The sequence below is a fragment of the Endozoicomonas sp. ALC020 genome (genome assembly GCF_049275935.1).
Lineage (GTDB): Bacteria > Pseudomonadota > Gammaproteobacteria > Pseudomonadales > Endozoicomonadaceae > Endozoicomonas_A.
In genome coordinates this window covers 5,464,189-5,521,859 of the sequence record NZ_CP184830.1, presented here as the reverse complement: position 1 = coordinate 5,521,859, position 57,671 = coordinate 5,464,189, and the positions used below count along the sequence as shown (strand labels likewise).

At 47.2% G+C, this 57,671-nt stretch carries 53 protein-coding genes, 1 tRNA gene and 1 pseudogene (2 of these 55 only partly in view); 27 read left to right on the top strand and 28 right to left on the bottom strand.

Annotation, left to right across the window (positions count from 1 at the left end; all coding sequences use genetic code 11):
• On the bottom strand, positions 1-1,218 hold the 5' portion of the coding sequence (locus ACOJUO_RS20240) for a cation:proton antiporter (RefSeq protein ID WP_422137940.1). It extends 744 nt beyond the left edge of the window; the window shows 1,218 of its 1,962 coding nt (coding positions 1-1,218); the start codon lies at positions 1,216-1,218; the stop codon falls past the left edge of the window.
• A 123-nt stretch (positions 1,219-1,341) separates the two neighbouring features.
• Here ACOJUO_RS20240 and ACOJUO_RS20235 point away from each other — a divergent pair, with 123 nt between their 5' ends.
• Positions 1,342-1,617, top strand: coding sequence for a glutaredoxin family protein (locus ACOJUO_RS20235; RefSeq protein WP_422133730.1), 276 nt, complete (start codon positions 1,342-1,344; stop codon positions 1,615-1,617).
• Between the two features lie 88 nt (positions 1,618-1,705).
• Positions 1,706-2,593: a cation diffusion facilitator family transporter gene (locus tag ACOJUO_RS20230; protein ID WP_422137939.1), complete on the top strand. Its 888-nt coding sequence runs from the start codon at positions 1,706-1,708 to the stop codon at positions 2,591-2,593.
• 100 nt (positions 2,594-2,693) lie between these two features.
• Here ACOJUO_RS20230 and ACOJUO_RS20225 read toward each other — a convergent pair whose 3' ends face one another.
• From ACOJUO_RS20225 to ACOJUO_RS20215, 3 genes are all read right to left on the bottom strand, one after another.
• Positions 2,694-2,963: a type II toxin-antitoxin system YafQ family toxin gene (locus ACOJUO_RS20225; RefSeq protein WP_422140084.1), complete on the bottom strand. Its 270-nt coding sequence runs from the start codon at positions 2,961-2,963 to the stop codon at positions 2,694-2,696.
• On the bottom strand, positions 2,956-3,234 hold the full coding sequence (locus tag ACOJUO_RS20220; RefSeq protein ID WP_422133727.1) for a type II toxin-antitoxin system RelB/DinJ family antitoxin: 279 nt from the start codon (positions 3,232-3,234) through the stop codon (positions 2,956-2,958). Before ACOJUO_RS20220 ends, ACOJUO_RS20225 begins: the two co-directional genes overlap by 8 nt.
• Before the next feature lie 195 nt (positions 3,235-3,429).
• On the bottom strand, positions 3,430-4,230 hold the full coding sequence (locus ACOJUO_RS20215) for a TatD family hydrolase (protein WP_422137938.1): 801 nt from the start codon (positions 4,228-4,230) through the stop codon (positions 3,430-3,432).
• 105 nt (positions 4,231-4,335) lie between these two features.
• Here ACOJUO_RS20215 and ACOJUO_RS20210 point away from each other — a divergent pair, with 105 nt between their 5' ends.
• Entirely contained in the window at positions 4,336-5,151 is an 816-nt protein-coding gene (locus ACOJUO_RS20210; protein WP_422133725.1) for an MOSC domain-containing protein, read from the top strand.
• Between the two features lie 67 nt (positions 5,152-5,218).
• Here the strand turns inward: ACOJUO_RS20210 and xthA are convergent, their stop codons facing one another.
• Positions 5,219-6,037: an exodeoxyribonuclease III gene (gene xthA, locus ACOJUO_RS20205; RefSeq protein ID WP_422137937.1), complete on the bottom strand. Its 819-nt coding sequence runs from the start codon at positions 6,035-6,037 to the stop codon at positions 5,219-5,221.
• A gap of 215 nt (positions 6,038-6,252) precedes the next feature.
• Between xthA and ACOJUO_RS20200 the strand changes: the two genes are divergently transcribed.
• Entirely contained in the window at positions 6,253-7,377 is a 1,125-nt protein-coding gene (locus ACOJUO_RS20200; protein WP_422133723.1) for an efflux RND transporter periplasmic adaptor subunit, read from the top strand.
• The gene (locus tag ACOJUO_RS20195) at positions 7,374-10,466 is read left to right on the top strand and encodes an efflux RND transporter permease subunit (protein ID WP_422137936.1); all 3,093 of its coding nucleotides are present in this window, start codon (positions 7,374-7,376) and stop codon (positions 10,464-10,466) included. The genes ACOJUO_RS20200 and ACOJUO_RS20195 overlap by 4 nt, the downstream gene beginning before the upstream one ends.
• Positions 10,467-10,553: 87 nt before the next feature.
• Here the strand turns inward: ACOJUO_RS20195 and ACOJUO_RS20190 are convergent, their stop codons facing one another.
• The 3 genes and pseudogenes from ACOJUO_RS20190 to ACOJUO_RS20180 all read right to left on the bottom strand — a co-directional run.
• On the bottom strand, positions 10,554-13,400 hold the full coding sequence (locus ACOJUO_RS20190) for a hypothetical protein (RefSeq protein WP_422137935.1): 2,847 nt from the start codon (positions 13,398-13,400) through the stop codon (positions 10,554-10,556).
• Between the two features lie 222 nt (positions 13,401-13,622).
• Complete coding sequence (locus ACOJUO_RS20185) at positions 13,623-15,230, bottom strand: hypothetical protein (RefSeq protein WP_422133720.1); 1,608 nt, start codon at positions 15,228-15,230, stop codon at positions 13,623-13,625.
• Positions 15,231-15,566: 336 nt separating this feature from the next.
• Positions 15,567-16,154: pseudogene (locus tag ACOJUO_RS20180) on the bottom strand (sugar phosphate nucleotidyltransferase); the annotation flags it as partial.
• Positions 16,155-16,388: 234 nt separating this feature from the next.
• Between ACOJUO_RS20180 and ACOJUO_RS20175 the strand changes: the two are divergent.
• Positions 16,389-16,718 carry a MarR family winged helix-turn-helix transcriptional regulator gene (locus tag ACOJUO_RS20175; RefSeq protein ID WP_317141597.1) on the top strand — a complete coding sequence of 110 codons (330 nt, stop codon included), beginning with the start codon at positions 16,389-16,391 and terminating at the stop codon, positions 16,716-16,718.
• A 181-nt stretch (positions 16,719-16,899) separates the two neighbouring features.
• Here the strand turns inward: ACOJUO_RS20175 and ACOJUO_RS20170 are convergent, their stop codons facing one another.
• Positions 16,900-17,202 (bottom strand): high-potential iron-sulfur protein, encoded by a 303-nt coding sequence (locus ACOJUO_RS20170; RefSeq protein ID WP_422133719.1) that lies wholly within the window; start codon positions 17,200-17,202, stop codon positions 16,900-16,902.
• Positions 17,203-17,398: 196 nt separating this feature from the next.
• Between ACOJUO_RS20170 and ACOJUO_RS20165 the strand changes: the two genes are divergently transcribed.
• The 6 genes from ACOJUO_RS20165 (at position 17,399) to ACOJUO_RS20140 (ending at position 23,400) form a co-directional block, all read left to right on the top strand.
• Positions 17,399-18,484 carry a DNA-binding protein gene (locus ACOJUO_RS20165; protein ID WP_422137934.1) on the top strand — a complete coding sequence of 362 codons (1,086 nt, stop codon included), beginning with the start codon at positions 17,399-17,401 and terminating at the stop codon, positions 18,482-18,484.
• Complete coding sequence (locus ACOJUO_RS20160; RefSeq protein ID WP_422137933.1) at positions 18,481-19,623, top strand: tyrosine-type recombinase/integrase; 1,143 nt, start codon at positions 18,481-18,483, stop codon at positions 19,621-19,623. Before ACOJUO_RS20165 ends, ACOJUO_RS20160 begins: the two co-directional genes overlap by 4 nt.
• A gap of 67 nt (positions 19,624-19,690) precedes the next feature.
• On the top strand, positions 19,691-20,713 hold the full coding sequence (locus tag ACOJUO_RS20155) for a protein DA1 (RefSeq protein WP_422137932.1): 1,023 nt from the start codon (positions 19,691-19,693) through the stop codon (positions 20,711-20,713).
• A 346-nt stretch (positions 20,714-21,059) separates the two neighbouring features.
• Positions 21,060-22,724 (top strand): hypothetical protein, encoded by a 1,665-nt coding sequence (locus ACOJUO_RS20150; RefSeq protein WP_422137931.1) that lies wholly within the window; start codon positions 21,060-21,062, stop codon positions 22,722-22,724.
• A 102-nt stretch (positions 22,725-22,826) separates the two neighbouring features.
• Positions 22,827-23,039 carry a protein DA1 gene (locus tag ACOJUO_RS20145; protein WP_422140083.1) on the top strand — a complete coding sequence of 71 codons (213 nt, stop codon included), beginning with the start codon at positions 22,827-22,829 and terminating at the stop codon, positions 23,037-23,039.
• A 169-nt stretch (positions 23,040-23,208) separates the two neighbouring features.
• Positions 23,209-23,400: a hypothetical protein gene (locus ACOJUO_RS20140; RefSeq protein WP_422133712.1), complete on the top strand. Its 192-nt coding sequence runs from the start codon at positions 23,209-23,211 to the stop codon at positions 23,398-23,400.
• Positions 23,401-23,525: 125 nt separating this feature from the next.
• Here the strand turns inward: ACOJUO_RS20140 and ACOJUO_RS20135 are convergent.
• Positions 23,526-23,599, bottom strand: a tRNA-Cys gene (locus tag ACOJUO_RS20135).
• A gap of 121 nt (positions 23,600-23,720) precedes the next feature.
• Between ACOJUO_RS20135 and ACOJUO_RS20130 the strand changes: the two genes are divergently transcribed.
• Positions 23,721-23,993, top strand: coding sequence for an L-serine ammonia-lyase, iron-sulfur-dependent, subunit alpha (locus tag ACOJUO_RS20130; RefSeq protein WP_422137107.1), 273 nt, complete (start codon positions 23,721-23,723; stop codon positions 23,991-23,993).
• A 26-nt stretch (positions 23,994-24,019) separates the two neighbouring features.
• On the opposite strand, the gene cyoD is transcribed toward ACOJUO_RS20130, so the two are convergent.
• Genes cyoD through ACOJUO_RS20110 form a run of 4 tightly spaced genes read right to left on the bottom strand, consistent with a single transcriptional unit; the run spans position 24,020 to position 27,828 of the window.
• Positions 24,020-24,322, bottom strand: a complete 303-nt coding sequence (gene cyoD, locus ACOJUO_RS20125; protein WP_422137930.1) for a cytochrome o ubiquinol oxidase subunit IV — start codon at positions 24,320-24,322, stop codon at positions 24,020-24,022.
• Between the two features lie 9 nt (positions 24,323-24,331).
• Entirely contained in the window at positions 24,332-24,934 is a 603-nt protein-coding gene (gene cyoC / locus ACOJUO_RS20120) for a cytochrome o ubiquinol oxidase subunit III (protein ID WP_422133710.1), read from the bottom strand.
• Positions 24,931-26,931, bottom strand: coding sequence for a cbb3-type cytochrome c oxidase subunit I (locus ACOJUO_RS20115; protein ID WP_422133709.1), 2,001 nt, complete (start codon positions 26,929-26,931; stop codon positions 24,931-24,933). The genes cyoC and ACOJUO_RS20115 overlap by 4 nt, the downstream gene beginning before the upstream one ends.
• A 3-nt stretch (positions 26,932-26,934) precedes the next feature.
• Positions 26,935-27,828: a COX aromatic rich motif-containing protein gene (locus tag ACOJUO_RS20110; protein ID WP_422137929.1), complete on the bottom strand. Its 894-nt coding sequence runs from the start codon at positions 27,826-27,828 to the stop codon at positions 26,935-26,937.
• Between the two features lie 352 nt (positions 27,829-28,180).
• On the opposite strand from ACOJUO_RS20110, the gene ACOJUO_RS20105 reads away from it, so the two are divergent.
• Positions 28,181-28,597: a hypothetical protein gene (locus ACOJUO_RS20105; protein WP_422133707.1), complete on the top strand. Its 417-nt coding sequence runs from the start codon at positions 28,181-28,183 to the stop codon at positions 28,595-28,597.
• Between the two features lie 45 nt (positions 28,598-28,642).
• Here the strand turns inward: ACOJUO_RS20105 and htpG are convergent, their stop codons facing one another.
• Both htpG and ACOJUO_RS20095 read right to left on the bottom strand, forming a co-directional pair.
• Complete coding sequence (gene htpG / locus ACOJUO_RS20100) at positions 28,643-30,556, bottom strand: molecular chaperone HtpG (protein WP_422133706.1); 1,914 nt, start codon at positions 30,554-30,556, stop codon at positions 28,643-28,645.
• A gap of 153 nt (positions 30,557-30,709) precedes the next feature.
• Complete coding sequence (locus ACOJUO_RS20095; RefSeq protein ID WP_422133705.1) at positions 30,710-31,420, bottom strand: DUF599 domain-containing protein; 711 nt, start codon at positions 31,418-31,420, stop codon at positions 30,710-30,712.
• Between the two features lie 317 nt (positions 31,421-31,737).
• Here ACOJUO_RS20095 and ACOJUO_RS20090 point away from each other — a divergent pair, with 317 nt between their 5' ends.
• Together ACOJUO_RS20090 and ACOJUO_RS20085 are read left to right on the top strand one after the other, a co-directional pair.
• Entirely contained in the window at positions 31,738-32,136 is a 399-nt protein-coding gene (locus tag ACOJUO_RS20090) for a hypothetical protein (protein WP_422137928.1), read from the top strand.
• A 59-nt stretch (positions 32,137-32,195) separates the two neighbouring features.
• Positions 32,196-32,972 (top strand): class II glutamine amidotransferase, encoded by a 777-nt coding sequence (locus tag ACOJUO_RS20085; RefSeq protein WP_422133703.1) that lies wholly within the window; start codon positions 32,196-32,198, stop codon positions 32,970-32,972.
• Between the two features lie 21 nt (positions 32,973-32,993).
• Here the strand turns inward: ACOJUO_RS20085 and ACOJUO_RS20080 are convergent, their stop codons facing one another.
• The 3 genes from ACOJUO_RS20080 to ACOJUO_RS20070 are packed head-to-tail and all read right to left on the bottom strand — an operon-like array spanning position 32,994 to position 35,447.
• A complete protein-coding gene (locus tag ACOJUO_RS20080) occupies positions 32,994-34,082 on the bottom strand; it encodes a potassium channel family protein (RefSeq protein ID WP_422137927.1) in 1,089 nt (362 codons plus the stop codon).
• Positions 34,066-34,515: an NfeD family protein gene (locus tag ACOJUO_RS20075; RefSeq protein WP_422137926.1), complete on the bottom strand. Its 450-nt coding sequence runs from the start codon at positions 34,513-34,515 to the stop codon at positions 34,066-34,068. The genes ACOJUO_RS20080 and ACOJUO_RS20075 overlap by 17 nt, the downstream gene beginning before the upstream one ends.
• A gap of 17 nt (positions 34,516-34,532) precedes the next feature.
• On the bottom strand, positions 34,533-35,447 hold the full coding sequence (locus ACOJUO_RS20070) for an SPFH domain-containing protein (protein ID WP_422137925.1): 915 nt from the start codon (positions 35,445-35,447) through the stop codon (positions 34,533-34,535).
• Between the two features lie 221 nt (positions 35,448-35,668).
• Between ACOJUO_RS20070 and ACOJUO_RS20065 the strand changes: the two genes are divergently transcribed.
• Genes ACOJUO_RS20065 through ACOJUO_RS20050 form a run of 4 tightly spaced genes read left to right on the top strand, consistent with a single transcriptional unit; the run spans position 35,669 to position 38,718 of the window.
• Positions 35,669-36,505, top strand: coding sequence for an AAA family ATPase (locus ACOJUO_RS20065; protein ID WP_422137924.1), 837 nt, complete (start codon positions 35,669-35,671; stop codon positions 36,503-36,505).
• Between the two features lie 9 nt (positions 36,506-36,514).
• Positions 36,515-37,696 carry a vWA domain-containing protein gene (locus ACOJUO_RS20060; protein WP_422133698.1) on the top strand — a complete coding sequence of 394 codons (1,182 nt, stop codon included), beginning with the start codon at positions 36,515-36,517 and terminating at the stop codon, positions 37,694-37,696.
• Positions 37,697-37,699: 3 nt separating this feature from the next.
• Positions 37,700-38,056 carry an SH3 domain-containing protein gene (locus tag ACOJUO_RS20055; protein ID WP_422133697.1) on the top strand — a complete coding sequence of 119 codons (357 nt, stop codon included), beginning with the start codon at positions 37,700-37,702 and terminating at the stop codon, positions 38,054-38,056.
• Positions 38,057-38,058: 2 nt separating this feature from the next.
• On the top strand, positions 38,059-38,718 hold the full coding sequence (locus ACOJUO_RS20050; RefSeq protein WP_422133696.1) for a class I SAM-dependent methyltransferase: 660 nt from the start codon (positions 38,059-38,061) through the stop codon (positions 38,716-38,718).
• Positions 38,719-39,356: 638 nt separating this feature from the next.
• Here the strand turns inward: ACOJUO_RS20050 and ACOJUO_RS20045 are convergent.
• The 3 genes from ACOJUO_RS20045 to ACOJUO_RS20035 form a co-directional block, all read right to left on the bottom strand.
• On the bottom strand, positions 39,357-39,653 hold the full coding sequence (locus ACOJUO_RS20045; RefSeq protein ID WP_422133695.1) for a 4a-hydroxytetrahydrobiopterin dehydratase: 297 nt from the start codon (positions 39,651-39,653) through the stop codon (positions 39,357-39,359).
• A 271-nt stretch (positions 39,654-39,924) separates the two neighbouring features.
• A complete protein-coding gene (locus ACOJUO_RS20040; protein WP_422133694.1) occupies positions 39,925-40,326 on the bottom strand; it encodes a hypothetical protein in 402 nt (133 codons plus the stop codon).
• Positions 40,327-40,582: 256 nt separating this feature from the next.
• On the bottom strand, positions 40,583-41,245 hold the full coding sequence (locus tag ACOJUO_RS20035) for a M20/M25/M40 family metallo-hydrolase (protein ID WP_422137923.1): 663 nt from the start codon (positions 41,243-41,245) through the stop codon (positions 40,583-40,585).
• 159 nt (positions 41,246-41,404) lie between these two features.
• Here ACOJUO_RS20035 and aat point away from each other — a divergent pair, with 159 nt between their 5' ends.
• From aat to infA, 3 genes are all read left to right on the top strand, one after another.
• A complete protein-coding gene (gene aat / locus ACOJUO_RS20030) occupies positions 41,405-42,094 on the top strand; it encodes a leucyl/phenylalanyl-tRNA--protein transferase (RefSeq protein ID WP_422133692.1) in 690 nt (229 codons plus the stop codon).
• Between the two features lie 25 nt (positions 42,095-42,119).
• The gene (locus ACOJUO_RS20025; protein WP_422133691.1) at positions 42,120-42,830 is read left to right on the top strand and encodes an arginyltransferase; all 711 of its coding nucleotides are present in this window, start codon (positions 42,120-42,122) and stop codon (positions 42,828-42,830) included.
• Positions 42,831-43,070: 240 nt separating this feature from the next.
• Positions 43,071-43,289, top strand: a complete 219-nt coding sequence (gene infA, locus ACOJUO_RS20020; RefSeq protein WP_252180026.1) for a translation initiation factor IF-1 — start codon at positions 43,071-43,073, stop codon at positions 43,287-43,289.
• 38 nt (positions 43,290-43,327) lie between these two features.
• On the opposite strand, the gene clpA is transcribed toward infA, so the two are convergent.
• From clpA to ACOJUO_RS20005, 3 genes are all read right to left on the bottom strand, one after another.
• Positions 43,328-45,628, bottom strand: coding sequence for an ATP-dependent Clp protease ATP-binding subunit ClpA (clpA, locus tag ACOJUO_RS20015; protein ID WP_422133690.1), 2,301 nt, complete (start codon positions 45,626-45,628; stop codon positions 43,328-43,330).
• Positions 45,629-45,648: 20 nt separating this feature from the next.
• The gene (gene clpS, locus ACOJUO_RS20010) at positions 45,649-46,032 is read right to left on the bottom strand and encodes an ATP-dependent Clp protease adapter ClpS (RefSeq protein WP_422133689.1); all 384 of its coding nucleotides are present in this window, start codon (positions 46,030-46,032) and stop codon (positions 45,649-45,651) included.
• A gap of 306 nt (positions 46,033-46,338) precedes the next feature.
• Complete coding sequence (locus ACOJUO_RS20005; RefSeq protein ID WP_422133688.1) at positions 46,339-48,570, bottom strand: NADP-dependent isocitrate dehydrogenase; 2,232 nt, start codon at positions 48,568-48,570, stop codon at positions 46,339-46,341.
• A 256-nt stretch (positions 48,571-48,826) separates the two neighbouring features.
• On the opposite strand from ACOJUO_RS20005, the gene mnmA reads away from it, so the two are divergent.
• The 3 genes from mnmA to purB all read left to right on the top strand — a co-directional run bounded on the left by mnmA (position 48,827) and on the right by purB (position 52,122).
• On the top strand, positions 48,827-49,975 hold the full coding sequence (mnmA, locus tag ACOJUO_RS20000; protein ID WP_422133687.1) for a tRNA 2-thiouridine(34) synthase MnmA: 1,149 nt from the start codon (positions 48,827-48,829) through the stop codon (positions 49,973-49,975).
• A gap of 87 nt (positions 49,976-50,062) precedes the next feature.
• The gene (gene hflD / locus ACOJUO_RS19995; RefSeq protein ID WP_422133686.1) at positions 50,063-50,674 is read left to right on the top strand and encodes a high frequency lysogenization protein HflD; all 612 of its coding nucleotides are present in this window, start codon (positions 50,063-50,065) and stop codon (positions 50,672-50,674) included.
• 77 nt (positions 50,675-50,751) lie between these two features.
• Entirely contained in the window at positions 50,752-52,122 is a 1,371-nt protein-coding gene (purB, locus tag ACOJUO_RS19990) for an adenylosuccinate lyase (RefSeq protein ID WP_422137106.1), read from the top strand.
• An 82-nt stretch (positions 52,123-52,204) separates the two neighbouring features.
• Here purB and ACOJUO_RS19985 read toward each other — a convergent pair whose 3' ends face one another.
• From ACOJUO_RS19985 to ACOJUO_RS19975, 3 genes are all read right to left on the bottom strand, one after another.
• Positions 52,205-54,379 (bottom strand): malate synthase G, encoded by a 2,175-nt coding sequence (locus ACOJUO_RS19985; RefSeq protein ID WP_422137922.1) that lies wholly within the window; start codon positions 54,377-54,379, stop codon positions 52,205-52,207.
• Between the two features lie 514 nt (positions 54,380-54,893).
• Positions 54,894-55,025, bottom strand: coding sequence for a hypothetical protein (locus tag ACOJUO_RS19980; RefSeq protein WP_422137921.1), 132 nt, complete (start codon positions 55,023-55,025; stop codon positions 54,894-54,896).
• 163 nt (positions 55,026-55,188) lie between these two features.
• Positions 55,189-56,145: a LysR family transcriptional regulator gene (locus tag ACOJUO_RS19975; protein ID WP_422133683.1), complete on the bottom strand. Its 957-nt coding sequence runs from the start codon at positions 56,143-56,145 to the stop codon at positions 55,189-55,191.
• A 386-nt stretch (positions 56,146-56,531) separates the two neighbouring features.
• Between ACOJUO_RS19975 and aceA the strand changes: the two genes are divergently transcribed.
• Positions 56,532-57,671 carry the 5' portion of an isocitrate lyase gene (aceA, locus tag ACOJUO_RS19970; RefSeq protein ID WP_422133682.1) on the top strand. It continues 132 nt past the right edge of the window, so only the first 1,140 of its 1,272 coding nucleotides appear in the window; the start codon lies at positions 56,532-56,534; the stop codon falls past the right edge of the window.

The window sequence follows — 57,671 nt, the reverse complement described above, 5'->3', positions numbered from 1 at the left end:
GGAGACCTGCTGCTCAATATCGCCCTGATCAATTTGGGACTGTATAGCCTCCTGTTTCTTATATAAAAGATTGACAATTTTGCTGCTGTTTCTGATGAGCAATGGCGCCAGAATCATGGATAGAATAGTGATGGCCAGCACCACGGAAGCTCTTTCTCCCTCCGTTTGGCCATATTGAGTAGCCAGAGCAATGAGGGCAAAACAGAATTCCCCCCCCTGAGCCAGAGCCAGACCGGTTTTGAGTGAAGTGCTTTTTTTCTCTCTGAGCACCCTTGCCAGTAGCGTAATGATACCCAGTTTGAAGATGACCAGACCCACTGTACCCAGGATAATCGCTGGCCAGAAATTCAGCAGGATATTCAGATCCAGCATCAGCCCGACGGAGACAAAGAACAGTCCCAGTAAAATATCCCGGAAAGGTCGGATATCCGCTTCCACCTGATGCTTATAGTTACTCTCACCCATCATCATGCCAGCAATAAAACCACCCAGAGCCATGGACAAACCCAGAACATGGGTTAACCAGGCCGCCATCAGAGCAACCATGAGAGCGGTTAATACAAATAACTCTTCAGAGCGGGCCCTCGCGACTTCGTTGAAGACTCTGGGCAAAATCCATTTACCAACGGCCATCATGAGAAGGACAAAAAGCAGGCCCTTGGCCAGAGCCATGCTAATGGTGGTGAAGACTGATTTGTCTCCCGCCCCCGCCAGGGCTGGAACCAGAATCAGGAACAGAACTGCGGCAATGTCCTGGAACAGCAGCACACCAATCGCCATCTGGCCCTGACGACTGCGAATTTCATTGCTCTGGGTCAACTCTTTGGAAACAATCGCAGTAGAAGATAAAGCAAGAGCTGCTGCGACGATCAAAGCTTCTTTTACTGATGTTCCAACCACCAGCAAAACCGCAAAGATTCCTGCCCCACACAAGAGGACCTGCCCGCCCCCAAGCCCAAACACTTCCCGCTTCATGGACTTAATTCGTTTAAGCGAAAACTCCAGACCAAGAGTAAACAGCAGGAAGACCACGCCAATTTCTGCCAGCAAGCTGATATCAAAGCTATGATCGATCAAGCCGGTAGCGGTGGGGCCAAGCACGATACCCACCGCCAGATAGCCAAGGCTTTCGGGCAGATTCAGGCGATGAAACAGAGCAATGGCTCCCACGGAGAGAGCCAGAATTAACATCAATTGATTGAAAAAAGTAAAGTCCATCGTTTATAGGGCCTGGTTATTCTTTTTACAGTGAAAATACAGCTCTCTAGCAAAATTTTGGGGTGAGCTAAATGAACGGTTACAATTGTATCCGACTTAGCCTCCCGCTGTTCAGGAAAACTTGTGCTGCACTTATCTTTCTATACCACATCTGGTTGCCATCTGTGTGATCATGTTGAAGAGTTCCTTATAATTCTCGGCCAACATCCCCAACTTCATAGTCAATTCTGTTGGTCGGCGGTTGAAATCAGCGTATCTGACGATTTGATTGAACGATATGGTGTCCGAATCCCGGTGATCGCTACCGAAGAGGGCGACGAGATAGGCTGGCCGTTTGAAATGGAAGAGCTCGGAGAATGGATCTATAACCACCTGACTGAGCATTCATCCCGGAGTTGATGGCTTCTTAGTCAGGCTCCTAGGATTTTTATTACAGATTCAGTATTCTGAAACTAGGGAAACAGTTTACACAACATTGATGGATCGTATGTCTACAGCCTTTAAAAAAATCTCTGACAGCCATGAAAAGTTAATGAAGCTCGCTTCAATGGCCTCAGTCACAACTGCCGCCATCCTCTTATTCGTTAAAATTGCCGCCTGGTTTATGACCGGTTCTCTGAGTGTTCTGGCAACACTGCTGGATTCTGTCATGGATGTGGTTGCCTCGGTGATCACACTCGTGGCAGTCAAAATTTCCCTCGAACCTGCCGATAAAGAGCATCGATTTGGCCATGGCAAAGCTGAGTATCTGGCTGTTCTGGCTCAATCTGCTTTTATTTCTGGCTCGGCCATTATTTTGTTTCTCAGCGCAACTGACCAGCTGTTAGGAGAGGAAGGCAGCGTTGACAATGAAACAGTGGGCATGACCGTCATGCTTTTCTCGATCGTGGTGACTCTCATACTTCTGTCTATACAAAACTATGTTGTGAAGAAAACCGGATCTGCTGCCATTGCTGCAGACTCCGCACATTACCGGGTCGACCTGCTCACCAATGCCTCTGTTATTATTGCGCTCTATGGTGCCAGTCAGGGTTACTTCTATCTTGATCCGGGATTTGCTCTCCTGATATCGATTTATATGCTGGTCAGTGTTGGCAAAATGGCATGGCATGCGGTTCAACAGCTTATGGACCATTCATTGCCAGAGCAGCAGGTTCAGGACATTGAACGCATTGTGCTGGCTATTGAAGGGGTTCTTGGCATCCATGAGATGAGAACCCGTATTTCTGGTCGGGTTCCCTTTATCCAGATGCACATCGACCTTGATGGTGATCAGAGCTTGCACGAAGCTCATGATATTGGTCAGGCAGCGGAAGATGCCATTATGGCGTTCCTTCCCAATGCCGACGTCATTGTTCATCTGGATCCAAATTGAAAAAGCTAGTGCACCCAAGCCTTGATATTCATAGAGCCCACTCGTTCCTGGAGGTAACCCATCAATTATATTGAAACCGGCTACGGGAATGACTGACTTGCTAAAATAAGTCACTGTGAGAACCAATGCGAGCCAATTGCAGTTTTCTATCGTGGATGCGGTAGATCAATACCAAATCGGGTTTGATATGGCAGTCCCGGAAGCCGAGCCAGTCGCCAACCAATGCATGATCCATATGGCGGGCATCCAGCGTTTGGCCTCGCTGTAAAGTACCAATAACATCACCTACGGCAATAATATCTGCAATGGCCAGTTTGGTGATCTTTTTAAAGTCCTTCTTAAACTGATTGGAATATTCCAGGCTATACATCATTTACCTTGCCATCAGTCAGCTCATTCATTAAAACACTGACGGATTCGGCGCTTTGACCTTTGCCTTCATACAGTTCTTTCATTGCAGCCACCGAGGTTTTGTTGGGCTTCTGAACTCGCAGTTCAAAGGGGATTCCACCGTGATTGATTACCGCTTTGGCAAAGAGATTAATAGCCTGAGAAGTACTTAAACCAACAGCTTCGCAGATATTAGTAAAGGCGGCCTTGGTATCGTGATCGATACGGGCACTGAGCATTTCCTGCTTCATGTTTTACTCTCTATAAGTCAAATATGTATTACATTGCTATACATTGTACAACGAATTGTAGAAAGATATCGGCGATATTCAAGTGCAGTTGATGTCGCTTCCCTGGCTAAAAAAAGGAAATCCGGTCAAGGAAACCCGCCCTGAAGAGGTTGTCGCAAAACTCCAACCACTCTGCGCGGGAAGGCAAATGTAGAGTTACCGCTTCACCAGTCCGAAAAAGCTACTGGCCGTTTCTGATGTCTCTCTGGCCACTTGTTCATAGGTTTTTCCCGTTTGCTCGGCAATGGTTTTCACTACCCAGGACAAAAAGGCAGGCTCATTCCTCCTGCTCTTTGGTTTTTTGTCCATGCTTCTGGGCAGAAGCCAGGGGGCATCAGTTTCTATCATCAGGCGATTTGCCGGAATCTCTTTCAGTAATGAATGCAGGTGCGTACCACGCCTTTCATCACAAACCCAGCCGGTTATGCCAATGTGCAGATCCAGATCAAGGTATTGATAGAGCGCTTTTTTGTCGGCTGTAAAACAATGCACAACCAGCCCATCAAGATGATCTCTGAACTCTCTGGCAATGGCTGTAAAACGCTCAGCTGCATCGCGTTCATGGCAGAAAGCAGGAAGACCTGCTTCAACGGCCAGCTGTAACTGTTGCTGAAAAACGGTTTCCTGAATCGGTCTGGGTGAAAAATCCCGATTAAAGTCCAGACCCATTTCACCCGCAGCAACTACTGGCGGTGCCTGAAACAGCTCTTTCAGGACTTTGTAACAGGACTCTGTGGCATTTTTTGCATCGTGCGGATGAATACCAGCCGTTGAGTAGCAGTAATCGGAATACTTTTCGGCCAGTTCCAATGCCTGCTGAGACTCAACAACAGAGGTTCCTGTAAGAACCATCGTATTCACGCCTGCTTTAACGGCACGCGCCACGACTTCATCCCGATCCTCTGAAAATTGCTTATCGGTGAGGTTCACACCGATGTCCACCAGATTAGGGTTCATAAAACCTCGAAGTTACAGGTAAAAATCTGGTACATTCTCTCCAAAATAAGGTGGGCATGGCAATCGGGCTATGCGCTCAATCTTTAAATTCATAGTGAGACTTTAATGACTCATTCTTCCCTGACTGTGTCCCATCTTGCCATTCACCCGGTGAAGTCACTCAAGAAGATTTCAGTCGATCAGGCTGTTATTGATCCTATGGGATTTATTAATGATCGACGCTGGCTGGTCGTCGAGCCCGATGGCAAATTTATGACCCAGCGCCATTATCCAAAAATGGCATTGATTGCTGCCATTCCAGACGAAGGTGGATTGAACCTGTCTGCACCGGGCATGTCTGATCTCATCATTAAAGACCCGGAGCAAGCGTCTGCAGCCTCGCAAAAGCCTGTTGTGGTTTGGAAAGATGAAATGCAGGCGCTTGATGCGGGCGATGCCGCATCCCGATGGCTCACGGAATGTCTTGGCTTGCCATGCAGAATGGTTAAGTTCTCAAATCAGGTGCATCGTCAGGTGGATCTTCGTTTTGCCAATGAGGGCGACTGCACGGCTTTTGCTGATGGTTTCCCTTTTCTTCTGACCACAGAAGCTTCATTGCAGGAGCTTAACAGCCGCCTTGATACTCCGGTCACCATGGACCGTTTCAGACCCAATATTGTCGTTCAGGGCAACGAGGCTTATGCAGAAGATCGTTGGAAAAGAATCAAAATAGGTGAGGTGGTTTTCCGTGTCGCCAAGCCTTGCAGTCGATGTGTCATGACAACGGTTGATCCGGCAACAGGCGCCAAGACAGGAAAAGATCCGCTATTGACATTGTCAGGTTACAGAAGAACGGAGATGGGCGTCATTTTTGGACAAAACCTGATCCATGAATCAGAAGGCATTATCCGATTGGGCGACACCGTTGAGATTATCGAATAGGCTCAAAGAGCATTATAAAAATACTCTAGCCTCTTGATATAAGAGGCTATTTTGCATCAGATAACAATCAAACGTCGAATTCTACCCAGAGAGGAGCATGATCTGAAGGCTTCTCAAGACCACGAATATCGTAATCAATGCCCGTTGCTTTGCAGTGCGTCATCATAGAGTCCGTAGCGATAACACCATCTATTCGAAGACCTCGTTTGGGCTCACGATCAAATCCACGACTGCGGTAGTCAAACCAGCTGTAAAGTTCTTCGCTGTTCTTTTCAGGGCACACACGGAAGCAATCATTCAAGCCCCAGGCCAGAAGACGATCAAACCACTCTCTTTCTTCCGGCAGGAAACTGCATTTTCCAGTCCTTAGCCAGCGCTTTGCATTGTCGGGGCCGATACCAATGTCAGTATCCGTGTGGGAGATATTAAAGTCGCCCATAACCAGCAGAGGTTGACCCGGTGAATACTCTTTTTCCAGAGTGCTCATCAGATCCTGATAAAAAGCCTGCTTGGCTGGAAACTTGGTAGGGTGATCACGGCTCTCGCCCTGAGGGAAATAACCATTAATGACGGTAAAGGATTGGCCACTGTCGGTCTGGTATTCTCCGGTGATAAGACGCCTTTGGGCGTCAGGGCCATCGGTTTTGAAACCTTTCTCAACCCGGACAGGCTTTTTACGGCTCATTAAGGCAACACCATAGTGTGTTTTCTGTCCAAAATACTCAACATGATAACCCAGGGCTTCAATGGCCTCGACCGGGAAATCTTCATCAGTGACTTTGATCTCCTGCAGTCCAATGACCTCCGGCTGATGCTTTTCGATCAGTGCCTTGAGTTGATGCAGACGAACACGGATTCCATTGACATTGAATGTAATGACTTTCATAACCTTGAAACGGCTTCCTTAGGTGGTATCAGCTGCATCATAGCCGAAAAGCTCCAGGGTTATAAGCTGAAGAATCAGGGCCAAAGGTCAGAGAAGTGCAAATATATCAGCCTTTGCTTGCTGCTCAATGGTCAGCTTTTATATAGTTTCCTTTAAAGAATCGTACAAGGTCGTACGACATCTCAGGAACCATCACGACACATTGCGAACACTCTATGCCTGACATTAATCGATCCTGGATCCTTGCTGGAGGAATGGCTGGGCTTTTAGGAATCTATCTGCTGACCGCAGATGTGACTTCCATGTCCGATACCGGTAGATCCTCATCTGTGGCGAAAAACAGGCCTGTTGCTGAATTACCACTGACCAGAGTCTCAGCCAAAGTTTTTCCTGTTGAATCCATTCATCGTACGCTTAGCTTATTTGGCGAAACCCAGCCCGACAGGATCGTGACGATCAGTGCAGAAATCTCTGCCAGAGTGCTAGTCGCAACCGGCCAGAAAGGGCAGCTCATGAAAAGTGGAGAAGCTATCGTCACTTTGAAAGAGGGGGCATTACCGGCCCAGATTGCCACTGCCAAAGCCAGAGTCCGAAAAGCTGAGCTGGACTATGAATCAGCACTGTCACTGAAAAGTAAAAACCTGATTGCTGAGAATGATTTGCCACGACTGGAAGTGGACCTGAGCGAAGCGCGATCAGCTCTTGCAACGCTTGAAATTGATTTCGATAACACCCGAATCCGTGCTCCGGTAACCGGCATTCTGAATGACCGGTTTGTTGAGCAGGGTGATTATATTGAAACAGGGAAACCCGTCGCCGAGATACTCGATCTTGATCCTCTGGTGGTTGCCGTTGATGTTCCCCAGTCACATATTGCTGCAGTTACCCTGGGTGATAGCGCGGATATTCGTTTTGCTTCCGGTGAAACAGTCTCTGCAAAAGTTCGCAACATTGCCCGTCTGGCGGAATCGGGCACCCGAACCTTTAAGGTAGAACTCAGTCTGCCTAATGCAGCTATGGAGACACCGGCCGGTTTGAGTGTTGAGGCTGAACTTCAACTGGAACAAGTTGAAGCCATCAAGGCTTCACCGGCCTTATTAAGTCTGGATGAGACCGGTAACCCCGGCATCAAATGGGTGGATGAACAGGATCAGGTGCACTTCACTGCCGTTGATATTGTCAAATCTGAAGCCAGCGGTATCTGGCTTGGCGGTATTCCTGCCAGTGCCAGACTCATCACCAGAGGACAGGGTTTTGTCAGGGAAGGGGACCGGGTGATGGTTGAACTGGAGCAGGCTCTTGCGGCTAAAGGAGACAAGCTTGCAGGGGATACACCATGAGCAGCCTGATTGGCCTGTCGCTGGATCGCAGTCGTACAGTTCTGATGATGTTTATTCTGATTCTTATTTCGGGGATGGTCTCCTACCTGACGATTCCCAGAGAATCTTCGCCTGATATTCCTATTCCCTTCGTATATGTTTCCGTCAGCTACGAAGGCATTTCACCGGAAGATTCAGAAAGATTACTGATTCTGCCTCTGGAAAAAGAGCTCCAGGGACTTGAAGGCGTCAAGGAACTCTCTGCAACGGCTTCACAATCTCATGCCTCTGTCACACTTGAGTTTGAGGCTGGTATGGAGCTTGATAAAGCGCTTGCCGATGTCCGCGACAAGGTGAACCTGGCAAAAAGCAAGCTGCCAGATGGAACCGATGAGCCCGTCATTGAACAAATTACCATGGCCAGCGTAAACCCTGTGATGACTGCTATTCTCTCGGGCCATCTTCCTGAAAGAACCATGGTAAAGATTGCCCGAGCCCTGAAGGATGAGTTGGAAGCCCGCAAGGCGATTCTGGAAGTAGATATCGCTGGTGACAGGGAAGAAGTCGTAGACGTTATTATCGACCCTATGAAGCTGGAAAGTTATGGTCTGGTGCCTGCCGATGTCATTAACCTGGTTTCTCAGAATAATCAGCTGGTCGCTGCTGGCAGCATGGATACCGGCCAGGGTAGTTACTCTGTTAAAGTCCCTGCCGTTTACAAAACCCCGGCAGATATTCTTTCCCAACCAGTAAAAGTAGAAGAGAACCGGGTAGTGACCTTTGCAGATGTCGCTACCGTCCTGAGTACGTTTAAAGAGGGCGGAGGCTATGCCCGCCTGAACGGCGAAAACAGTATTGCCCTGGAAATAAAAAAGCGCCCCGGTGAGAACATTATCGAAGCCATTGAAGTGGCAAAAACTATCATCAATCATGGTATTGCAGCCGGACCCGAGACGTTGAAAGTGGATTACGTGGGTGATCAGTCCGAAGAAATAAAAAGGATGCTGACTGACTTGCAGAACAACGTCCTGTCTGCAGTGATTCTCGTTGTTATCATTATTATTGGTGCCCTGGGGGCTCGCAGTGCCTTTCTGGTGGGCATCGCAATACCCGGTTCATTCCTGTCGGGCATTCTGATTCTGGAGATTATGGGTCTGACCATTAATATGGTCGTGCTTTTCTCGCTGATTATGGCGGTAGGTATGCTGGTTGATGGCGCTATTGTTGTCACAGAATATGCAGACAGGAGAATGGGGGAGGGGATTCATCGCCAACAGGCCTATCTCGAAGCCTCTCGCAAAATGGCCTGGCCCATCACCGCCTCCACAGCCACAACACTGGCAGCATTCTTTCCACTGATGTTCTGGCCGGGAATGATGGGGGAGTTTATGAAGTACTTGCCCCTGACTCTGATTGCAACACTGGCTTCTTCACTGATCATGGCCCTGATTTTCATCCCGACGCTGGGTGCCATGATTGGCAAACCCCGCTCACTGGGGGCTGGAGAAAAAGCATCCATGCAGGCTGTTGAGTCAGGCGAATTTGATCAGACCACCGGATTCACCGGGCGATATGTTTCAGTTTTAGCCCGCGCGATAGACAACCCTGGCAAGGTGTTACTTTTTACCTGCATCACGGTAGCGCTGATTTTTACTCTTTTTATCAAGACTTCCCGTGGTGTTGAATTCTTCCCTGATGTAGATACTGATGCCATTATCATTACCGTAAAAGTGAACTCAGGGAACCTTTCCGTTGACGAAAAAGATGCCCTGATGGAAAACATAGAAGCCCGCCTGCTGGATCTGCCTGGCATGGAGACACTCTATGCCAGAACCGGAGATAATCAGGTTGTAGGGACCTTAAGAATCAATCTTGAAGACTGGCAGTACCGTGACACAACCCTGGCCATAGCCGGGGATGCTGAACAAAGATTGTCAGCATTCTCAGGGCTGGACATAGCCGTTGAACGTGTCAAGGATGGTCCTCCCGGCAGCAAGCCGCTGGAGCTGATTGTCAGGGCCGACAATCTTGACACTCTATACAATGCAGTAGCTAAAGCAAGAAACCTGCTCGAGAATCTGGGTTCTTTTACCAATATTGAAGATTCAGGGCCAGCACCCGGTTACGAGTGGCGTCTGAGTATTGATCGTGCTGAAGCTGCCCGATATGGAGCCGACGTTACAACAACCGGTAGTATGGTAAGAATGGTGACATCCGGATTAACAGTGGGGTCCTATCGCCCTGACGATTCCGACGATGAGGTGGATATACGCATCCGTTACCCTGAAAGTGAACGACATCTGGAAAGTATTGACCAGCTTCGTCTAATGACTTCTTCCGGACTGGTGCCCATCAGTAACTTTACAGAGCGAGAAGTCACTGGCAAGCTCGATAATATCAAGCGCATAGACGGTAAACGAAGCATCACTCTTTCAGCTGATCTGGTTGCTGGAGAGCTGCTTTCACAACAAATTCCGTTACTGACCCAAGCGTTAGCAGCGGCCAATTTTGGCGATGGTGTCAGCTTTGACTTTAAGGGCGAGGAAGAGGACCAGAAAGAGAGCGGACAATTCCTGATGCAAGCATTCAGCGTCGCACTGTTTGTCATGGCCATGATCCTGGTCACCCAGTTCAACAGTTTCTATCAGGCTGCATTAATTATGTCAGCCGTGATATTGGCCACCGGTGGCGTCTTCCTGGGACTGATGATCACCGGTCAGAGCTTTGGCATCGTTATGTGTGGCATCGGCATTATTGCCCTGGCGGGGATTGTCGTGAATAACAATATTGTTTTGATCGATACTTTCAATAGTCTTAAAAGAGAAGGGCACAGTGTACGAGAAGCGATTCTCAGAACTGGCGCTCAGCGTCTCAGGCCCGTTATGCTGACAACCATCACGACCGTATTGGGCCTGATGCCCATGGTATTGTCGATGAACATCAATATGTTTGATCATACTATCGAGATTGGAGCACCTTCCACCCAGATGTGGAATCAGCTGGCGACCTCAATAGCAGGGGGGCTGACCTTTGCCACTGTGTTAACACTGCTGGTGACACCCTGCCTGCTGATGATCTCCGGGAAATGGCGAACTCGTTCAGTTCGCTGATCTCTCAAAAGGGCATAATGCTTACTGTTGAACATTATGCCCTTCTGGCATCTAAGCCTGCAATTTGGATAAATCGCATCTCTATATCTATACACTTTCGTGCTCGAAAACAGCCGCAATTGCTTCAGATCGTTGATCGAAAGGCATTTGCTCAATGGTTTGAAGCTCCCTGTTTTTAACAGAGTCAATCACCGCAGTGGAAGTCGGCTCTTCTGTCGCCTCATGTCCCATGGCTCGAATACGTTCAAAGGTTTTGTCCATGTTTGCCTGATGCGTCTCTTTTAAATGGGCTTGCAGCTCGCGCTTCTGACCAAAATTAGTCCGACAGGCAAGGCAGAATGTCTTATGGAGGTATAACCCCTTCATTTTCCTTTTATCCAGGGGAATGAAGTTGTTATCCTTTCCAGCTGCCAGGTCATGAAGGTGTTTATTAAATGATTCAATATTGTGATAGACCTCCTGACATGGAATTGCCTTAAATGACTTAGGCGTTGCAGACTGCAGAGTGTCCGGTTTAAACAGTGATCTTGTCTCTTGTGGCTTTTTCTGCAAATAGCTAACAGCAGCAGCTGCCTGTTCCGGGTTTTTATCAAACCAGTCAAGGATTTTAGTAGTGCTTATTCGGGAGGCCGGATTGTCAGCATGGTGTTTATAAAGTTGTTGGAGCACTTTATTATATTTCAGTTGCCCGGCAGGTAGTGCTGAATGTCGGTGACGTCGTTGTTTTTTTGCGGGAGAGTTTACTTTTTTACGAAATACTTCGGTTATAAACTTGCGCTGGTCCTTATCAATCACGAATTCTGAGCGGTGTTTTTTCTCACACTGGCTTCCATCCGTGAGCATGTGCTCAAAAACAGTCATTTTAGCTGGATGGGGGAGGGTGCTTTTATCAGGATCAACAGGGGACTTTGTGCGTTTTCTGTAATTTGGGTTGTGCCTCTGTGCTGCGGAAATGGCTATTTGCTTACCTTCGACCAACACAGGAGTGCCTTCTGTACAGAAATTTTTAGCATAAAAATCCTTAACGCTTTTAGCAATTCTTTGTTTCAGGACGTGATCTCTGTGTTTGTTCTCTCTTATGGCAAGTCTCCGGTTCAAGCCATCTCGACATTCACAAAGATAACGGGTTGCTTCGCAAACAGTACACGTTGAACAGCGGCAAGTAATAAATTTACTTTGTTGTTCCCTCAGTTTTTCGTGCTCATCGGCCAGATCTGAAGGCTCCGAATCCTGTGTCAGTGTCAAGTCTTCCAATAGTTTTGGAATGGCAGTGCTCTCAGCATAAGCGCGGCTCATTTTCCAGTACCGTTGCTCAGCAATGGGTAATTCATCAAATACCTTAAGCAACTGGCTCAACTGCAAAGCCGTTACTTTAAAGGGAATAGGGATGCCAATATGTTGTTCAATGGCCAGTTTTTGTTCCTTAAGGTGACTAATGTATTGTTTGCGCTCTCGATAATATTCTTCTCCGTAGCTGATATTGCCCTGATTATCCTTTGTTACTGCAAATCCCTGCTCTTTGAACTGCTTTTTAATGAGTTTAGATTTCTCTTTTTTAATCTGCTTTGTCGTAGTTTTAATGGCCTCAATGAACCCTTGTCTGGCTTTCAGTCGTCTTTGTTCTTTTTGGAATGCTTTGAATTCTTCTGTTCCTAAAAACAGTTTCTGATTGTTGGGATTAGTATAAAACTGAGACAGTATTTCTTTTACTTGCGGAATAGGAGGTAACGTTTTCCATTCAGCCAGTTGTATTGGACGCGCCAACTGTTTAGTGGTGCTGTCGAAATAGTCTCCATTAGCAATCTCTTCACTGAGTGCATTACTTCTCCAGCTGACCACTGATCTATAGTTCATCAGGTAGTTATAAATGCCATCAAGGTAATGTAAGGTAAGGGCAATATTAGGGATGATCTCGGCCTCGACCGCTTTGCAAACCTTATCTTGCTGGGTTGGATCCTGCCACTGAGAATACAGGGGAGTCAGTTTATCGGTCTCGTCAATAAAGGCCCTGCCAATCATCAACTGAAAGGTTTCAAGTTTATGATCAGTCCATAACGATGGGTTTGCTACCAGCATAAAAGCAAAAGCGCCGATATCATAAGTCGATGAGATGCCTTTTTTCAGCTCCCGTTGAATGACTTTTTCGAATTGTTCTTTTCGACTGGCTCCTTCGTCTTCGTATGCGAAGGTATTGTCAGATATTTCCTTGGTAAAGAAAATCAGCAGATGGCAGACTCTGTTCATAGTGCATGCATTGTTCTTATCCACAGCACCGAACCAGATGTCTTTGACCAGACGGAAAAATGCCAGATATCCTAACGGTGATGGTGCACCCCTATAGCTTCGATAGTGGTCGGAGCAAACCTCCGACGTAGAATCGAAGTTAAACTTCACGTCACCTTTTAACACCAGTTCTGGCCAGTTTCTTTTAATATATCGAGCTTGCTCTTTGAGTTCAGGAGGCCAACCGTCGACAATGGTTGCAATTTCCTCACTATTGGGCCACAAGGTGGCATAGTGTTTGTCAAGTTTCTCGGCTACATCATTATTGACTGACTCTGCAAATTTTGTCAGTGCCTCGGCCAGCCGGGCTTTACCCTGAACGCCTGGTGTCCGTTTAATAGCTTCACTGAGCTGGTCAAAAAGAGGAAAACGACCAGTGCGCGAGCCCGAATCCAAAAAGTGGGATATAGCTTCATAGGTGGGGGTAATGTTTCTCTCTCGAAGTGTTTTCTCTGCTGCACTGATTTCTCGTTGTGAAAATCCCCGAATCTTCAAACTCTGTATTTCAAGTGGCTCTGTTGTAGAGGTATTTCGTGAGTGAAAAGTACTGGTTATTGATGCAGAATCCTCCTCCGAGTCACTCAGACCCACTAACCAGAACCTTTCATTCTGCTCGGTTGTACTTCGATTTAGCGTCGATGAAATATCCATTTAAATTTTCTCCAATCTTTAACTGCCTCTGTTAATGACCAAAGTGGGCAACACTCAAAGAATTGCTGGTAACCCTCTGTGAAAAAAGCCATAAAACTGCAGAGTGGCCATAATAGCGAAGTTGAATTACCCTCTATGGGTACTTGTAAATATTGACCAGTGAATTAAACAAAAGTTCCATAAAATGAATAAAATAAAAGTTCCATTTTCTCCAATCTTTATTCAGGCCGGATCGTTATCAGTGGGCTGGCTCGGGCTACTCTCACTGTCGCCCGGAGGCTTGCCACTCAAGTTAAGCTGCAGTTTTTCGGCCAATTCATGTTTACGCATCAACTCCCACACTTTTACCTGAGCCTGGTCAAAGTCAAAATTGCCAGATGGCTCACATTGTGCTGCCTCGTCGGCATCTTGCCCTTTATTTCTCAGAGCCAGCAGCCGTGCTTCAGCCACACAGTACCGTCCAGCTGCCTGTTCACAAAGACTCAGGGTCAGGTCAAGGTTGGGAATAGTCGAAGCTCCAAATTCATTAAGCGGGTTTCTCGACCTTAGCGCTTCCAGCATAGAGCATGCTTGCGTCTTTTTTTCATAGGTCTGTTCTTTCAGCGAGCTTGCAAGCCCTATGATAATATTTTGGCATTCACTAACACTCAGCGTGAACGGGCCTTCGTTCAAAATGTCTCGGAATAATCCTTCCGCATGTCTGAAATTTTGTTTTTCTAGTTCTATGAAAGCTTCACGCATTCTATCTTTAGCGGTAGTCTTGTTTTTACTTGTTACGGGATCTGTTGTGAAATCTGCTCGATTGACTCCTTTCCTGACGTAGATTTGCACCTGCGTACAGCTTAACAAAGTCCCTCGCATAAGAGTTTTATCACGCAATTCATAGTTTTCTCTGAGAAACTCTATTGTCTCTTTTGACACAGACAAAAAATGATCCTGTTGGTCGTCATCTTCGACAATAATGAGAACAACCACTTTATTTAATGCTTCTGATTCAGTGTATTTTTTTACCAGAGGAAAGCTAATAGGATGCCCCGGGAAGTCAGGGAAACTCATAAATAATACTGAGTTCTTATCAAAAAAAAAGGGAGTAATATCATCGCCCGTCAAATCCTTATCATTTACCTTCAGAAAAGGAGAAAGAGCTTTCTCTGCTAAGCCATGATCTTCTTTATCGTAGAGACTTCTGGCAGGTGAATAGTCGTAAGGTCTCACAGTAAAGCCTGCCATGGCAAATAGCGCACTGTGATAACAAAAAGGCCCTGAGCCTGCATCAATGATAACATTGTCTTTTGGATCTAGATTTAAGTTGTCCTCCAGAAAACAGCGAATCTCATCAAACTCGGACGGCAATAATGGAGCATATGTTACTATGTCCCCAGCTAAAAGAGCTTTACGTTCAGCCATAAACTTATGATATTGGATTAATCCAACTATTGAGTCTTCTGAAATATCACAAATATCACGGCATTCGCCCGGTCTATTGCTAACCTCAAACTTCTTGCCGGGATGAGCTTCCGCCTTAGAGATTTCTTGCCAGTAAATAAGACCAATACTACTGACATCAGTAAAATCCAGTTTTGGTTTGCGTTCAGCCGCTTTACAAGCATTTACATCGAAAGCAACTGCTCTGGAGGAAATTTCGATCTCTTTCTGTCTTGTTGCAGGGTCAGGTGTGAAATCTGCTTGATTGATTCCAGATGGCTCACCGCTGACAGACCTCACGGTTCTGCATGAGGCATTGCCATAATTCTCATTACCATCGTTTTTAGCACTATAACCAGACTGGCTTGGTCCCGGATTACATGAGGTGTTAGTTAATCTGTCCATCGTTTTATTCTCTTGGCTTTATCCATGATGAAGGAAAGTTACCCTCTACAGGTACTTACGCTTGTTGACCAGTGAATAAAAAAAAAGTTCCGTAAAACAAAGGAAAAGGGTCTTGAATCTTGAATAGTTCCAAGGAAAAAGTATCTTACGTGCAGGTAAATTTGCTTTAGGTGCACATTGCGGCTACATGACTCGAAATTTATAGAATATGAACCTTGATGCGGAGGAAGGAGGAAAGCTCCATAAGCCAGCGTAAGTTGAAAGCCTCATTATATATTTAACATAATACATATTATGCGCAATCGAAGGATATCAAGAAGTCATCAATAGATGACTGCCCGGAGGTGTTTCTCTGAGGATGTCGAAGATATCCGGCGTTAAAATATAGCGACCAATAGCTTGATCATTTCACCGCTGATAACCCCATATTTGCAGGCCTCTTCGGCAGGCACTTCCGCGATGGCGACAATACTGCAACGGAACTGTTTGTACAGGTTAACCATCTGGGACAGAACACCTTTTCCATCAAGGTTGATACAGAGGTCGTCGGCTAAGACGACAGCGAACGGCTCATCTCCAATCAAAGTTTCTCCGGTCAGAATGGCATGACCCAGTCCTTTCATTTCACGCTGACGTGTATAGGAGAATGTACATTCGTCCATCAAACCCCGAATACCCGAAAGGGTTTGTTCCCTGGATCTGATGTTCCAGTTCATAATTTATATTAAAGTGGTCGTCCAAAGCCCGTTTACCACGTCCTGTAACGATGCAAATCTCATGCAAATCACCTTGCAGGGCTTCATCAACGCCGTACTCAATAAGGGGTTTGTTTACGATAGGCATCATTTCCTTGGGCATGGATTTGGTCGCAGGCAGAAAGCGTGTCCCGTAACCAGCAGCAGGAAAAAGGCATTTTTTGATCATGGATTAATAGTAGCCTTACTTGTTTCAAAGCGTAACAGCTATGCTACCTTTGCATTAAAATAGACGACCTGACTCTTAAAATTTGCCAGATCAGTATAAAACTGTCTAATATTTGTTCTGGTACCTCTGTTGTTGCACCCGTTGTGCAGTATGCTTTAGAGGCCGAAAAATAAGAAGTATACGACGCCTTAAGTTCACAGCGCGCCCATAACCTAACCTAAAGGTAGATTAATAATGACATTAAAAGGTCTGATTAAACTTACCCACCTGCTTCAGGAATACCCACTTACCATTATCCAATGGCAGATCCTGCTGGTAGTGGCTGAGAATCCTGGCGAAACCATAACTGACCTGGTGAATGCTGAAAAACTGACCTGTGGCACACCCAGCGATATTGCTGTCAGTGTGAAGCGTCTGGGCGAAGGCCGCCATGACCGCCCTGGTCTGGGTCTGATCAAAAAGGCTCAACATGAGGACGACGGTCGTTATTTCAAACTAACCTTAACTCCCAAAGGTAAAAAGCTGGTCGAAAAAGTAAAATCCAAAGCTCGCTATATTAAGTGACCCTCCCTTTGGGCTCAGGAATGCTGCTAGCGGGTATATTAGCAAGTACGACTTTCCAGCTTGAGCCCTTACTGCGGTTTATATTGCGCCCGACTCTGATGGTTGTACCGGACGCATCGTTCTACCTGCTATAAAGTCACTCTTCAGATAGCCCCGAACAACGAATCGTTGAAAGGGTAAATTATTTCGGTTTTGCTACCCAGGCTGTGCACCAACCACCCTCCTCTACTCTGCGACCAGCAAAAAGTGTACAGCCATTATTCTTACTAGCCTCAAAGAACATACAGTTTTTGCAGATATCCCCTTCCTTATATTTTGGATTGCCCTTGGCCTCAGAAGCCTCCTTCACGTAGTTGAGAGCTTTTGCCTGTGGATCGTCTTCCTGAACTTCACCAGCGGCTGCTGGTTCCGCAACAGTATCCATGGCAACCAGTGGGATTAAGGTGCAAGCCAACCCAAGCTGCATAAACTTTCTTCTATCCATTTTCAGTCCTCATCGTATGTCATTCATCAAAATAGTTTTGTACGCATTCAGATTTAAAGCAGATCTTTAGAATTTTCGCAAAAACTATTACTTACTACCGGTAAGTTCAGTTACCGGTAGTAGATAAAGAACTTTAATACTATCAATACCAGTATTATAATACTGGTATTGATAGTATGTTCCCGGGTAAAAAATCATGGATAACAAAGCCAATAGCGAGAACCAGAAGGAAATTCAGCGCAGAGAGCTGGTTTTCAGAGTCCTCGACGATCTCAAGACCAGAGGAGAACGAATTAATGCCGATAAACTGGCCCGCATTGCCAAAATGGGGAAACAAACGGTTTTGCCCTATTACAATGAGTGGCGCTTTCTGGATGACGCCCAGAAAGAGACAAACGAAGAGCTACCTGCTGATCTTGTGCGTGTTCTGAAACGCTCTCTCATCCAATGGAAACATGATGCAACCGCCTTGCAGCGTGACTTTGAAGATCAAGCCAATCAGGAAATTGACGAGCTGCAACAGGTAGTACAGCAGTTCTCTGAAGAACGACTGGCCCTGGAACACCAACTGGAGCAACTAACGGCTGAAAATGAGGTGCTACAAGAAAATGGAAAGAAGCTGATTCAGCAACAATCAGAGCATGAGAAAAGCATCATTCAATTGAAGGAACAGCTAAACGCAGAGATCGAAAAAAATAACAAGCATGAAGAAACTCTGGCTTGCAATAAAAAAGAACATACCAATGCCCTCTCCTCTCTAGAGACTAAGCTCGACAGTCAGTACCAGGCACAAATCAACCACTGGATCAAAACCGTAGACAGTGAACGTCGGCTAAGAACAGATATTGAATCCAAGCTGGAGAAACAGAAAGAATACGGATTGGCTGCCGAGAGGGCTCACAATGAAATTCAATATCGATTGGAAGCCAAGTCTAAAGCCCATTTGGAAGCTTGCGAAGAGAGGAATCATTACAAAGCCATTGTTAAAGAATCAGATCCGCAACTTCAGGCTATTAAAGAGCTGGCACTACTTATGAACCTGCCTGTTGAAGCGATTACCAGCGCAGTGCGACAGCTTATGGATACAGAACAAAAGGCCCGACATAACGAGGATGTCATCAAAGAGTCCAGAAGGCATCAAGCTGACCTTGAGCAAAAGAACCGGGAGCTACAGGAAGAACTTGATTCAACAAAAGCACTGGAGCGCGAAGTTGAACGACTTAAAGGCTATAACGATGCTCTAAAGCTGTCTATTGAACAAAGCAAAGAGAGCAGGCCATGAGTTTACCAGTGCTCTCAAAACTTCTGCTACTTCCCGGGGGCAACCATCCAAACCATCAGTCCGACTTATCGTCGTTCAATACTGATATGACCGGCGCTGTCAATGACAGTGAGATTCTTACTTTGTTTCTGAACAAATCTGCAGCCCGCTCCAGCGAGACGCTCAGACGCTATGAAAGAGAAATCCTGCGTTTCAGCGCCTGGTTGTATCAGGATATGGGGGCAACTTATAAAGAGGTTCGGCTGAAGCATCTTCAGATGTATCTTCATCATGTACAAAATCTGCCAGATCGCTGGCTAAAGAAAGGTATTATCCCAGGACAACCAGAAAGAATACTGTTTAAGGCATCCATCAAGCCCGGAAAAAGCACTGATCAGGTCATAGACGTACTCTCATCTTTCTTTTCTTTTCTGGAGAAAAATCGATACACACCGGGCAACCCGGCTGTTTCATTGATTCGTTCCGGCGAAAAGCTCGCCAGGGGCACTTCTATTGTCCGCTTTTTTCATGAAGAAGAATGGCAGCATTTACTGAACTGCCTTGAGCTGCAAAGGCATAGTGAGCGCATCTCTGAATCAGAGTTAGCAAGAACACGCTACATCATTATGCTGGGCTACAGTCTCGGACTTCGAGAGTCTGAACTGACCGGACATAGCTGTAATGATATTCACCCGGATATTGAAGGCGGCTATTTTCTCAGTATTCTGGGGAAGGGTCGAAAACGTCGTCAGCTGCCACTGAATAACAAGCTTATTGAAGAGATCAAGGCGTTCAGGCAAAGGTTTCACTATGAAGGCCTGTTGGGGGACGACTTCCCATTAGCTCCCAGAACACGCAAAATTCAGGGCAAAATGGGCGGACTTTCCTCCAGAGGTTTACGTTTCTGGTGGCAGAGCTTTATGGACTTCTGCGCTTATCAAGCAAACGGGATGGCTATCAGTAAGAGCCTGCGGGCAAGTCGATTCAAGGCTATGCCTTTCCACGCTCTGCGACACACTGCATTGACACACCTTGCCCGTCAGATGGACATAGAAGATCTGGCCATTTTTGCAGGTCATGACTCGATCAATACCACCAGCCAGTACTACCACACTGAGGCCAAGAGATTGAAGCAAATGACTGCAACCCATTTCCTCTGAATCATCAACAGCTTTAACCTGCTCCTGCTAAAGTTATTGAGTAAGCATCACATGGCCAGGGAAGGACATGAATTTCTGCAAGAGCTGTCGAAAGCCAATCCACGGAAATGGTCTGGAAGCCCTTGGTAGTCATTGGCACACACATTGTTTTAACTGTCGAACCTGCAAAAAACCGCTTTTGAACAAACCGTTTGTTGGCTTTAATGGCCGTCCTTTTCATCCAAGATGCCTGAAATGCCCCGGATGCCGGAAGACCATCAAAGACAAATACATAGAAAACGATGGCATGCCCTGGCATCTGGACTGCTACCTGAAGCAGCATCATCCCCCCTGTGCTGTCTGCCGCAAACCCCTCGGTGAACAATATTTGATGGATTTTTGGGGCAATACCTTCTGCGAGACCCATCAGGACTACACCAATTGTTCAAGTTGCGGCCGCATAGTCTGCAAAAACATCACCGATGGCGGCATGTCTTTCCCGGACGGTCTGGTGATCTGCAACCTCTGCAATCTTCACGGTGTAGTTTCTCAGGAAGAAGGGGACAGAATCATGGAGCAGATGCGCTCTGCCCTCTCCTCTGTAGGATTGAATTTGCATCAATCCAAAACCCCACTGACACTGTGCGGTCGTGATGAACTCAGGGAAGCCAGCCGACATAACTTTCATAATGAAAGGCCAATACTGGGTCTGGCACGATGGAGTATCTCTACGAAAGCCAATGGTCAGGTCATTGCCCGAGAGTTCAACGATATTCTGATCCAGAGACATCTGCCAGAAGAACATTTCCGGACCGTAGCCATCCATGAATTAACCCATGCCTGGTTCTTCTACAACAACTATCGCGACCTACCACTGGAAGTTGAAGAAGGTATCTGTGTCATGATGGAGTACATATGGTTGAAAAGTCAGGATACAAAGGACGCAGAATTCCGGAGAATGGCGATAGAAAACAGCGATGATCCTGTCTACGGCCTTGGTTTTCAGAAGGCCAAAGCTTCACTGAAATTAATGCCTTTGAAAACACTGCTGCAATTCATCAAAGAACGGAAAACGTTCCCTACCCGTTGGAGCGCATTCTTTTATCATTAAGTCAGGACAAAAAAAAACAGATGTCGTTCTATACACCATTGTCGGGAGTCCGTGCACAGTCTGATTGGATAAGTATAAATACAACACCTAGACTTCCTACCGACTTCACCAGTCCCAAGCTCTAAGGATAGTGGTTAAAACAGTGTATTGAGGGTTAATTACAGTGCTGCTATCAAGAAACCGTCCATTAACATTGTCTAGGCGGTGAACTCTACTGCCGCAAGGCTAGGACGGTGTGTAAGCACCAAAAATAGAGTGATGGCTTGCTCTAACGGTCTGGGCGACCCCAGCAAGTCAACATTTCTCCCCGCACTAGAAGTACGGGGTATCCAGTTGAGGAAAATCGATGATCAAGCAGCAACATTATCTGGCTCAGTTAATCGCTTCTGTATTCCTTTTACAACCCTTAAGCCTTCAGGCTCAATCCACAACTTCTCCTGCTTCAACAGTCCCTACAACGGCATTGTGTGAATCCCTCAGAGGGCAAACAGCGGGGGTTGATAAACGACTGGACGAATATAGTAATCTTGTTCGCGGGCGAAATTGTACCTTGCTCAATGCCGATCAGACAAGAGATATGGCTGAGTTGATCAACCGGATTCCTGAGAACACCGTGATACTGCTTTCCTCCAACACTGCTACTCCTACAATGACACCTTCCCCATCAACAGCTTCCCCTCTGCCTGATAAAATCTCAGTTAAGTACGGCATTGAAAATTATATAGTTTTGAAGGATGGCCAGGACATTATTGGTGCTGCCGATGAAGGTTTTGAAATCGTCATTACGCTTCGGCCAAATTATCGTCGTACAGTTATGATCTGGGTTGGAGCTACTGATAACTTCAATTTTGGAGAAACAAAAGACAGTCATATAAGCCATATTACTTTCCTGCCAAGTAGACCTATGTTCGCCCCGGAGGATATCATCATTGTTGCAGCTGCGTGCTCTAACCGGAGGCTGATTGTCGAAAACAACGTATTCCATCTCCCTAAATGGGCTGCAGTTTATCTTGATTGCAGAGAACCTCTGGATGCATCGATTGACTCCACTCAATCTGGCCCGGGTCTGAGGTTTGCCAATAACACGGTCATAGGTGATACCCTCAACGTGTCGATTACCGACGCTATTCCCGGGGAAGCGGTGTTTATTCATCTTCCTGCCATCAAGAACCAGTCGCAAAGACTGGAGATTATCGGGAACACATTGCAGGGCAAAATGGCCGACGCAGCTGAGTTTATTCTTGGATCCGGAACCCGTGTGAATATCTTCAGAAACAAAGTCAACATCTCTAATAGTGGCTTCGCACCCCGAGATGACCCCTGGTTACTAATACCAAGGGGAGGAGGCTTCGTTCTTACAGGTCATACAGAGAACAATGCCGAACGTCCTCTTTTTAACCTGGCAGGCAATCAGATTCAGGTGACAGAGACCGCTTTAATCGTCAAAGCACCACTTGAACTGGCCTTTGCCTGTAATCACCTGCAAGGACACAGTCCGTGGCGACAAATCGAGGAACAATTCAGCCTGAAAGCGGCTGATCCGTTCCTGTTGAGAAATGAGTGCGAAAGGTTGACACCCAACTCATCCGTTGTTACGGCATCACCTGCCCTCTACGCCATCAACCAGATGATCAATACCTGGACAGCCATCAAAGGTTCCACAGCGACTGCCTGCAGCGGACTGATCAATCTCGAAGATCATTTATACTTCGACTCGGAAGTCTGCCCGGTAAACATGACAAACTACGCTTTTGTTAACAACGCAGTATCCAGTACCTTTTCAAATTCAAGCTCCATTATTAATTCAAGCTACGTTATCAATTCAAGTTCCATTATTAATTCAAGCTCCATTATTAATTCAAGTTCCATTATTAATTCAAGTTCCATTATTAATTCAAGTTACAGTATGGATTCGAGTATCAGCAAGGTACCCACTTCATCTGTGGGTAAAGCCATAGTCGATACTGGTTTCGGTATTATAATCACACTGGCTCTATTACTGATTCTATAATCTGCATCGAGACAAGACTTAGTCTCATCCTTCTGGTCGTTCTGTCAGACTTACAGGCTAAATCGTTAAGCCAGCCGAAGTAACTTTCATAATGAAAGGCCGATACTGGGTCTGACCCGATGGAGCACCTCTACAACAGCCAATGGTCAGGTGATAGCCAGAGAGTTCAACGATATTCTGATCCAGAGGCATCTTCCAGAAGAACATTTCCGAACCCTAGCCATCCATGAATTAACCCATGCCTGGTTCTTCTACAACAACTATCGCGACCTGCCACTGGGGGTTGAAGAAGGCATGTGTGTCATGATGGAGTAAGTACCTGGCCAGTTGGTTTCGCATATTCTGGCGAGTGGATTTTTTCGTCCTTCAAGGCGCAACGACGGGCGCGTAGCCATAGCTACGCAACCAGAGCTGGAACGCAGAAGGATGGAAAAAGCCGCCGTCCAGAATATGCGAAACCAACTGGTTAGGTACTTATATCTGGTTGAAAAATCAGGATACAAAAGACGCAGAATTCCGCAGAGCAGCAATAGAAAACAGTGACGATCCTGTTTACGGCCTCGGCTACAAGAAGGCCAGGGCTTCCCTGAAATTAATGCCCTTGAAAACCCTGCTGCAATTTATCAAGGAACGGAAAGAGTTCCCAAGCCGCTGGGCTGCTTTCTTTTACCACTAAGTTAGTGGCCAACGCCTCTTGAACTCATCATAAGCCTGGAAAATAGATAATCAACTGACATGCTCCGGCATCGAAGCCCCATATATTTTGCCATGGGTGAAAGATTAGATTCTTAAAAAAGAGAATGGAGGCGAGTACCGGAGTCGAACCGGTCTAAATGGAGTTGCAGTCCACTGCATAACCGCTTTGCTAACTCGCCGTAATGGATCGATTTTCAGATAAAAGTCTTTAAAACCAACAACTTCCAAAATGTTGAAGTATTTTATGAGAGAACACGCCAAATGACAATGCTTTTTTAAGGCAATATTTGAACCCGACATATCGGGCGCAGAAGCAGGCTGTCAGGCAGAGGTGGGATCTGCCTGGTCCAGATCCCCTGCATCGAGCGAAATGGTATGGCGGCTATCAAGGCAATCACTGCTGCTCGTCTGGCTATGCCTGTTGACGGTACTCACGCGGTATCACTCGATAGCTGCATCGAAACCATATATCGCACCGGTCTTGATCTGCGGGCCAAATATCTTGAAACCCCAATGAGAGGTTCGGCTATATACGCCAGGAAAGTGAAAGAATATAACGCGATTGTCGCTTGACTCTTTAGGCTGCAGCCTTCTGCGACTTACATCATTCTGAAGTTCAGATCAAACAATATCCAGATGGTCCCACCCACCATAATGAAAATCAGAACTCCGGCAAAAAACAGCGCTGTCAGATAGTCTCTGCCCGTACGCCTGAGGGTGATGTTTAAAAAAAAACGCAAGTGAACCAGCACCTGAATCAAGGCACACAGTGCAATAATGGCAAACAGTATTTTGGCCGGGAAAGCTGAGGACCAGACGACCCAGAAAGGGATGACCGTCAGAACGATCGCCAGAACGAACCCTGCTAGATAGTCCTTCAGGCTATGTTCATGTGCTTGCACGGCTACCTCCTATATGAACACCGGTAGGTAAACGACAGAAAAGATCCCTATCCAGACAATATCCAGAAAATGCCAGAATAAACCGAGGCGATACAACCTGGAGCAGACCTGGGGCGTCAACCCTTTCATAAAAACCTGCGACACCATCATCAGGATGCCAAGCATGCCAATGCTCACATGGATGCCATGGGTAGCAACCAGTGTAAAAAAAGACGACAAGTAACCACTGATTTGAGGCCCACCCCCCTCTCCGATCATTTCTGCAAATTCGGCGATTTCCAGAGAAACAAAAGTGACACCAAAAACGAGGGTAATGATTAACCAAAGCATTACAGTCGGTCGTTTTTTATGCATAGCTGCCAACCAGGCAAAACCAAATGTGACACTGGAGATCAACAGGCAGGCGGTTTCAAGAAAGACATGTTTGAGATCGAAAAGTTCAATGGGCTCAGGTCCGTTGGCAGTATTTCTGAACATACTGACATAGGTTGCAAAAAGCAGCGCGAAGATAACCGCATCCGTCATCAGATAGAGCCAGAAACCGAATTCCCGGTTATCAAGGTACTCTTCAAGATGTTCAGCCATGGCTTGTTGGAGCGCATTCTGATTCATACAGGCCCTCCTCTGGGTGAGAGACTTTCAGCAGACATTAACTGAGCCTTTCGTTTGCTCTCAATGGCCATGACAGCTTCTGATGTAAAGATCTCCTCTTCATGATCATTAGAACTTCTAACGATCAATACTGTTACCGCACCGACCATGGCGAGGATGGCCAACCACCATAAATACCAGACGAAAGCAAACCCTACTAAAAATCCAAACAAACCAATATAAACGCCAGCTCCGGTATTAGCGGGCATTATGATGGCGCTGTATTGATCAGGAAAATAATAGGCTTCCCCTTTTTTTTTCATTTCCCAGAAGGCATCGACAGAGTTGACTTTGGGTATCACAGCAAAGTTATAGGGTGCTGCCGGTGAGGAGGTGGCCCACTCAAGAGTTCTGCCATTCCATGGATCACCGGTTAGATCCCGATGTTGATTACGGTCTCTGACACTAACGTAAAACTGCATAAAGACACTGTAAATGCCAACCAGTACAAAACATGCACCTGCAAAAGCCACCAGCAGAAAAGGTTGCCAATCAGGCTGGGTGTATTGTTCAAGCCTCCTTGTCATACCCAGAAGCCCAAGGGCGTAGAGTGGCATAAAGGCGAGATAGAAACCGATCAACCAGCAGGAAAACACCATCTTGCCCCAGAACTCATTTAGTCTGAAGCCAAAGACCTTGGGGAACCAGAACTGAGTGCCTGCAAAGTAACCAAACAAGGCGCCGGGTATCAGCATGTTATGAAAGTGCGCTACTAAAAAGGTGGTGTTATGCATCTGGTAGTCTACCGGAGGAATTGCCAGCAAGACTCCGGTAATACCCCCTATTACAAAGGTAATAATAAAACCGATGGTAAACAGCATAGCGGGATGAAAAACAATCCGCCCCCTGATCATAGTAAAGAGCCAGTCAAATATTTTAACGCCTGTGGGAACAGCAATAATCATTGTGGCAATACCGAATATGGCGTTAACGTTTGGACTGGAGCCCATAGTAAAGAAATGATGCAACCATACTGTAAACGACAAAAGTCCTATAGCCATGGTGGCGTAGACTAACGAATGATAACCAAACAGCCTTTTCCCGGAAAACACAGCGGTTACTTCAGAGAATACACCGAAAGCAGGCAGAATCAGAATGTAGACTTCAGGGTGTCCCCAGATCCAGATCAGGTTGGCAAAGTTCATCATATTGCCACCCAGCTCATTGGTAAAAAAGTGCATCCCCACTGTCCGGTCCAGCCCCAGCAGAGCCGCCACTACGGTCAGGGCAGGAAAAGCAAACGCCATCAGAATACTGGTGCAGAGTGTGGTCCAGACAAACAATGGCATCTGCATCAATTTCATGCCAGGAGCCCGGCATCTTAAAATGGTCGTTATAAAGTTAATTCCGGTCATCGTACTGCCCACACCACTGACAAGCAGTGCCCAAATCCAGTAATCGACACCAACTCCCGGACTGAAACCAATACCTGAATAAGGTGGATACCCGGTCCAGCCCGCTGTCGAGAACTTGCCCAGAACCAGGGAAATTCCCACCAACCCGGCACCTGCAGCAGTCAGCCATAAACTGACCGAATTCATGAAGGGAAAAGCCACATCTCTGGCGCCAATCTGCTGGGGAACAACGATATTGATCAGGCCAGTAAGAAACGGCATGGCCATAAAAAAGATCATGATAGTGCCATGGGTAGTAAAAATTTGCTCAAAATGCTCTGGCGGCAAATACCCATCATTGTTGAGAGCAATCGCTTGCTGGGTTCGCATCATGACGGCTTCAATAACCCCACGGACAAGCATGACCAGTGCCAGCAAGATATACATGACCCCGATTCGCTTATGATCGACACTGGTCAGCCATTCTTCCCACAAATATCGCCACTTGCCTGCCCAGGTCACGGCCAGAGCCGTCAAAAGCACAGCCATCACGGTAACAAGAGCGCCTCCCATAGCAACCGAGCTATAGAACGGCAGTGCATCAATGGTCAATCTGCCTAACATGGCTTACTCCAGACTTCCGGTTTTTTGCAGGGGTAAGGCACCGCTTGCTCCGGTGTATTTAGCAATGATTCGACTGAACAGCTCCGGTTCAACCCAGGAGTAGTACTCTACCGGGTACTTTGTTTCCGGCCTGAGGAGCTTCTGATAACTCATTGAGTCCAGTCGTTTGTTTGCTTTTTTGACGTTATCGAGCCATTGTGTAAAGTCACTTTCAGAGAGTGATTGAACGTCAAACACCATATGAGGAAAGCCCCGGCCACTGAACTGGGTATTTCTTCCAGTAAAACGACCTGGCTCGAAGGCTTTGAGGTTCAGATGAGTGGTCATCCCGGCCATGGCATAAATTTGGCCACCCAGCGCAGGGATAATGAAGGATGTCATGACCGTGTCTGAAGTAATTTCAATATTAACGGGTCTGTCACTGGGAAAAGCCAGTTCATTGACTACCGCTACCTGCTGGTCCGGGTAGATAAATAGCCACTTCCAGTTCTGAGCCACTGCCTGAACCCTGAACGTTTTCTCATCACTGACCAGAGGTTTGTAGGGGTCGAGTTGGTAGGTGTAAATAACAACAAGAACACCGATCACAACGATAATGACCAGTGGACCGGCCCAGATAAACAGTTCAACGAAAATGGATTTGTGCCAGTCTGGCCGATAGGCCCCTTTGCCATTGGCTCGATAACGCCAGCATGACCAGAAAGTGATCAGGTAAACGGGCAGCAAAGTAAAAAGCATGATGGCTGTCGCGAGGAATAACAGATTCCGCTCGGTTTCAGCAACCGGACCTTTTGGATAAAGAATGGGAGATGACTGCATGCTGCAGCCAGAAATGAGAAGAATCGCTAACAGGACAGTCAGCCATTTTGACAAAAATACGGTACGGACGGACTTCATGAAAGAATGCCACTGTCACAGGGAACTGGTGAGAAAAACCCGTTTCAGCCTTAATACAGCGTAGATCAAAACTGGAAACAATGAACTGAACTGGCAGTAATTTTGTCAAGTTAGCCCTAAGTCTAATCGATCAAGGTCGTATACTGCTCAAGGAGTCCTCTCCACTATTCTGAGTGCGAACATTGTAATGACTAAACGAATGGAGGGACCAAAGGTACGAGGGAGGTGTCGCTTATGAATCAACCGACCGAATGATAACGAACCGGTTATCTAACTTACGAAACAGGACCAAAACAGCATTAAAAAACTCTACAATCAAACAGGGATTAAAACGAACAGGGAGGTATCGTTTATGAAAGTAGAAGGACAACAACTATCTGGAAGACCGTATCAGTCTGAGACTGACAACCTTCCGCAAACCGCCAGTGGTCGTACCTATAATCGGGACGTTCAATCCAGATCCAGTCTGGACAGCCTGCTTTATATACTGGCGGAGTTTCTTGAAGACATGGCTCTGGAGTTTAAGCCTATCAGCAACTATCTGTGTCAGGTGTTAACACTTGAGAACTTTATAAAAGCCGCCAATAAACTCAGACATGAGGCAGAACAGGCCAGTATTGATGTCAAAATGAACAATACGGACTCAAAATTCAAGCGCCTTGAATTGAAAGCTAGAAAAGAGATGAACGAGTTCAGGCACGATGTCAAAAACCGATGGTCAGAATTGAGGCATGACTTTAAGGCAGGGTGGAAAAAACTGGACAAGTGACAGTTGAGAGCTGGAACTTAGATTAAGCTCCAGCTCCAATATTTGTTAGCCTGCCATTTCTAACAGGAGTTTGTTCAAACGCTGAACGTAGCTGGCAGGATCATCCAGCTGGCCACCTGCAGCCAGCTTGGCCTGATCAAAGACCACACGACACAGATCAGCAAAACGATCTTCATCTGCTTCCTGGTCCAAACGGTTAATCAGAGGGTGCTCAGGATTGATCTCAAAGATAGGCTTGGATTCAGGCATGGCCTGACCCGCAGCTTCCATGATCTTACGCATTTGGGCGCCCATATCCTGTTCACCTACGACCAAACAGGCGGGTGAATCCGTCAGACGGTGCGTTACACGGACTTCTTCAACCTGGTCCAACAGGGCATCCTTGATGCGCTTGAGCAGATCTTCTTTCTCCTTGGCACTTTCTTCCAGGGCTTTCTTGTCGCCTTCATCGTCCAGTTGACCCAGATCCAGATCACCACGTGCGATGTCTGCAAACTGTTTGCCATCGAATTCGTTCAGATGCGACATCAGCCACTCATCGACACGGTCGCTCAGCAGAAGAACTTCGATTCCCTTCTTCCTGAACACTTCCAGGTGAGGACTGTTGGCCGCCGCATTGTGGGTTTCTGCAGTGATGTAGTAGATCTTGTCCTGACCTTCCTTGATTCTGGAAACATAGCCTTCCAGAGATTGGTCCTGGTCACTACCCTTGCTCTCGGTAGAAGCAAAACGCAGGAGTTTGGCAACTTTCTCACGGTTTGCGAAGTCCTCAGCAGGGCCTTCTTTTAATACCTGACCAAACTCTTTCCAGAACTCTGCATACTGCTCTTCTTCCTTCTTGGCCATTTTTTCCAGCATGTCCAAAACACGCTTGGTCAATGCGGCTTTCATGCTGTCGACAGCAGGGTCTTTCTGAAGGATTTCACGCGATACGTTCAAGGAGAGATCGTTAGAATCCACCACACCCTTAATGAAACGCAGGTACATGGGCAGGAATTCATCGGCCTGATCCATGATGAATACGCGCTGAACGTAGAGCTTCAGGCCTTTCTGCATATCACGATTATAAAGATCGAAGGGAGCTTTGGCAGGAATGAACAACAGGCTGTTGTATTCCAGCTTGCCTTCAACACGGTTATGACTCCACTTTATAGGGTCAGCAAAGTCATGACTGATGTGTTTGTAGAACTCTTTGTACTCTTCATCAGTAATATCAGAACGGGAGCGAGTCCACAGGGCCTTTGCGGTATTAACCGTTTCCCACTCAGGCGCCTTGTCTTCCTCCTTTTCCTCTTCTTCTGAAGGCATCTCTTGCTTGACCATCAGAATTGGCATGGAGATATGGTCAGAATACTTGCGAACAATGTTGCGCAGACGCCAGCCGTCAGCAAACTCTTCGGCATCGTCCTTCAGGTGCAGGATGATGGAGGTGCCACGTTTTTCTTTGCTGATCCCTTCAACGGTGAATTCACCGGAGCCGTCGGATACCCAACGGACGGCTTGCTCAGCCGGTGCATCCGCCTTGCGGGTTTCAACGGTGACCTTATCAGCGACAATAAAGGCAGAGTAAAAACCGACGCCGAACTGACCAATCAGCTGAGAGTCTTTCTTCTGGTCACCGGTCAGCTGTTGCAGGAAGTCAGCGGTGCCGGACTTGGCAATGGTACCCAGGTGAGCAATAACATCCTCACGGTTCATACCAATGCCGTTATCAGCGACGGTAACGGTTTTTGCTTCCTTGTCAAAATCAACACGAATATCCAGATTGGGATCACTTTCCAGCAAACCATCATTATGCAACGCTTCAAAGCGCAGTTTGTCAGCAGCATCTGAAGCGTTAGAGATCAACTCCCGCAGAAAGATTTCGCGATTGGAGTACAGGGAGTGGATCATGAGGTGAAGAAGTTGCTTGACCTCGGTTTGGAAACCCAGTGTTTCTTTTTTGGCTTCTGCAGTCATTTGGCCCTCTACATTGTTTTCTGCCAGTGGCCGTCGTTCAGAACCTTCTCATGAGCGATCAGCCTGATCATAAATTGCTTTGAAACTAATGTGGGGACAGGCTTTTTGATTTCAAGGCAGAATTCGAGAATTTTATGAATATTCTTTTGCCTGCTACTCCTTAGCAGTATCAGAGAGCGTATCAAGCACTTTGGAATGAAACTCCCGACGGTACAGAATAACCACCACCATGACCGTGCTGATGATAAAAAGTGACGGATGAATAAACCAGGACAATGTGGCCAGAGAAAAATAATAGGCCCGCAGGCCGTAGTTAAAGTGGTTGGCGGCCAGCGTCATGATAAAGCCCACCTTGTCCGCAAATACTTTCTGTTCCGTTTTATTACCACTGATATCCTGCATCAGAGGGGCACTCCCCATAAGAACACAGGTAAAGTTATAGAGTCTGAGACTCCAGGTAAACTCAAAAAAGGTATACACAAATATAACCAGCATGACCAAAACCTTCAGTTCCCAGAGTTCACGGGTATTGGTCGTCACAAAAGGCATAGCCGACAGAACGCCGACCGCTTCTTCTGATGCTGCAATTCCGGTGATCAGGCCCGCCATAACCAGAATACTGGTGGAAGCAAAGAAACTGACAGATGCCCGAAGGCTGGCGAGCAGACTGGCATCGGCTATCCGGTTATCCCTGCCAAGCAGCCGATACATCCAGTCTCGTCTGTAGAGTGCCAGAACGCTGGCCAGACATGCCGTTGCCTGCCCCCTTCGATAGGCAAAAATGGTATAGCCTACCCACAGTAAAATCAGTGACAGGAGTGCCAGCCAGTCAAACCAGGAGGCAACCCCAGATAGATTGACCATAGTCCGTCCTCTTGGGTTATTGTTGTCATTCGATAAAGCAGTATCTTCTATCTACCCCGATAGCCATGACTGCGAAGGCAATACCTGCCTCATGCCGGGAAAAGATCAAATTGCCGGAAACATATGCTAAAGTGGCCTCAAGTTAAGACTCTGGATTGCTTCAGGCGTAATATTCACGGGTTAACACCTGCATCAATATAGACTATTGTTTCAGTTTTTATCGGCCGACATCCCGGGATCAACCACCTGATTTTTTCTTATCGGCTATTTTCCTCCAGCTCTGGCTTAGCCCGGTGCCATCGTCAACAGGAGAAAGGATGACAAGTTCGCAATTTATTCTAGGCTGGACAATCTACCTGGCAGGTGCAATGGGTTGTCTGGTGTCGCTTATTATGATTACCGGAAGACTGCCTGCGCGCTTGAAGTGGGTACTGCATTTTACAGCTGCTGCACTGCTTTGCACACCCTGGTGGATAACCAGAGGCTCTGATCTGTTGTCTCCCGCGCTGTTTACAATGATATACGATGGCATGACCCACGGTTTTGAAGCCATGTCCAGAACAGGAATGATCATTGTGTTCGCCGCTGGATTAGCGGCCCTGATTGCCTTTGTCCTGCCCGTAAAGAAGTCAAACACAGACAAGAAAAAAACTGAGCGAGCTCCGAAACCCTCTGGTAGTGAGATACGATCCAAAAGGCAGGAACCCACCTGCTGACAGTTTTGTGAACCAACGGAACAAACAATGCCAAGAAACAATACTAACGGACAGTTGAGATGTGTGAACTGCTGGGCATGAGCGCCAACACACCGACCGACATTTGCTTCAGCTTCAGTGGTTTGATGCAGAGAGGCGGACGCACCGGTCCCCACAGTGATGGCTGGGGTATCGTCTTTTATGAAGGGGCGGGAGTACGTGAGTTTCGCGACCCCCATCCGAGCTGTGAGTCAGAAATCGCCAAACTGGTCAGGAATTATCCGATCAAGAGCGATATTGTGATCAGCCATATCCGTCAGGCGAATGCCGGACGGGTTTCTCTGGAAAACACCCACCCTTTTACCCGGGAGTTCTGGGGACGAAACTGGACCTTTGCCCATAATGGCCAGCTTAAAGGGATCAAGAAAAAACCGCTTTGCTATTACCGTCCGGTGGGCACCACTGACAGCGAATATGCTTTCTGCTGGTTAATGAGCCAGCTCAGGGAACGCTTTCCTAAACCCCCTGCACGGGCTGCAACCCTGCACCGCTACATCCATAAGCTGGCTTTGGAATTAAGAAAGCTGGGGGTGTTCAATATGTTATTAACGGATTCAAAACATCTTTATTGCTTCTGCTCGACCAAATTAAGCTGGATTACCCGAAAAGCACCTTTTGAAAAAGCGACTCTGAAGGATGATTCATTGAGTGTTGATTTTAAGCAGGTGACAACTAAAAACGATATTGTCACTGTAGTCGCCACCGAACCTCTGACCACCAATGAGAGCTGGAACATTATGAAGTCCGGAGAATTTATTGCATTCCGGGAAGGCCAGGTTCACTACCGTCATGAGTGAATAATGAATCGGGATGCCTTATTACTCCTTAATATCGCTCCAGCGAATTTCTCCGGAGCGAATTCTCTGTGCCGACATGTAGTAAACCAGTTGACCTGCTTTTACTCGCTGATCACCATTGGGGTTGAGAACCAGATCATCACCGGTGGCCGTCTCAGCGACTCCCAGAACAATAGCTTCATGCTGTTTTTTCATAAATTCCAGCAATCGATTGAACCTTACTCCCTCAAAATCTTCAGGGACTTTAACGCTGTATTGTGTGGGGCCAATCAACGTTGACAGAAGCTGCCCCTGGATTCGAGAAGAACCAGGGTCCTGAGCCGATCGCACCAGCATCTCCATGGAAATACTGGTATGACACTCCACTTGCGGACAATGGGACTTGAGCAGTTTGACCATATGTTCATGCTCAAACCAGGCCACAATATGAGCGGTTTTCGTCATTGCTGTTACGGTCAGGCAACTGGTCAGTGTTTTGTCATCGTTGGAGCGGTAAATGATGACCCGGTCGGCAGAAGTCACTCCGGCCCTGCTAAGCAGTTCATAATCACTCAGACTCTTGCCCTGAATAAACAAAACCTGATCAGGAAAAGGGTTGTCCATCTCTTCTGTGGCACAGAGCACTACCTTACGATCTTCTCTGCGGATATCACCGAAAATCAGTTCTATCATTCTGGCTGTCCTTTCAGGATGCCAGCCCAAAATCACTATATGCCCGGCCAATGCTGAATAATCGCCTTTCCCCTTCATGCCTTTTCTCCATAACTCGACAAAAAATGAAGACAGTTTGCCGAGAAAGCCGGCAAAAATCACCAAACCGCCCGGCATTACCAAAAGTGAAGCAGTCATTTTTCCGCCCGCTGTTTCTGGGGTGAAATCGCCATAACCCACCGTGGTTGCCGTGGCCACAAAATAATAAAACCAGATCTCCGGAGAAGTCAGTTCCTGTTCTCCGGACAGCCACATTAACAACCAGCTGCCAAAAAACAACAGCAGCAAAACAACAAGCAGTGCCAGCCAACTCAACTTCATCAGATTCTGAGTGATAAAGTGCAGGCTTGTTTTTATCGGCCCCACAGTTTGTTCTCCATGGTCAGTTATGTCTGTCAATCAGAAGTATCATCCCATCTGCACCAGTGACGATGACTGAGCAGCCTTTCTCAAGGTCTCCGGGCGCTTTGACGGACCAGAGGGTATCACCAACCCTGATCTTTCCCTGCCCACCGGGCAGGTCATTTTCCAGAACCAGCACCCGGCCGATCAATTGAGCAGAACGCTGATTTAACTGAGGGTAATCACTTTTTTCATTCACCCGACGGAAAAATTTCCAGTAAGCCACCGTAAAGATCAGGCTGCTCAATGCAAACCACACCAGTTGCCAGGCCCAACTGGTTTCAGGCAGCAGCCAGACCAACGCTGCCAGTAGGAGAGCCGCTGCAGCACTGCCAAGAAGGAAGCCTCCTGCCCCAAGAGCTTCCAGACCCAGGCACAGGAACGCAACAATCAACCAATGCCAGGGTTGCAAAGTATTGAGAAAGTCCATTGATATACCAGATCCTGTCAGGGTGTTTTCTTCAAGCCATCGAAGAGTTCTTTAATACCCGCCAGCGAGCCAATCACATTGCCTGCTTCCAGTGGCATCATGATGGTCTTGCTGTTTTCCGCCGCCGCAACAGATTGCAAGGCATCCACGTATTTTTGCGCAACAAAATAATTGATAGCCCGGGCATCTCCATTAGCAATAGCCTGGGAAACGACTTCAGTCGCCCGCGCTTCTGCTTCTGCCAGCCTTTCCCTGGCCTCAGCTTCTCTCTTGGCTGCTTCCAGCTCACCCTCTGCCTGTAGAATTTGAGCCTGTTTTTCACCTTCTGCTACTTTGATAGCCGCTTCCCGGCTACCCTCTGCTTCAAGTATCTGAGCCCTTTTCTCCCGCTCCGCTTTCATTTGACGGGCCATGGACTCCACCAGATCATTAGGAGGAGCTATGTCCCGAATCTCGATGCGAGTCACTTTCACTCCCCATGGACTGGTAGCTTCATCCACTTTGAGGAGCAGCATGTTGTTAATACGGTCACGGTTGGACAACATCTCATCCAGCTCCATGGAACCGAGAACCGCACGAATGTTTGTCATCACCAGATTCTGCATAGCCCGATAGAGTTCATTGACTTCATAGGACGCACGAACAGCATCCTGAACCTGGTAAAAACAAACGGCATCTGTCGTTACTTGGGCATTATCGGAGGAGATAATTTCTTGTGAAGGTATATCAAGAACCTGCTCCATCATATTGATTTTTTTACCAATCCTGTCAACAACAGGCACTATGACATGCAGGCCGGGAGACAGTGTTCGGGTGTACTTACCAAAACGTTCTACGGTGAAATGAAAGCCCTGTGGAACCATTCTGACACCAGTACCTATCAGCACAGCGATCAGGACTACCAATGCAATGGCTGTAATCTCAAAACCCATTTAGTCACTCCTTAGCCTGAAAAGTAGAATCAATTCAGCGGACAGTCTGACAGAAAAAATCAACAATGTCCTAAATCTGTCGTAGCCTCTGTAAAAGTCACAGAGATCATGGAAAGATAGTCATCGTTGATCGGACAAAATATCAAATAAGTATTCACAGCAGCTACAAACCTCGTTAGAGTGCTGACAGAACTCTAACGCCAACAAATCCGATTGTGATCATGAAATTCGATTCTACCGACAATTATATTGCAACCAGCGAACTGAAAACTGCTGTGAACGCGGCCATTGCCTTGCAACGCCCTCTTCTGATCAAGGGCGAACCCGGAACCGGAAAAACCATGCTTGCAGAAGAAGTAGCAGAATCCCTGGGCAAACGACTTTTGCAGTGGAACATCAAATCCACCACCAAGGCCCAACAGGGATTGTATGAGTACGATGCTGTTTCAAGATTGCGCGACTCTCAGCTGGGCGATGAAAAAGTACACGATATCGGCAATTACATCGTCAAAGGTAAATTGTGGGAAGCCTTTGAAGCCGATGAACAGGTGGTTCTGCTGATTGATGAAATCGACAAGGCTGATATCGAGTTCCCCAACGATTTGCTTCAGGAACTGGATAAGATGGAATTCTTTGTTTACGAGACTCGGAAAATGGTTAAGGCCCGACAGCGGCCCATCGTGATCATCACCAGTAACAATGAAAAAGAACTGCCCGATGCCTTTCTCAGACGCTGTTTCTTCCACTACATCCGTTTCCCTGATCCGGCGACCATGAAGCAGATTGTCGATGTTCACTTTCCCACCCTGAAGCAGGGGCTGGTTTCCGAAGCTTTGCAGATGTTCTTTGAATTAAGGGATATCCCCGGCCTGAAGAAAAAGCCTTCTACCTCTGAGCTGATAGACTGGCTCAAGCCATTGAACTCTGACGACATACCAGTCGATGTGCTAAGAAACAGCGATGCTCGCAGTGCTATACCGCCACTCTACGGAGCCCTGGTTAAAAACGAACAGGATATTCATTTACTGGAACGGCTCGCCTTCATGACTCGTCGATAAGGTGAACCGATGCTGACTAACTTTTTCGATACGGTTCGCGCCTTTGGTGTCCCGGCCAGTACCCGGGAGTACCTTGACTTGCTCAGGGCTATGCAGGCTCATGTAGTCTTCGCGGATAACGAAGCATTTTATCAACTATCCAGAGCCATACTGGTCAAGGATGAACGTCACTACGACCGCTTCGATAAAGCCTGCAAAGCTTTTTTTGACGGCATTGAGAGCGTTGAAGATCTGCTTGAAGCCACTATACCGGAAGATTGGCTCAGAAAAGAATTCATCAATCAGCTCAGCGAAGAAGAGCGGGAAAAGCTCAAGGCACTCGGCAGCCTTGAAGAATTGATGGAGACACTGAAGCAGCGTCTGCAGGAGCAAAAAGAACGTCATGCCGGGGGGAATAAATGGCTTGGCACTGGCGGCACATCCCCTTTTGGTGCCTATGGTAACAATCCAATGGGGGTTCGTATTGGCCAACACGAGAGCAGAAACCGGAGCGCCACCAAAGTCTGGGATAAACGGGAATTCCAGAACCTGGATGACAATGAAAGACTGGGCAGTCGCAATATGAAAATGGCCCTGCGCAGACTCAGAAAATTCGCACGACAGGGGGTTCCGGATCAGCTGGATCTCGATGACACCATTCGATCCACAGCCAATAAAGGGTTGCTGGACATAAAAATGGTTCCGCAAAGGCGTAATTCAGCGAAAGTACTGCTTTTTATGGATATCGGTGGCTCCATGGATGCTCACGTCAAAGACTGTGAAGCACTCTTTTCCTGTGCACGCTCTGAATTCAAGCATATGGAGTTTTTCTACTTCCATAACTATCTCTATGAATGGGTCTGGAAAAACAACGTCCGACGACAAAGTGAAAAAACCGAAACCTGGGACATCGTTCATCGCTTTGGTAAAGACTACAAAGTGATTTTTGTTGGAGATGCCCAGATGTCACCTTATGAAATCACCTCACCGGGCGGAAGCGTTGAACACTGGAATGAAGAACCGGGGCACACCTGGATGCAGCGTGTTCTGGATCATTTTGATAATGCTATCTGGTTGAACCCCATCAATAAAGACAGCTGGTTTTTCACCCATTCTACAAAGATCATCCATGAACAGCTGGAGGGCAGAATGTTCCCTCTGACGGTGAAGGGTCTGGAAGAGGGTATGAAAGAGTTGTCTACTAAAAGCTGAGTTATGAAAACAGTCAAGGTTATAGAAGATTATCAGGCCTGCTACCCGGACCCAGTGACTTTCAGTGAAGGTGACAGTCTGATATTAGGTAAAAGTGATGATGAGTTTCCCGGATGGATCTGGGTCACAACTGGATCGGGCAAAGAAGGCTGGACTCCCCTGCCTCTGATAAGACGTTTGAACCAGAAACACGGGATTGCATTAGAGGACTTTAGCGCCAGGAAACTCAGTGTGAAAGCGGGTGAAAATTTGAGAATCATGCGTGAGATTAACGCTTGGGCCTGGGTAGAAAACCAACAGAAACAGACGGGCTGGGTGCCTATATCCAAATTCGCTGAATACCGTCATGAAAGTGATTAATAATGTCACTTTCAACCACTGAAAACAGTCAATGTCCCCTGTGCAGTGCCTTATCCAGAGACTTTGCCAGCGATAAAAGAAGAGATTATTTCAGATGTTCTGATTGCTCACTGGTTTTTGCTGATAAAAAAAGCTGGCCAACGCCTGAGCTGGAACGCTCAGAATATGAGCTTCATACAAACAATGCCTTTGAGCCGGGATATCGAAAATTTCTTTCAAGGGTGACAGAGCCGTTGAAAGGCAGGATATCTTTGGATGCACAGGGACTGGACTTTGGCTGCGGGCCTGGCCCCACACTTTCTTTGATGATGGCTGAAGCTGGTTGGCCTATGGCTCTGTATGACCCCTTTTTCCATTCGGATCAAAGCGCTCTGGAAAAAACGTACGATTTTATCACAGTCACTGAAGTCATAGAACACATTCATCAACCGGATGTATGGTTGCCGAAACTCTGGAGTATGATCAGACCCGGCGGGACACTGGCATTCATGACCAAAATGGTGATAGATCAGGAAGCCTTTTGCAGATGGCATTACAAGAATGATCCTACCCATGTCTGTTTTTACTCAATAGAAACCTTTCAGCACCTTGCTGAACAATGGCAGGCAGTGCTCAGTTTTGAAGCCCGGGATGTTATATTTTTCTATAAATTAATGCATTAAACAGTGGGATTACTATAAAGCAATCAAAAAAAATCTCGGAACTGCGTAAGAAGTATTTGGGATTATCTTGCAAGTTGGTAAGTACGAAAGGCTCATTATTTCAGTATGCCAGGCACGGGTGAGCGAGGATGGAAAGAGTGTCTAAAAAAACGATCCCTTGACTGCAGGCGAACACAAAAATAGTAAAATCGTCTATCGCAGCCCGCCAAAGTTCTACTTGTTCTTATGAGCCTTATCAGCGTGACTCCGTTGAGCAACGACCTTGGCAAAGCGCAGAGAAATCCTTTTGCATTTACAACACCGACCGACCTCTTCCTGTTGAAGTTCATTTAGATAGGTATTAATGAAATCCTCATTCATTGTTTTTTAGAATACCCTCAAGGACTTTCATGGCTGATAGTCATCAAATAACTACTCTGTAGCCCTACATTAACCCTGAGGGTGTTTCATGACAACTGACGGCTTCGTTGTTGTTTGATTGTATTGAAGCAGACCAACATTCTGTTGCAAATTCGATCACCACCCTGGCAAGTTTTTATTCTTGCTTGATCGCTACCAGGTATGCCTTAGATAAAAATTTTCTCTGACGGTTATAAAACACACCCATGTTCTGGTTCAATCAGCCAACGCAGAGATAATCATAGCTGGATATCGTCCGACACCTGTTTGACCTGCAATAGCTCGAACAATCGATCCGTTTCCTGAGTGAGATGACGATCTCTGGCCATGACTCCTGACCCTTGTTCAGACTCATGAGTCCCCCAGGCAACCGTTACCTTGCCCCATTCAATAATCATTCTTGGGTGATGTACGTAGGACTCCGCCAGTCCCGCCACCGCATTAAGAAAACATAGAGACTTCGAATACTTTTTGAAGGTATAGGACTTCTCAAGGTGATCAACGCCTTCATACTGACACAACGACCAGTTACTCATATATTATCCTCCTGGTGGCTTATTACCCTACCTGACAGGCACGGCAAGAAAGCACTCTGATGGTACAGACAGAGTTTATACAGACCCCACGAAAGGATAAATGAATTTTGGGCTTTGATCGAACCTCCTTTACCAGGAAATGGCAACTGGATGAATAAACGTGCTAATCAGCAAGGGCTATACAGTATATATCTTTTCAAGACATAACTGCCTGATGGCTTGAGCCTCATATCCATACGCTGCACAGCCTGCTGCACACTACAAGAGCCTTTTACAAGCTCTCTTCGCTTTCTTCCTGATCAACCTTTTCAGCCTGAAGTTGCTCCAGCTCCTGCTTACTGGCATTGAGCTGCTGAGTGAGCTGCTTCTGCTTGGTTTTCAGTGTCCCGTTCTCTGTCGTCAGAGTCCGGTTCTGCTCCTGCAGACGTTTGATCTGTTTCTTCATACGATCAGGATTGCTGGCTCGCAGCGTTTTCAGCTCGTTATCAGCGCTCTTGACCTGCTTGTTCAGCTTTTCAGCCTTCTGCTCAGCCGCATCAAGCCGTGACTTCAGCTGAGTCACTTCTTTATCGTGCTGATCAGTGATATCAAGGAGAGCTTGCAGGCGCTGTTGCTCAATAACGTCCAGTTCTTCATTTTTAAAGAAACGGCCTCCCGCGCTCAGGGTACCCATATTAATTACCTACCTCCGAAAAGAGTTTGAAGTGATGACAACAGGAAGCTGCCCTTGCCAGCGCAGGGCATCCACACATGTATGGGGGATATTTGATAATGAGATCAATTGTTCTTCATTCAATGGCTGGCAAAAGCAGACTGACTTTAGACGGAGGCAAGTTTATTACACTTACTTCCCCTAGGAAAGCGCAATTTACACAATTTTTTGCAATGCTGCCAGTTTATTTGCTCATTCTGACAGCATTATTGGTCAATCAGGCTTCTGGTATGGCCTCCAGTGTTTTAATCAGGTAGTTCCAGAAATTTCCAACCGCCGGAATATGGACCTTTTCATCCGGTGAATGGGGGAACCGAACACAAACATCGACACCACCAGCACAGCCAACATAGAGCTCTCCTTCATCTTCAGAGTCCATGTTCAGCATGATCTCACCCTTCAGCAAACCAGGCTTAAGACCGTGAGCTCCGGTCATCCCACTCTCTTCATCAATGGTAAACAGAGCTTCAACAGGACCATGGGGAATATCCGTCGACTCAAGCACCGCCATAGCCGCTGCAACACCAATACCATTATCGGCTCCCAGAGTGGTTCCTTCCGCAGTAACCCAATCGCCATCAACGTACGCCCTGATAGGATCTTTAGTAAAATCATGTTCTGTATCTGCGTTTTTTTGAGGCACCATGTCCAGGTGACTCTGGAGAACAACGCCACGGCGGTTTTCCATACCCGGAGTAGCTGGCTTGCGAATGATCACGTTGCCGACTTCGTCTATCAGGGTATCCAGACCAAGATTCTCGCCAAACTCCTTTACGTAGGCACGCACAGCATCTTCATGCCTGGAGGGGCGGGGAATCTTGCAAAGTGCCTGAAAGTGTCGCCAAATAGGTTGAGGGGATAATTCAACAAGCTGGGTCACAGCTATCTCCTGTTGATGGGGGGGCAAAGAGTCTATGAAAATAGCCCCTGCGAGAACGAACGCCCATTAGTGAATACACTAATCAAAAACCGAGATTGCCGTATTCACTAACAGTAAAACCGAAAACCTGATCTATTTTTTAACCCGGCTGCCCAGATAATGCGCAAAACCATTCCTTTACTAGATCCCGATAGACCTCAATTTCCTGCTGCTCATGAGGCTCTGGATTACCCTGATGGCCTATTGGCTATGGGTGGCAACCTTGCCCCTGAAACACTGACTGACGCATACAAGAGGGGCATCTTCCCCTGGTTCAACGAAGGCGAACCCATTCTCTGGTGGTCTCCTAACCCAAGAATGGTGCTTTATCCAGAGTATCTGCACATAAGCCGCTCCATGAAGCGTTTTCTAAAAAAGCACTCTTATAGAGTGAGTTTTGATGAAGCCTTCAGTGAAGTCATGACTGCCTGCTCGTCGCCCCGGAAAAATCAGGATGGCACATGGATCATCAAAGAAATGAAAGAAGCCTATACTGCCCTTTTTAAAGAGGGTCTGGCTCATTCGGTGGAAGTCTGGTCAGGCGATAAGCTGGTGGGCGGGCTTTATGGCGTCACGATTGACAAAGTATTCTTTGGAGAATCCATGTTCAGTTTCGAAACCAATACTTCAAAACTTGCAATGATTATGTTGTGCAAAGAGTTGCTGAATAGAAACTTCCATCTGATCGATTGCCAGATACACAGCCCCCACCTGGAGTCACTGGGCGCGAGAATGATAAGCCGGGATGCATTTCTCAAGGCATTGAAAGACGGTTGCCGAACGCCTGCAACCAGTGCACACTGGAATTAGACAGGGCAATGGACGGCCGAAGCTGATGAGCGCACTTAAAGATCTTAAATTTTACGCAACCCAGCCACACAACTGCAGCTACCTGGAGGATAAGCAGGCTATAACATTATTTATGGATCCCGACAAAGACTTGGATCCAGCTCTTTATCGGCATTTGGCCGACATTGGATTTCGAAGAAGCGGTCGACACGTATACAGACCTCACTGTCAGGGCTGCAACGCTTGCATTCCGGCCAGAGTGGTTGCCAAGAGTTTCGAACCCAGACGCAAGCACAGAAAGCTATTAAAAAAAAATCGGGATATCCTGGTCACCCGATCCGAAGCTGAATACGATGAAGAAACCTATCAGCTTTACAAAAAATACATCTCCATACAGCATCGCGATGGCGATATGTACCCTCCCTCAATGGAGCAATTCCAATCCTTTTTGGTAGGTTGCCCTGAATTCTGTTGCTACTACAAATTCTGGCTGGACGAAAAACTCGTGGCTGTTGCAGTCACCGACGAGCTGTCAAATGGACTCTCTGCAATTTATACCTTTTATGACCCTGAAGTCAGCAAAACCAGAAGTCTGGGCAGTTACTGCATTCTCTGGCAGATAGAGGAAGCCAAAAAACTGGGGCTCAAGCACCTTCACCTGGGCTATTGGATCAAGGACTGCAAAAAAATGAGTTACAAAATTCAATACCGTCCTCTGGAAGTCTATGTTAACAACCGCTGGGTTACTTTGAGGTAGTCGTCCTGATATATACTGTAACTGATTATTCAGACAGGGTTAATCAGCTACAGCGACATTAACTCCCAGTTAATTCACCGTATTATCTGGTCAATCAGGATTTGATGGGGATCGAAAGTGATGACAGAGAATGTTTTTATATGGATAAAGGCCGGTTCACTTTGCTTTAAAGCTGGTTTTCAGGCAGAATGCCTGCCAGATTTATTCAGCTAACGCTCTATTCCTGAGGTCAAACTTTATATGGCGAAAGAAGAAAGTCTTGAAATGGAAGGCACTGTCATTGACACCCTGCCTAATACTATGTTCCGTGTAGAACTGGAGAACGGTCACGTTGTGACCGCACATATTTCAGGCAAAATGCGTAAAAACTACATCCGCATTCTGACAGGTGATAAAGTCAAAGTTGAACTGACTCCTTATGACCTGACCAAAGGCCGTATCACATACCGTTCCCGCTGACAGGGGCCTCTTGCCCCTGTCCCTCTCCTGGCTTTTTTTCAGCCCTGCTCACCATCCACAACTTCAAGATCCGAAGTCAGGCTTTTGGCAGGTTCGAATTTCAGGAACAGCCCTCCTTTCTTGACCGTCACGCGGACAAAGCCACCACTCTCAGACAGCTTGCCAAAAAGGATCTGTTCCGCCAGGGGCTTCTTGAGATGCTCCTGAATAACACGCCCCATAGGACGAGCCCCCATCATCCGATCATAACCTTTCTCTGCCAGCCACTCTCGTGCCTTATCATCAACGTCAATCTGAACCATTCTCTCATCCAGCTGCGCCTGAAGCTCTGTAAGGAACTTATCGACAACATGCTTGATAGTATCCTCGGTCAATGAGTCAAAGGGAATGATGGAGTCAAGACGGTTCCTGAATTCCGGTGTAAAGGTTTTCTTAATGGCTTCCATACCGTCTGTCGTATGATCCTGCTCAGTGAAACCAATAGAAGTACGCGTCATGCTTTCAGCACCAGCATTGGTCGTCATGATCAGAATAACATTTCTAAAGTCAGCTTTACGACCATTGTTGTCTGTCAGAGTGCCGTGATCCATCACCTGCAAAAGCAGGTTAAATACATCCGGATGCCCTTTCTCAATTTCGTCCAGCAACAAGACACAATGGGGTGTCTTGTTGATCGCTTCTGTCAAAAGTCCTCCCTGGTCATAACCGACATAGCCAGGAGGTGCACCTATCAGCCTGGAAACTGTATGAGCTTCCATGTACTCGGACATGTCAAAACGGACCAGCTCAACCCCCATGGACTTGGCTAACTGACGACAAACTTCCGTTTTGCCGACACCTGTTGGCCCAGAGAACAGGAAAGCACCCACCGGCTTGTCAGGCGCCTTCAAACCAGCACGCGACAATTTAATCGCAGTTGAAAGAGAAACAATGGCTTCGTCCTGGCCGAAGACCACCATTTTGAGATTCCTCTCAAGCTTGGAAAGTAACTCTTTATCAGAAGAAGAAACAGACTTAGGTGGAATCCGGGCAATCTTGGCGACAATACTTTCAACGTCGCCCACCTCAATGATCTTCTTGCGCTCATTCTCTGGTAAAAGACGCTGATAAGCACCAGCCTCATCAATAACGTCAATCGCTTTGTCAGGCATATGACGATCGTTGATATAGCGATTAGCTAACTCTGCTGCAGCTTTCAGGGCATCATCCTTATATTCAATGGTGTGATGCTCTTCAAAGCGACTCTTGAGACCACGAAGAATATCAATGGTATCGTCAACACTCGGTTCACTGATATCCACTTTCTGGAAACGACGAGCCAGGGCACGATCTTTTTCGAAAATACCACGAAACTCTTGAAAGGTCGTTGAACCTATGCAACGAAGATCGCCAGAAGTCAGCAGTGGCTTTAAAAGATTAGAAGCATCCATAACACCACCGGATGCAGCACCGGCACCAATAATAGTGTGAATCTCATCAATGAAGAGAATGGCGTTATCGAGCTTTTTAAGTTCGCTGAGCAACTTTTTGAATCGCTTCTCAAAATCACCACGGTATTTGGTTCCAGCCAGCAACGAACCAAGATCCAGAGAATACACAACCGCTTTGGAGAGTACTTCAGGTACTTCTCCGTCCACTATTCTTTTTGCCAGACCTTCAGCAACGGCTGTTTTCCCAACACCGGCCTCACCCACCAGCAGAGGATTATTCTTACGACGTCGCGTCAATATCTGGGATACCCGCTCAACCTCTTCTGCCCGACCTACCAGTGGATCAATCTTACCTATACGGGCCTGTTCGTTCAGGTTAGTGGCATAATTTTTAAGGGGGTCTTGACCGGCTGCCTCAGAGTCAGTGCTTTCCTCCATAAGCTCTCCACCCAACTCTTCCAACTCATTGCCCGGCATTTTGGAAATTCCGTGAGCGATATAGTTGACGACATCTATGCGGGCAACGTCCTGCTGCTTCAGAAAATAAACGGCCTGACTTTCTTGCTCACTGAAGATTGCAACCAGAACATTAGCACCGGTGACTTCTTTTTTTCCTGAGCTTTGCACATGAAATACAGCGCGTTGCAGAACTCTCTGAAACCCGAGAGTGGGTTGGGTCTCTCGCTCGGTATCGTTGGCAGGTATTAAAGGGGTTGTTGAATCAACAAAATCAATCAGTTCCCTGCGCAGCTTTTCGGTTTCTACACCACAAGCTAGAAGTACTCGGGAAGCGGATTCATTATCAAGCAGTGCCAGAAGCAGATGTTCCACGGTCATGAATTCATGTCGCTTGCTTCTTACATCACGGAAAGCACTGTTAAGAGTCAGTTCGAGGTCTTTATTGAGCATATGATATTACCCTGAGAACACTAATCGGCCTTAATTGTTTTGCACAACAGGGGATGCTGGAATTCTCTGGAGTACTCGTTGACTTGCTGGGCTTTGGTTTCAGCAACATCTTTGCTGAACAATCCACATACAGCCTTGCCTTGCGTATGAACCATCAGCATGATTTGTGTTGCCTGTTCACTACTCATGCTGAAAAACTTCTCCAGGACCTCAACCACAAAATCCATCGGTGTAAAATCATCATTCAAGAGCAGAACCTGATACATAGCGGGCGGTTTGACTCTGGCTTTAGCTGGTGCCAGAGCGATATCATGATCGCCTTCCTGCTCTATCCCTTCATTCTCTAAGCTTAGACGAAGCCACTCAAAGTTACTCATGTATTGATGAACTGCTATCTGCTGCATTGCACTCGCTTCCAGGTGAATTTACAGCTGAATTAACCAGGCTCTGGACTGCCTGTAACCAGGTGTCGATGACGAAAAACGTCAAAAGCACTACACCCTGAATACCATTCTAAACACGCTGAGAGCAAAGAAAAACAATTTACATCACTCGTCACTTCAAAAGCTATTAATTTCATGGATACCATCGACTGACAACCGAAATAAAATAGCAAAAGAATCAGAAAAATAATCATTTGATCTGACAAGCAAGAAAATGACCACAGAACAAGCCTGCAGCCATTCTTGATGGGTAAAAATGCCCGGAAATTAAATCATGCCATCAATTGCCGCATTAAAGGTAGTGCTTGGACGCATAGCTTCAGTGGCTTTAGCTGGAGTGGGCTCATAATAGCCACCCAGATCAACAGCCCCCCCCTGACAATCTGCCAGTTCCGAGACAATCTGACCTTCTTTCTCGACCAGCTCCTTTGCCAGACCGGAAAACTTGCTGCTGAGTTCCTGGTCTACTTGCTGAGCCGCCAGAGCTTCTGCCCAGAACTGAGCCAGATAGAAATGACTACCACGGTTGTCCAGCTCTTTCACCCTTCGGGAAGGAGACTTGTTAGCATCCAGATATTGGCCAATAGCAGCGTTCAATGTGTCAGCCAGAATCTGGGCCCTGGCATTCCCAGTCTTAACGGCAATATCTTCAAGCGATACAGCGATAGCCAGAAATTCACCCAGAGAATCCCAACGTAAATGATTCTCTTTAACAAACTGTTGAACGTGCTTGGGAGCTGAACCACCAGCACCAGTTTCGAACAGACCTCCGCCAGCCAGCAGAGGGACAATAGAGAGCATTTTAGCACTGGTACCCAGCTCCAGAATCGGGAACAGGTCAGTCAGGTAATCACGCAGAACGTTTCCGGTCACGGAAATGGCATCTTTACCTGCCCGAATCGTTTCCATACTCAGACGGCAAGCGTCCACCGGAGAAAGAATACGGATATCCAGACCCTCGGTATTGTGGAACTTCAGGTATTCGTTGACCTTGGCAATCAGGTTGGCATCGTGGGCACGATTTTCGTCCAGCCAGAAAAGAGTCAGAGCCCCTGTTGCCCGGGCACGGTTAACGGCCAGCTTGACCCAATCGCGAATTGGCGCGTCCTTGGTCTGACACATTCTCCAGATGTCACCCTCTTCAACATTGTGCTCAAACACAGTACTGCCAGACTCTTCTACAACACGGATAATGCCGTTTGCAGGAGCCTTGAAGGTTTTGTCATGAGAACCATACTCTTCAGCTTTCTGAGCCATCAGGCCTACGTTGGAAACATTACCCATAGTAGTGACATCGAATGCACCGTTCTCCTTACAAAAATCGATGACTTCCTGATAAACAGCTGCATAGCAACGATCAGGAATCATGGCTTTGGTGTCATGCAGCTTTCCGTCAGGCCCCCACATTTGGCCCGAGGAACGCAAAGCGGCAGGCATAGATGCATCGATAATGACATCGTTCGGTACATGCAGGTTGGTAATACCCTTATCGGAGTCCACCATCGCCAGCTCAGGGCGAGTCTTGTATACGGCCTGAATATCCGCCTTTACTTCATCCTTCTGCTCAGCAGGCAGTTTGGCAATCTTAGCATAAACGTCACCCAGACCATTGTCCGGATCGACGCCCAGATCTGAAAATAGAGAAGCGTGTTTCTCAAACACGTCTTCAAAGAAGACTGTGACAGCATGACCAAACATGATCGGGTCAGAAACCTTCATCATTGTTGCTTTCAGGTGCAGGGAGAGCAGAACATTCTGCTCTTTAGCTTCCTGAGCAGAAGCTTCGTAGAATGCCCTCAAAGCTTTCACATTCATGACAGCGCTATCAATAACTTCACCGGCCAACAAGCTCGTACTCGGTTTTAGCACCGAAACAGATCCATCGCTGCCAACAAACTCGATTCTTACATCCGTAGCCTCGGGCATGACTGCTGACTGCTCACTGGAGTAGAAGTCACCGCTGTGCATATGAGCAACGTGAGATTTGGAATCTGCAGTCCAGACACCCATAGAGTGAGGATGCTTCTTCGCAAACTCTTTTACGGGAGCCGCAACACGGCGATCAGAGTTACCCTCTCGAAGAACCGGGTTTACCGCACTACCAAGCACTTTGGCATAACGAGCCTTGATGACTTCTTCTTCAGGATTCCCGGGTTCTACAGGAAAATCAGGAATGTCATAACCGTGTTCTTGTAGCTCTTTGATCGCATCTGTCAGTTGCGGGATAGAAGCACTGATGTTAGGCAACTTGATGATGTTTGCCTGAGGCGTCTTAGCTAGCATACCCAACTCAGACAGAGCATCACTTTGCTTTTGTGCTGCACTCAACTTCTCAGGGAAATTAGCTATGATTCGACCAGCCAGTGAAATATCCTTGGTTTCAACGGCTACGTCTGCGGCTCGGGTAAAAGCCTTGAGAATAGGGAGCAGTGAATAGGTGGCTAAGGCGGGAGCTTCGTCAGTAATAGTGTAAATAATTCTGGTTGTATCTGTTGTCATGTTATCTCCAAAAAACAACTGGCTGTGGTGCCTCTGCGGAGGGGTTTAAGTGGAGTTTGACGACCACTATTTATCACTTTATTTGCACAGCCCCGTAACGCTTTTGACGTTATCGCCTATAAGATATACCAATGTGCGTAAGGAATAAATGTAGTTTTGCTACACAATCTTCTGTTTGCATATCGAAATACTCTATAGAACTGAATTAGCCAGACAGGTACAATGCCCTGCTTCCCGATTCAGCCATACAGTAACTATGATAGACTCTTGTGCCACTTTTTCTGACGAAAACCCTCAAGACACCCGTGTAATCGTGGGTATGTCCGGAGGTGTTGATTCCTCGGTATCTGCACTTCTGCTCAAACAGCAGGGTTACCAGGTAGAAGGTTTGTTCATGAAAAACTGGGAGGAAGATGATGGCACTGAATACTGCACTGCCATGACCGATCTGGAAGATGCTCAGGCCGTTTGCGACAAAATTGGTATTAAACTCCATAAAGCCAATTTTGCTGCTGAATACTGGGATAATGTCTTTGAGCATTTCTTGCAGGAATACAAGGCCGGACGCACCCCCAACCCCGACATTCTCTGCAATAAGGAAATCAAGTTCAAGGCTTTTCTGGATTATGCCCTGACACTGGAAGCTGACTGTATCGCCATGGGCCACTACGCCCGCAGAGACAACATTAATGACCGGGCTTGCCTCAAAAAGGGTCTTGACCCCAATAAAGACCAGAGCTACTTCCTGCATCAGGTCGGAACCGAACAACTGGCCAGAACTTTGTTCCCAGTGGGTGAAATAGCAAAGCCCGGAGTTCGGCGCATAGCAGAAGAACACGATTTGATCACCCACAACAAGAAAGACAGCACAGGTATCTGCTTTATTGGTGAGCGCCGTTTTCGTGATTTCCTGAAGCAGTATCTTCCGGCCCAGCCTGGCGACATTGCGACCGATCAGGGCACAGTTATTGGCGAGCATTCAGGCTTGATGTACCATACCATCGGCCAAAGGCAGGGTCTTGGTATTGGTGGACTGAAAGGCGCTTCAGAATCGCCCTGGTATGTTGTTGAGAAAGATCTTGAGAACAATCAACTGATCGTTGCTCAGGGCAATAGTCACCCCTTGCTGTTCTCTGAAGCCCTGACCGCTTCTGAAATATTCTGGATCTCCGGCTCAGCGCCGGAAATGCCAGCCAGCCTGACCGCCAAGATCCGCTATCGACAACAGGATCAGGCCTGCCGCCTTGAGCGAACACCAGACGGGAGATATCTTGTGGTTTTTGACGAACCTCAGAGGGCGGCCACTCCGGGGCAGTCTGTTGTTTTCTACCAGAATGATATTTGTCTGGGCGGTGGAGTTATTGAAACCAGACATCACTCTCTGAGTGAGGCTCAGATTCAATAAGACATCAATCAGTTCGCTCAACTCTCCACAACCGGGAGCAGACAACCTTCCGAAAAGAGAAAGCATAAGTAAGGTAGATAAACTCAGGTGCAATACACAGCAAAGGAACAGGCAGCTGCCCTCTCAGCGATTTTTCAGGCTGCTGGCCTTGTAGAACGTCTGGCCAAGAGCGGGCAAATCAGTGAAGGGCCACTCGAACCACTGATTGGCAGCCTGTTTGTCATCTCTCCTGATCGCGTTGAGGATGTCTTCAATGGTTACGACAGCCTGCTCACTGGCAGAAAAATACTGAAAGATGTCCTGCAACGTCAGGCCGACGCGATCCAGGCCGACACCGTTCGTTATGCCCTGACCCTGATACATCTGGAACGCAAACTTTCCCGAAATCGTGACATGCTGAATGAGATCTCCCAGCGCCTGCAACGCTGCAGGGAACAGGCCGACCACTTTGGCATCCTCCATGAAAATGTTATTGCCAGCCTTGCCGGTATTTACCTCGACACCATCAGCACCTTTAAGACAAGAGTGCAAGTTTCAGGCGACCTCCAACATCTTCAGAATCAGGGCAATGCTGACAAGATACGCGCCATTTTGTTTGCCGGGATACGGGCTGCCATTCTCTGGCGCCAGACAGGTGGCAGCCGCTGGCAGTTATTACTTAGCCGAAAAAAGTTATTGAACGGCTTGAATCAGCTTTAAACCAAATCATCCACCCTGCATCCAAAGCCTTTTTCCGGTATGATGCGCCCTTTCTATGAGCATAAGGCATGTTAAACATGGAGCTGTCTGCACTGACTGCTGTTTCCCCCGTCGACGGTCGCTATGGGGACAAGACCCAAAGCCTGAGAAGCATTTTCAGTGAGTATGGTCTGATCCGCTTTCGAGTGACCGTTGAAGTTAAATGGTTACAGGCACTGGCCAGCCACCCCGAAATCATCGAAGTTCCTGAACTATCCAAGGGTGCTAACGTCCTCTTAGACCGGCTGGTCGACAACTTTTCCCTTGAGGATGCCCAGCGCGTCAAGGAAATTGAGCGCACCACGAACCATGATGTCAAGGCCGTTGAGTACTTGATCAAGGAAAAAATACAGGATAACGGTGAGCTGGCTACTATCAGTGAGTTTGTTCACTTTGCCTGTACTTCCGAGGACATTAACAACCTGTCTCACGGGCTGATGTTGAAGACTGGCATTGAACAGGCGGTACTTCCGCCCATGCATCAGATCATCAAGGAAATCGAAAGTCTTGCTCATCAGCACAGCGATCAGTCAATGCTGTCCCGTACTCACGGACAAACAGCCTCCCCTACCACGCTGGGCAAAGAGATGGCAAACGTTGCTTACCGTCTGCGCCGTCAGGTTCAGCAAATCAACCGAATTACTCCACTAGGCAAAATCAACGGTGCCGTTGGTAACTACAATGCTCACCTGTCCGCTTACCCTGAAATTGACTGGCAGCAACATGCTGAAAAGTTTGTCACCAGTCTGGGTCTGGAATGGAACCCCTACACCACCCAGATTGAACCTCACGACTACATCGCTGAACTATTTGATGCCATTTGCCGTTTCAACACTGTCTTGATCGATTTTGATCGTGATATTTGGGGCTATATCTCCCAGGGATACTTTAAACAGAAAACTGTGGCCGGCGAAGTAGGCTCTTCCACCATGCCTCACAAAGTTAATCCGATTGACTTTGAAAACTCCGAAGGCAACCTCGGTATTGCTAATGCCGTTATGCAGCATCTGGCTATGAAATTGCCTGTTTCCCGATGGCAGCGCGACCTGACAGACTCAACCGTTCTGCGCAACCTGGGAGCGGGTCTGGGTTACAGCCTGATTGCTTATGCATCGACTCTGAAAGGTATCAGCAAGCTACAGATCAATGCCGAACGCCTGAATGAAGACCTGGATAATGCCTGGGAAGTTCTGGCGGAGCCCATCCAGACAGTTATGCGCCGATACGGTATTGAGCAGCCTTACGAAAAGCTCAAGGCTCTGACTCGTGGTCAGGAAGGCATCACCCAGGCGACTCTGGAGGCCTTTATTGACAACCTGAACATGCCTGCCGGGGTAAAAGCTGAACTTAAGAAGCTGACACCCGCGAATTATGTGGGCAACGCCGCTTCTCAAGCTAGAGCGATCTAACCTGACGATAGCGAAGCGAGCAAATCGCTTCAAGACAACAAAGCCCTCAATTGAGGGCTTTATTCATTACCATTCAGTTATTTCATTTTGCAGTGGCTTTAAATTCACGCCTTCTTGCATGCAGTACCGGTTCGGTATATCCATTAGGCTGCTGACAACCTTTCAGAACCAGCTCGCACGCTGCTTTAAAAGCAACACTGGCATCATAATCGGGAGCCATAGGTCGGTATTCAGGATCCCCGGCATTCTGCTCATCAACCACCTTTGCCATACGCTTCATGGCATCCATCACCTGCTCCTCAGAACAGACACCATGCCTCATCCAGTTGGCCATATGCTGACTGGAGATACGCAGCGTTGCGCGATCCTCCATCAAGCCAACATTGTGGATGTCAGGAACTTTTGAACAACCCACACCTTGATCCACCCATCGAACAACATAACCGAGAATACCTTGAGCATTGTTGTCCAGCTCTTGCTGAATCACATCTTCAGTCAGAGAAGCCCTGTCGTGCAGCAAAGGAATAGTCAGAAGATCATCCAGACTCGCTCTTTGACGCTCAGCTATAGATTCCTGAACTTCAAGAACATTTACGGAATGATAATGAGTAGAGTGCAGTGTCGCGGCATTAGGTGAAGGCACCCAGGCGGTATTCGCTCCTGACTGGGGATGCCCGATTTTAGTCGCCAGCATCTTGGCCATCTCATCCGGCATAGCCCACATACCTTTACCAATCTGAGCACGACCGGCCAAACCACAGTCAAGTCCTACCTCAACATTCTGGTCCTCGTAAGCATTGATCCAGGCGGACTGTTTCATTTCGCCTTTTGGAATCATCGGACCAGCTTCGATGCTGGTGTGTATTTCATCTCCAGTACGATCAAGGAAACCTGTATTAATGAAGACAACGCGATCTCTGGCCGCCCGGATACAGGCTTTGAGATTGACAGAAGTACGACGCTCTTCGTCCATTATGCCAACCTTCAGGGTATTTTTCTCAAGACCCAGAACATCTTCAATCTTGCCAAACAGCTTATTAGTAAAGTCTACCTCTTCTGGCCCGTGCATTTTTGGCTTAACAATATAAACACTGCCGGTACGGGAGTTTCTCATGCCGTCCTGTTTTTTCAGGTCATGCATGGCAATCAGCGAAGTAAACATTCCATCCATAATGCCTTCTGGAATTTCATTTCCCTGACGATCCAGAATGGCATCAGTAGTCATCAGATGCCCGACATTTCGAACAAACATCAGACTCCGGCCATGCAGAGAAAACGCTTCACCTGCGGGGGATGTATAGTTACGATCAGCAACCAGCTGACGGGTTAAGGTTTTATCACCTTTAATGAATGTGTCCTGCAGGTCTGCCTTCATTAATCCGAGCCAGTTTCGATAAACCAACGCTTTATCTTCAGCGTCGACGGCAGCCACAGAATCTTCACAGTCCATAATAGTTGTCAGAGCTGCCTCTACCACCAGATCCTTCACTCCGGCCGCATCAGCCTTTCCTATAGGAGATTGACGGTCAATTTGAATCTCAATATGAAGGCCATTATTTTTGATCAGAACACTGTCAGGCGCTTTTTCACTGCCTGTATACCCAACAAACTTTTCAGGTTGGGCCAGCGCCGTGACGCTGCCGTCTTCCAAAGAGAGAGCCAATTCTCCTTCCTTGATAGCATAACCAGCCACCCTGGAATGACTTCCTTTAGCCAGAGGCGCCGCCTGATTAAGCAATGCCTTACCAAAAGCGATGACTTTCTGTCCACGCACAGGGTTATAGCCCTTACCACGCTCAGCACCATCACTTTCAGGAATAGCGTCAGTACCATACAAAGCATCATAAAGACTTCCCCAACGAGCGTTCGCTGCGTTAAGGGCAAAACGGGCATTCATCACTGGTACAACCAGCTGAGGTCCCGCCTGGGAGGAAATTTCTGTATCAACATTTTCCGTCGTAATCTTAAAGCCTTCGCCCTCAGATTGCAGGTAACCGATTTCCAACAGAAACTGTTTATAGGCAGAAGGATCATGAGGCTGCTGTTTATGCTCTTTATGCCACTGATCAATTTGATTTTGCAGAGCCTCCCGCCTCTGCAACAGAGACCTGTTCTCAAGGACGCACTCATCCAGAACACCCTCAAAACCTGACCAGAAGACCTCTGGAGTCACTCCAGTGCCCTCAATAGCTTCAACCAAGAGATTGTGGATAGGGGCTGCTATCTGCAAACCTCCGATCTGAATACGATCAGCCATATGCCTTCCTTCTACACGCTTTTATCTTCAATTCGCGTAAGACCACCACCGAACCAGGTGGAGATGTAAGCGGGGCTTGCGAAGAGCAAGCCTGTGAACTATTTTTTCTGCTTCTGTCAGACCTGCCGTGGGGCTCACGGGATGTTAAGTCTGCAGAGTTGGTTTGAGACCCTGGAAGCAAACTTGATTAGCCCAATAAAAGCTCCCTCTGGGAGAGTTTTACGCAGTAACCAAGACTACACCCTGAGCAGCGAACCATGTAACAGAAACCTGTCAGGTGACCAACAGGGAACCCTCACCGAAATAAGGTGGGGGACAATGCCAATGTTGAGATGGACCGCCTGATTTTCACCAAAAAATCCGACAGCTCAAGTCTGGCACTATTCTGTTTGAACCGACAGGTGATGACCAATTCAACTCAGTTATATATGATATTTTTTCAATAAATAGCAATTATTAACAAAGCTTATGCACAGAAAAGCCGCACAACGGCGGCTTTTCTGGATTCTGAAACTCAATCGTCCGGATGTGATTCCTGCTTTTGCTCAGCGATGATCAGGTAGTAACTTTCTGATATATTTTCAATACATTCATCAGCCACAGGGTAAAGCGTGTGCTCTGTGCTCAGTTGTGTTAACCAGTTCATTTTATCTTACCTTCCGGTGGGTCTCGTTTGGGTATTATCAGGACTTCGACAGGCAAAGCACTTAGCTACCTGCCATCGCTCAAAGGCAATCAGAGATTAACACTAGTTAACACAACTTTCTAGATAGATAGACCACTTATTTCACATAAATTATCATTTGTTATCAAACAGGGTCGTCACCCGGCTTGGTTTGTTGTGTAGTAGCTTTGATGACCTGCCGTAGCCAGTTATGCCCGGCGTCGTGATGCAACAACGGACTCCATGCCATACGAAGCTGGATTGGGGGGATCTCAAACGGCGGCGGCAAAACCACCAGCTCATCTTCATGGCGGTGCAATTCAGCCAACTTACTGGGCAGAGTCGCAATAAGGTCATTTTGGGATGAGAGCAGCATGGCTACCTGGTAATGTCTCGTCAGGACCCTGATGTCACGTTTGTGACCAATAGCCGACAACGCCTCATCAACCCATCCGAGTTGCTGAACATCTTTTGGGTCAATACCCACCCCGACACCCATACCTGTCTTACTTGCCCATATATGCTGCGCGGAAAGATAACTATCAAGGGTGAAATTACCAATAACCGGATTGTCGCGACTCAGGACACAGGAAAAAGAGTCCTCCCAGATCAATGACTGGTGAAAAGATTGCGGCATATGACTGAAACGGTTAATGGCCATATCAACACGACCATGCTCCACATCATGAAAGGTCACATCGCTGGGCGTGAGAATATCGAGAGTAATCCCCGGAGCCTCAGCTCTGAGCTTTTTCAGCACCATGGGAATGACAGTGGATTCTGAATAATCACTGGCCATAACACGAAACACCCTGGAACTCTCTCCAGGATTAAAGGCATCCCTGGGCAGAAGAGCCTGCTCCAAAAGTTTCAAAGCGTCTGCAATCTGGGGTTTCAGGGCAAGAGCCCTCTCTGTTGGAGACATGCCTTCACTGGTTCTTACCAGCAGAGGGTCATTAAACAAACTCCTGAGTCTTTTCAACCCGTTACTCATCGCTGGCTGGGTTATGCCCAGTTGCTCAGCCGCTTTAGTGACACTTCTTTCACGCAGAAGCACATCCAGATACACTAGCAGGTTCAGATCAACACGAGCCAAGTTCATATTTTTTGTTTACATCCTGAAGCGGTTCGCCAGATGGCCAAGAATAGTTATCCCCCTGCTGCAAAGTCAAACAATCCTCTGATCCTGAAAAACGCCCCATTTATTGCTATAAGCAGCAGCAAGCTCTTTGAATGACACTTCAGGACACCTGAATCCAGAGAATACTGCTTTAAAGCTTCCGGAAGTCTTGTGACATTAACTTTCCGGTTATAAAGAAGAGTTTTTCAGTAAAAGAGCCAACTATGTAGTGGCAAGGGAAGGATATTGTGACATTTTTGATGAGAATATTCACTATAACCATAATAAATTATCAAGTTTGTTATCTTTTGTTATAGATTGAAATTGCCTTGACAAACAACCGTTTGATTTTCAGGAGAGGCGATACAATGTCAACTTATAATCGCGCTGAAGAGATTGCCCGTATCGAACAGGACTGGTCAGAAAATCCTCGTTGGGCCAATGTAAAACGCACCTACAAAGCTGAGGATGTCGTCCGTCTGCGCGGTTCCATTAAGGTAGAAAATACCTTTGCACAAATGGGAGCAGAGAAACTCTGGACTCTACTCTATGAAAACAAGTCACGCAAGGGTTACGTAAACAGTCTGGGGTCTCTGACAGGGGGTCAGGCACTGCAGCAAGTTAAAGCGGGACTGGAAGCCGTTTACCTGTCTGGCTGGCAGGTGGCTGCCGACAATAATTCGGCCAGCTCCATGTACCCCGATCAATCTCTCTATCCGGTAGATTCGGTACCGGCGTTAATCGAAAGAATGAACAACAGCTTCATGAGAGCAGATCAGATCCAATGGAAAAATGGTATCGAACCAGGCGATACAGGATACAGAGATATGTTCGCTCCCATCATTGCCGATGGTGAAGATGGCTTTGGTGGAGTCCGTAACACTTACGAGCTGATGAAAAGCATGATCGAAGCTGGCGCTGCGGGTGTTCACTTTGAAGACCAGCTGGCTTCTGTCAAAAAGTGCGGACACATGGGAGGAAAAGTTCTTGTTCCTACCCAGGAAGCTGTTGACAAACTGATTTCTGCTCGACTGGCCGCAGATGTCGCTGGAGTTCCGACTTTGCTTATGGCAAGAACCGATGCCAGCACAGCTGATCTGATCACCTCTGATATCGATGACTATGATCAGCCTTTCCTGACCGGCGAGAGAACCAAAGAAGGCTTCTATCGCACCCGCAAGGGTATTGAACAGGCGATTGCCCGGGGACTGGCTTACGCACCTTTTGCCGACCTGCTCTGGTATGAATCAGAGACACCGGATCTGGACGAAGCAAGAACCTTTGCCCAGGCTATTCGTTCCGAATACCCGAATCAACTACTGGCTTATAACTGCTCTTCATCCTTTAACTGGAAAAAGAACATGGACGATAAAACCATTGCCCGCTTCCAGGATGAACTAAGTGAGATGGGTTACAAATTCCAGTTCATCACACTGGCAGGGATCCACAGTATGTGGCACAACATGTTTGATCTGGCTTATCACTACGGTAAGGGAGAGGGCATGAAA

Coding starts and splice junctions, on each gene's coding strand:
- infA (WP_252180026.1), top strand. CDS start 43,071: ATGGCGAAAGAAGAAAGTCTTGAAATGGAAGGCACTGTCATTGACACC.
- ACOJUO_RS20160 (WP_422137933.1), top strand. CDS start 18,481: ATGAGTTTACCAGTGCTCTCAAAACTTCTGCTACTTCCCGGGGGCAAC.
- ACOJUO_RS20045 (WP_422133695.1), bottom strand. CDS start 39,653: ATGAGTAACTGGTCGTTGTGTCAGTATGAAGGCGTTGATCACCTTGAG.
- clpA (WP_422133690.1), bottom strand. CDS start 45,628: ATGCTCAATAAAGACCTCGAACTGACTCTTAACAGTGCTTTCCGTGAT.
- htpG (WP_422133706.1), bottom strand. CDS start 30,556: ATGACTGCAGAAGCCAAAAAAGAAACACTGGGTTTCCAAACCGAGGTC.
- ACOJUO_RS20085 (WP_422133703.1), top strand. CDS start 32,196: ATGTGTGAACTGCTGGGCATGAGCGCCAACACACCGACCGACATTTGC.
- cyoC (WP_422133710.1), bottom strand. CDS start 24,934: ATGAATCAGAATGCGCTCCAACAAGCCATGGCTGAACATCTTGAAGAG.
- ACOJUO_RS20090 (WP_422137928.1), top strand. CDS start 31,738: ATGACAAGTTCGCAATTTATTCTAGGCTGGACAATCTACCTGGCAGGT.
- xthA (WP_422137937.1), bottom strand. CDS start 6,037: ATGAAAGTCATTACATTCAATGTCAATGGAATCCGTGTTCGTCTGCAT.
- ACOJUO_RS20170 (WP_422133719.1), bottom strand. CDS start 17,202: ATGGATAGAAGAAAGTTTATGCAGCTTGGGTTGGCTTGCACCTTAATC.
- aat (WP_422133692.1), top strand. CDS start 41,405: ATGCGCAAAACCATTCCTTTACTAGATCCCGATAGACCTCAATTTCCT.
- ACOJUO_RS20050 (WP_422133696.1), top strand. CDS start 38,059: ATGTCACTTTCAACCACTGAAAACAGTCAATGTCCCCTGTGCAGTGCC.
- ACOJUO_RS19985 (WP_422137922.1), bottom strand. CDS start 54,379: ATGGCTGATCGTATTCAGATCGGAGGTTTGCAGATAGCAGCCCCTATC.
- ACOJUO_RS20095 (WP_422133705.1), bottom strand. CDS start 31,420: ATGGTCAATCTATCTGGGGTTGCCTCCTGGTTTGACTGGCTGGCACTC.
- ACOJUO_RS20110 (WP_422137929.1), bottom strand. CDS start 27,828: ATGAAGTCCGTCCGTACCGTATTTTTGTCAAAATGGCTGACTGTCCTG.
- ACOJUO_RS20165 (WP_422137934.1), top strand. CDS start 17,399: ATGGATAACAAAGCCAATAGCGAGAACCAGAAGGAAATTCAGCGCAGA.
- ACOJUO_RS20225 (WP_422140084.1), bottom strand. CDS start 2,963: ATGTATAGCCTGGAATATTCCAATCAGTTTAAGAAGGACTTTAAAAAG.
- ACOJUO_RS20195 (WP_422137936.1), top strand. CDS start 7,374: ATGAGCAGCCTGATTGGCCTGTCGCTGGATCGCAGTCGTACAGTTCTG.
- ACOJUO_RS20175 (WP_317141597.1), top strand. CDS start 16,389: ATGACATTAAAAGGTCTGATTAAACTTACCCACCTGCTTCAGGAATAC.
- ACOJUO_RS20105 (WP_422133707.1), top strand. CDS start 28,181: ATGAAAGTAGAAGGACAACAACTATCTGGAAGACCGTATCAGTCTGAG.
- ACOJUO_RS20150 (WP_422137931.1), top strand. CDS start 21,060: ATGATCAAGCAGCAACATTATCTGGCTCAGTTAATCGCTTCTGTATTC.
- ACOJUO_RS20065 (WP_422137924.1), top strand. CDS start 35,669: ATGAAATTCGATTCTACCGACAATTATATTGCAACCAGCGAACTGAAA.
- purB (WP_422137106.1), top strand. CDS start 50,752: ATGGAGCTGTCTGCACTGACTGCTGTTTCCCCCGTCGACGGTCGCTAT.
- ACOJUO_RS20070 (WP_422137925.1), bottom strand. CDS start 35,447: ATGGGTTTTGAGATTACAGCCATTGCATTGGTAGTCCTGATCGCTGTG.
- ACOJUO_RS19975 (WP_422133683.1), bottom strand. CDS start 56,145: ATGAACTTGGCTCGTGTTGATCTGAACCTGCTAGTGTATCTGGATGTG.
- ACOJUO_RS20220 (WP_422133727.1), bottom strand. CDS start 3,234: ATGAAGCAGGAAATGCTCAGTGCCCGTATCGATCACGATACCAAGGCC.
- ACOJUO_RS20025 (WP_422133691.1), top strand. CDS start 42,120: ATGAGCGCACTTAAAGATCTTAAATTTTACGCAACCCAGCCACACAAC.
- ACOJUO_RS20040 (WP_422133694.1), bottom strand. CDS start 40,326: ATGGGTACCCTGAGCGCGGGAGGCCGTTTCTTTAAAAATGAAGAACTG.
- ACOJUO_RS20200 (WP_422133723.1), top strand. CDS start 6,253: ATGCCTGACATTAATCGATCCTGGATCCTTGCTGGAGGAATGGCTGGG.
- ACOJUO_RS20115 (WP_422133709.1), bottom strand. CDS start 26,931: ATGTTAGGCAGATTGACCATTGATGCACTGCCGTTCTATAGCTCGGTT.
- ACOJUO_RS20155 (WP_422137932.1), top strand. CDS start 19,691: ATGAATTTCTGCAAGAGCTGTCGAAAGCCAATCCACGGAAATGGTCTG.
- ACOJUO_RS20075 (WP_422137926.1), bottom strand. CDS start 34,515: ATGGACTTTCTCAATACTTTGCAACCCTGGCATTGGTTGATTGTTGCG.
- ACOJUO_RS20185 (WP_422133720.1), bottom strand. CDS start 15,230: ATGGACAGATTAACTAACACCTCATGTAATCCGGGACCAAGCCAGTCT.
- ACOJUO_RS20190 (WP_422137935.1), bottom strand. CDS start 13,400: ATGGATATTTCATCGACGCTAAATCGAAGTACAACCGAGCAGAATGAA.
- ACOJUO_RS20215 (WP_422137938.1), bottom strand. CDS start 4,230: ATGAACCCTAATCTGGTGGACATCGGTGTGAACCTCACCGATAAGCAA.
- mnmA (WP_422133687.1), top strand. CDS start 48,827: ATGATAGACTCTTGTGCCACTTTTTCTGACGAAAACCCTCAAGACACC.
- ACOJUO_RS20060 (WP_422133698.1), top strand. CDS start 36,515: ATGCTGACTAACTTTTTCGATACGGTTCGCGCCTTTGGTGTCCCGGCC.
- ACOJUO_RS19980 (WP_422137921.1), bottom strand. CDS start 55,025: ATGAACTGGTTAACACAACTGAGCACAGAGCACACGCTTTACCCTGTG.
- ACOJUO_RS20005 (WP_422133688.1), bottom strand. CDS start 48,570: ATGACAACAGATACAACCAGAATTATTTACACTATTACTGACGAAGCT.
- ACOJUO_RS20055 (WP_422133697.1), top strand. CDS start 37,700: ATGAAAACAGTCAAGGTTATAGAAGATTATCAGGCCTGCTACCCGGAC.
- clpS (WP_422133689.1), bottom strand. CDS start 46,032: ATGCAGCAGATAGCAGTTCATCAATACATGAGTAACTTTGAGTGGCTT.
- ACOJUO_RS20210 (WP_422133725.1), top strand. CDS start 4,336: ATGACTCATTCTTCCCTGACTGTGTCCCATCTTGCCATTCACCCGGTG.
- ACOJUO_RS20230 (WP_422137939.1), top strand. CDS start 1,706: ATGTCTACAGCCTTTAAAAAAATCTCTGACAGCCATGAAAAGTTAATG.